Source organism: Thalassospira australica, assembly GCF_044790785.1.
In the GTDB taxonomy this organism is placed as follows: Bacteria; Pseudomonadota; Alphaproteobacteria; order Rhodospirillales; family Thalassospiraceae; genus Thalassospira; species Thalassospira australica_A.
On record NZ_CP085258.1, the window covers coordinates 679,360 to 736,021 of the forward strand.

Consider the following 56,662-nt stretch of genomic DNA (forward strand, 5'->3'; position numbering starts at 1 on the left):
TCTGGTCGCCCTTTGCCAGTTCGTGCCTGGTCCTGCCAGTTCCCAGGTCGGTATGGGGATTGGCATGTCGTTGGGCGGGTTTGCCGGGGCATTTGTCGCATGGCTCGGTTTTACGATGCCTTCGGCCATTGTACTGGCCGGGCTCGGATTGGGATTTGCCGGTGGTGATATTGCCGCGACCGGCCCGATGATCTGGGGGCTTAAACTGGTTGCTGTCGGTGTTGTTGCCCACGCGCTTTTGGGCATGGCGCGCAGCCTGTGCCCCGATATTCCACGTGCGACAATGGCCCTGATCGCTGCCGCCCTGATGATCGCAGTGAACGGTATCGGGATGCAGGTTCTGGTGATAGCCGCGGGTTCGGTCGCCGGGTTTCTGTTTTTGCGTGGCGATACAGGAAAGGTCGATGGCAATCTCGGTGCCGGTATTTCTTCGCGCGGTGCGATAGTTGCACTGCTGGTTTTTGGCCTGTTGCTGATCGGTTTACCGATATTGGCGCAAACTGCCCCGTCACCATGGCTTGCGGTATTTGACGGATTTTATCGCAGTGGTGCGCTGGTCTTTGGTGGCGGGCATGTGGTTCTGCCATTGCTCCAGGAAGCCGTGGTGGCACCGGGCTGGGTCGATGCGGATATGTTTCTGGCCGGTTACGGCGCGACACAGGCGGTTCCCGGCCCGATCTTTACCTTTGCCGCCTATCTGGGGGCGGTATTGCAAAACGGTGCCGGCGGGGGTGCCGGTGCGCTGGTCGCACTGATCGCGATTTTTTTACCTGCATTTCTTCTGGTGATCGGCCTGTTACCATTTTGGGACCGGGTCCGGCACATGCCAAAAATGCGTGCCGGTTTGGCCGGGATCAATGCGGCTGTTGTCGGATTGCTGGCATCGGTTTTGTATGATCCGATCTGGACCGGCACAATTCATGACGTGAAAGATGTGGTGATTGCATTCATTGCATTTGCTGTTTTGCAATGGCGGTTGATGCCGGTCTGGGCGCTCGTTCTGGCAGGGGGTGCTGGCGGTGTTCTGATGGGATATTTCGGATTTGCCGGTGCGGTCGGATAGATAATATTGGGATCCAAGAAGCCATCACTCGGCGATCTGTCCGGTATTTTCGACTTCGACGGTCGTATCCCCGTTTCGCACGACAATATCGGGAAACAGGGAAGAAATCGATCCGACAAAGCGGCGCAGATTAAACGCGCTTCTGTCACGCGTCAGACCAAGACGAACGATTACCAGTTCCTTTGACGGAATGATGCTGATCGACTGGCCGTCATGACCAAGGGCAAAGAATGCATCGCTCGGAACGGTCGGGCCATCATTGCGAAGATTTCCATCCTCGTCACGCGAACCGGGCAGTTCAAGCCACCAATGCGCACCATAAATACCGTTCGGCGCCGCCGGTGCCGGGGTGACGGAATAATCGACCCAACCCGCAGGCAGCAGGCGTTCGTCATTCCAAACGCCGTCCTGCAAAAACAGCTGACCGATTTTAGCCCAGTCGCGAGCGGTGGCATGCATGAAGCTTGAACCGATAAAATAACCATCCTGATCGGTTTCGATCACCGCATTGCGTATGCCAAGCGGGCGGAACAGCAGATCAAACGGAATATGCTGATAGCGCTGGATAGAGCCGCTGACATTGCGTATTGCCGCCGACAGAACATTGGCCGCCCCGGAATTATAGGAGAAGACAGTACCGGGTTTGTGTTCAAGCGGTCGGGAGACAGCAAACCCGGCTGTGCCCGGTTCGACAAACAGCATCTGAACCACGTCCGATAACGGGTTCCAGTAGCTTTCATCAAATTCCAGCCCGCTGCTCATATGCAACAGATTGTCATAGGTGATAAGTGCGCGGGGATCACTGATCCGAGATTGCCATTCATTGATCAGAACCGGACTGTCGACGCTTGGGATCATGCCTTCGCGTTGCATACGGCCCAGCAGAGCATTGAACACGCTTTTGGTCATCGACCAGCCCGGCAGGGGAGTATTGGCAGTGATTCCCGGCGCATAGCGTTCGGCAATCACTTTGCCCCGATGCAAAACGACAATTGCCCGGCTGCGCCGTGAAACATCCGTGCCCGGTTCGTCCATGGCCTCGGTCAGAATATTGTTGAATTCGCGACGGTCGATATTGCCCGGTACGGATGCGGTCAAAAGCGGTTGAGGCGGGATCGGACGGATCAGCGGACTTGTCGCACGAAGCTGCTCGATCCGGGCCGGGCTATCGGAAAGCGTGCAGCCAAGATTGGGCCGATAAACAGCAATGCGTTTGCGAAAACCGAAAGCATGGGCACTGACCGTTTGATGACGCAAATCGACATTGGCGGTAATCAGCGACAGGGCCGGGTTGTTATCGGCCAGAACATCCTCGTCGCGCGCCCGGTTCGACGGCAGGCCATTCACAAAAATGGCCGAACACATGATCTTGGCGGTATAACCGGCCCCCACCGGGGCAAGCCAGATAAAGAACGCAGAAATCACCAGAATGCCAAGCAATATCAGGCAGATAAAGGTGGCTTTGATCCAGGCCATTCCGTTTCCCTTGTGCAGAGCATTATTTGCTCCTTGCCTTCGATAAGGCGGGAAGGGTCGCCTGCTTTGCGGGATAGGTCAAGACAGCGGATGGTATAGGAGAACTAACCTGCCGTCACAACGCGCGATTGCCGATACCGAAGCGAGATGGCAAATCCTGCAAGATAGAAACCGGCCAGCAGAAATGCCGCCCCCTTCCAGCTTGCCCAGTCGATCATCGCACCTGCAACCGGCGGAACGATCACAACGAAAATCTCGGCAAACTGGGCCAGCATCCCCTGAAGGGCAGGCATCGAAAGATCGCGACCGGCAATGCGCGGCAACAGGGCAAAGCATGTACCGGCAACCGATCCTTGCCCGATATTGAACAGGATCAGCGCCAGAACGCTGGTGGCGATGTTCTGGCTGACAAACAGGGTGAAGATCGCACCGGCCATCACCGGGAGGCCGATGGCAAGGATCCTGCGACCGGGGACATCGCGGCCCAAAATCATTCCGGCCCCGACACTGCCGATAATGTTTCCTGCAATCGCGGTGATACCGATGATGGCGGCAGCCACAGGAATGCTGATTGCAAGATTGTCGGCCATCATGGCGGGCATGAAAGCAAGGGCAGCGGACGTTGCCCCGGCAAAGGCCGCAAATGTCAGGGCGATCTGCATCGCCGGTCGGGATTTCAGAACCCCGGATACACCCGAGGAAAGCGATCGGTTAAAACCGCTTTCGACCGGCTTCGTGATCAACATCAATGCAGGTAAAAGAACGGCAACCGGAATGGTGCAGGCAACAACCGCCATGCGCCAGTCAAGCCATGCGACAATCGCCGCACTGGTCCAGTTCCCCATGGCAATGCCGACCGGGATGAAGGTGCCCCAGATGCTCATGGCCATGGCGACGGTTCTCGGATTGCCGAGATTGGCCATCCAGCTTGGCGCGCCAACCACAATCAGAAGATAGCCAACACTGGTGACAAGGCGGCCGACATAGAGCATCCCGGTGCTTTGGGCGGTGGCAAAAATCACCGCACCAAAGATCATCATAAGCCCGCCCAGAAACAGCGAGCGGCGCAGCCCGGCACGTGATGCCCAAACTCCGGTTGGAATGGCAAACAATGCACCGGCGGCAGTGATTAGCGATGCGACAAGGCCAAATTGTGCCTGGCTAAGTTCGAACCCGGCACGAAGGTCGGGGGCAATCGGCCCGATCAGTCCGACCTGCATCGAGGCGGTCAGTCCAAGGCCGTAAAGAATACAAATGGCAAAAACCGGTGGCATGGGGGCAATCCGTCAATCAATCAGGCACTTGGTCGGGGCGAACCAAAATAACGGATTTCTTTTAGCGGAAACGTGCCACCATGATCCACGTATGAAATATACGCGACGGGATTATCCGGGAAGATTGTCAAAGCCCGTAGTCAGGCGAACCGCCCTGCCATCGGACAGGAAAAACCGTTCCCACAGAATGAATTTATCGACAATCGGCATTGGCGGGCCGTTGCGCCCGGATGTTTCAAAACTCAGATGATCTGCCTGATCTTCGTGCCAGCCCATGTCATGCAGGCTTTTCTCGGCCTGTGCGATTTCGGGTGTGGCAAAGCGCCACAGGGACGTGCCGACAAGATCGCCCGAACTGCGTTGCCATTCCTGTTCGCGCGGGGCGGAGGCACATAATAGGCGGTGGCTGCGGTCCTCGATCAGATGGACGCGCTGCCGCGAATGGGTAACCAGCCGCTTGATCGCCTGATCAAGACGAAAATTGCGGTTGCGCGTCATCATCTGATGCAGAAGGTCGATCTGAAGCGGGGCGGGGTTTTGCAATCCCTTTTCCCAGCGTGACACAGTTGCCTGTGTGACACCGACAATATCGGCAAGGCGTGATTGCTTGATCTCGCTTTCGCGGCGCCATTGTCGCAGGCGGCGACCAAATTCAGGATCGGGTATTGTCGGGGTCAGTAATTTCATCACCAAAACACGGCCAGACGTTTCGAAAGGCAGCCCACCATAACACAGTTTTGAACGCAATAAATGGTCAGCCCGACCGGGCCTGGGCCGATGTAATTGCTTCGAGGCGATAGATATCGATCTGGCAGCGGCCATATTTGCGACTATCAAGGGTTTCGAGGCCCCCGACTTCCGGTGCCGGTTCACGTGGATCGCGTTCGGCAATGATCAGGGTTTTATCATTGATCCAACCGGCATTTGCCAGGGCCGTGATGCTTGGCCCCAGCAAATCCTTTTGATAGGGCGGATCAAGAAACACCATGGTTGCCGGTTCGGGCGCGCGTGGCGGCTTGGTGGCGTCGGCACGCTGAACGCGGGTTTTATCGCCCAGTTTCAGATCGGCAATATTCTGTTCGATTGCGGCAAGCGCACCGCGATCAAGATCAAAGAAAACCGCCTTTTGCGCACCGCGCGAAATGGCTTCAAGGCCCAAGGCTCCGGAACCGGCATAGGCATCCAGAACCAGTCCGTCATAAAGCGGGTTTTGATCGTCCTCGTACCAGCGTGATGCATGGGTCAGGATGTTAAAAAGGGCTTCGCGCACACGATCCAGTGTCGGGCGTGTATCGCGCCCGGTCGGTGCGGTTAAAAGCCGCCCGCGAAGACTTCCGCCGACAATCCGCATTCTGCCTTAACCCTTTTTGCCACGCGGGCGATTGCCCGCCGGTTTCGATCCGCTGCGGCCTGTCGGGCGATTGCCGGGTTTGCCATCGGCAATCGTGCCGCGATTGTTGCCGCCGGTATTGCCAGATGGCTTGCCGCGACCGGCAAACGATTTTCCGCCATCGTTGTTACGTTCACCACCGGCTTTGCCACCGGGCGCATAACGCCCGCGGCCTTTGTTGGCCGGTCGGTTTGTATTGTCGCGATCATTACGATCTTCGCGATTTTCACGCGGAGGGCCGCCGCGCGATACCTCGCCGCGTGCCAGTGCCGGTTTGGCGCGGTTGCCCGGCCGGGCACGATTTTCCAGACGGTTATCCGTTTGGGTGTCATCGGTGCTGGCGTTCGGGTTGCTGCCCTGTTGACGGCGGCGCGGGGCGGCGGGTTTGCCAAATACGGTGCGCGGTGCCTTGGGGCGGCCGGTGCCACCACGCGCGACCGATTTCTTTTCGGAAACCTTGCTGTAATCACCCTTGAAGAACGCGGCCAACTGTTCTTTCATCACCTTGCCGGTGATTTCCTCGCAATCGCCAGGTGCCAGATTGCCCAACTGGAACGGGCCATAGGACACACGCATCAGGCGCGTTACCGGCCACCCCAGATGTTCCATCACGCGGCGGATTTCGCGGTTCTTGCCTTCGCGAAGGGTTACGGTCATCCAGGCATTGCTGTCTTTCTGAACGTCAACCTCGGCCTGTATCGAACCGTAATTGATGCCATCAACCGTAACACCGTCTTCAAGCTGTTTGAGTTTTGCCTCGTCAATGCGACCGTGAACGCGCACACGATACCGGCGTGCCCAGCCGGTGGCGGGCAGTTCAAGATAACGGGCAAGCTCGCCATCATTGGTCAGCAGCAAAAGACCTTCGGAATTCAGATCAAGCCGCCCAACTGAAATCACGCGCGGCATATAGCTTGGCAGATGTTCGAAAACCGTATCGCGGCCCTGTTCGTCGCGGTGGCTGGTGACCAGCCCGCGTTTTTTAAACAGACGCCACAGGCGCGGCTTTTCCTTTTGCGGCAAGGGTTTGCCATTGACGTAAATCTCGTCCTCGTCGGTGACGGTTACGGCCGGACTATCAAGCACCTTGCCGTTCAGCTTCACCAGACCTTCCTCGATCATGCGTTCGGCATCACGCCGCGAACAAACGCCGGATCGCGCAATGCGTTTGGCAATGCGTTCGGGTTTGCTTTCTCCGGTATCTTCGGTCGGGTTCGGGGTCTGGTCGCTCATTTGCGGGCCTCGGAAATCAGGGCGTCGAAGATTTTCGCATCGCCCGAACTGATATGAAATTCGGGATGCCATTGCACCCCAAGACAATAACGATATCCCGGATGTTCAATCCCCTCGATCACGCCATCCGGGGCGACGGAATTGATGATCACATCCGGGCCGACCTTATCCACGGCCTGATGATGGGCGGAATTGACCGACAGGCTTTTGACATCGCCAACAATACGCGAAAGCAGGGTGCCTGCTTCGACGGTCACATCATGCCCCGGCTCGTTGCGCGGGTTGGGTTGTTCATGCGGCAGACAGTTTTCAACACTGTCTGGGATATGCTGGATCAACGATCCGCCAAGGATCACGTTCAACAATTGCTGTCCGCCGCAAATGCCCAGAACCGGCATATTGCGTTTCAGCGCACCTTCGGCCATGGCCCATTCAAACTTGGTGCGGCGGTCTTTGGTGACGACGGTGTCATGGCGTTCTTCGGCACCAAACAGGCTGGGGTCGACATCAAACGCACCACCGGTGACAACAAGTCCGTCAATCAGATCCAGAAGATCGGGCACCAGTTCCACCTCGTGGGGCAGGGGCATGGGAATGCCGCCCGCCGCGGTGACCGCACCGGCATAGTTTTCACGCAGCGCATACCACGGAAATTTGGAATAGCCACCGGGTTCCTCGGAATCAAGGGTAATGCCGATGATCGGTTTTCTGGCACTCATGATCTGTCAAATCCCGTTGGTGGTGGCAGTTGGTCGCTATGTTTGCTGGCGATGCCATGAATTTGGCCGGAAACTAACCCCGGTGCGTTAGAAGGGCAACGGCAATTCACGCATATGTGCAATCGGTCGCGATCTTATCACCGCTTGACCGATCCTTGCACAGATTGCAATCTCATATCCTTAAAACTCAAGAAAAACAGTCAACAGACAGTGCGATGGGCCGGGTATAACGATGCTGCGGCCAAACTCTTGTTCCGGGATGGAAGACAAATCATGAGCGCAGACAGCTATATGGATATGGCGCTGGAAGAGGCGCGCGCCGCCGCAAGGCGTGGCGAGGTGCCGGTCGGTGCGGTTCTGGTCGATGCCGATAGTGGCGAGGTGCTCGCACGTGCGGGCAACCTGACCGAGGAACTCAATGATCCGACGGCCCATGCCGAAATCCTTGTGATCCGGGCCGCTGCCGGGGCCAAGGGCGAGCCGCGCCTGCCCAACTGCGATCTGTATGTCACGCTTGAACCTTGCCCGATGTGCGCAACTGCCATTTCGTTTGCCCGGCTGCGGCGCGTTTATTTCGGTGCCTATGATCCCAAAAGCGGCGGCATCGATCACGGCCCGCGCGTGTTCGAAAGCACAAGCTGCCATCACCGCCCGGAAGTCTATGGCGGGATCGGCGAGGTCGAGGCGGGCAAGCTTCTGAAGGATTTCTTTGGGTCGCTGAGGTGAGCGGTTTTACTTTTCACCTAATATTTTTAAGGTCAATGACCGTACAAGAAAACTCTTCAGCCGCTATAGTTAGGTTGCGATCATTTGTAATGAGCACGAAGTTTCCCCTGATAGCAGTGGCAGCTATCAGGGCATCTCTACTTTGGTTTTTAGGTTTTTTCTTTTTACCTGAGGCCTTATCAAGGTTTTGTATCCTAGATAGCAACTTTTCATAGAGCCCGTTGGCATCGCCCCATTTTGCTTCATTCCAGTTTGAGACGCCCCAAACTGCCGCGCCTGTGGGGATGGATTCTGCATCAATAGTCTGGAACCGTGAAAGCAGCTGTGCTCGTCTATCAACGCAAGAAGTTTGGTTGATTTCATCAAGTTGAATATGAGTCACGAATAATTTGTGATTTGTAAAATGATCTAAATTAGCAGGTTCATCCAAAACGTGATTGAAAACATTGGTATCCAATAGGTATTTATTTATCTTTCTCATGTTTTTACTCAAAAATTAAATGATTTTCTCATTTATATAATTATATATAAGTATTTTTAAGTTAAAATTTTTATTGATTTAATGGCTCGAGATTAAATTTTTGATCCAATCTCTTTCATGAGTTTGATAAAAAAAAGCCCGCCAGAATGACGGGCCTTCGTTCTTTTATTCGCGCGTCTGTCCACGTAATCCCGGCAGATGCTGGAACATCCAGGTTTCACTAAGCGGTGCATCGCCGCGTTTCAGATACATCCGCAAATCGACCGGCTCGTTGCCTTCGACTTTAAGATCGAACGCTGCACGCCAGATGCGGGTATCCATGATCGGCTCGATCTTGGTGCGGACAATCTCGCCGCGCGAGGTTGAAACGACGATCTCCGGGAACTCTCCATAGGCCAGGGTTCCCAGGATTTCACCTTCGAACTCGACCGAGAATTTCAGTTCGTCCTTCGGGCGGACGGTGCCGGGATTGCCGCCGCGCCCCATGCGGGTGGCGGTAACATGGGCAAGCTTGTCCATCGGGAACGGGTTCTGTGCCTGCCAATACAGGCGATAGCGGAACTGATAGCTATTGCCCGCCTTGGCCGGGGCATTCGGCACCCAGAAGGCACCGATATTGTCGTGGATTTCGTCATCGGTCGGAATTTCGACAAGCTGCACGGCACCGTCTTCCCACGCGCCAAGCGGTTCGACCCACAGGCTGGGGCGGCGGTGATAGCGCACACCGTCAAGATAATGACTGACTTCGCGGTCACGCTGCATCAGGCCAAAACCACGCGGATTTTTATCGCCAAATGCCGATGTGCGGATGATTTCCGGGTTGTTCAACTGACGCCAGATGCGTTCGCCATTTCCGGTCCAAAGCTCCAGCCCGTCGCTGTCATGGACTTCGGGACGCCAGTCAAAACGGAACGATTTGTTCTGTTCGGAATACCAGAACATGCTGGTCAGCGGCGCGATGCCAAGGCGTTCGATATCCTTGCGCAGGAACAGATATTTTTCGACATCCATCGTCACACCTTCGCCACGCGTCAGATAGAACCGGTAGGCACCGGTGATGCTTGGACCATCCAGCAGGGCATAGACCGTGACCGGGGCATTGGCCGATTTCGCCGGTTCGATATAAAATTCGCGGAAATCGGGGAATTCCTCAGGCTGGGACGTTGCCGTATTGACGACAATTCCGCGCGCAGACAGGCCATATTGGCCTTCATCGCCAATGGCACGGAAATAGGACGCGCCAAGAAACGCTGCCCAGTCCTGGGTTTTCCAGTCATCACGTTCGACATTTTCATGCAGACGGAAGCCGGCAAAGCCGCTGTTTTCCGAAAGTTTACGCGCAATGCTGTCTTCGGGCATGTCGAAATAATCAGGCGTATAAACCACTTCACGCGATTTGCCGCCGTCAACCAGATGCATGTGAACGGGTTTGGCAAAATACATGCCCAGATGGAAGAAGGTCAGCGGGTAGGTGCCCGAACCATCTGCATAGGGCGAAAATTCGCGTTTGTAATGCAGTTTGCCGTGGGTGTCGTAATCGATCTTGCCGACAATTTCGGGATCGGGGGCGACAGGTGCTTCATAAGGCGATTTTGACATGGCCTCGGCGCGCTTGATCAATGCGTCAAAGCTGAAGCTTTGTGGTTCGCCAAGATCAAGTTTTTCGTTCGCGGCCGAGGCACCATTGACCAGCGACATACCCGGCAGGATCAGCCCGGCGGCGGCCACGGATTTCAGAAATCGTCTGCGTTCCACAGAAGTCGTCATCAATCAGGTCCCGTTAATTTAAGAAGTCCGGAACTATACCGGACAGTGTGGACGTAATCGGGATAAAACATGGCGAATTCAAGATCGTAATATCTGCATTTTTCGCATAGCGGTATGCCAGATGTCTGCCTAAATAAACTTGCAATCATTAAAAATGGCGGGGTCGCCATCGCAGAAAGGTATGTTCATGCAGCAAACCGTTATCGGAAAGCCCGAGCAGACAGCCATTTTTCATGAGGCGGAACAGAAAGGCCTTCGACTGGCGATCAAGGGGCGGCTGGTTGCGTTGATTCTAATGGGGGGATGGCTGATTGCAACGCGGTCGGGCAACCCGACGCTGGCGTTCGAATACGGAACAGCGGTCGCGATATTTGCGACACTGGGCGTGATCCATTACCGGATTATCGGAACCGCGCAGGATCGATACTGGGTCAAGTATCTGTTTGTCGCCCTCGATATCGGCATTCTGTCTGCCCTGATCGCGACCCAGCGGATATTTGATACTGTAGATTTGCCGCAGGCAGTCATTTTCAGAGCGCCGATTTTTCCGTTCTATTTCGTTATTCTGGGCATTGCGGCCTTCAGTTTCTCGCCGGGGCTGGTGCTTTGGGCCGGTATTTGCGGGGTTGCCGGATGGATGGGGGCATTTGGCTTTGCCATCCGGAACATGACGCAGACCTATGACTGGGACGATATGGGCATTTCCCCCGATACGGAAACCTTCATCAGGTATTTTTACAGCCCCGATTTCGTCGGCACCGGGAGCAGAATACAGGAAAGCATCGCGCTTTTTATCGTGGCCTGCCTGATCGCATCGGTCATGTGGCGGGCACGTCATACGGTCCGCCGCCAGATTGAGGCAGAGCAGGAACGCAGCACGATTTCCGATATTTTCGGGCAATATGTGCCGCCTGCCGTGGCCGAGGCGCTGATTTCCAAACGCGGGACGCTGGCCCCGGTCGAGCGGGAGGCAACCATCCTGTTTGCCGATCTGGCCGATTTCACGACCCTGACCGAAACCATCGGTCCGAAAGGAATTGTCGAGGTTCTCAATACCTACTTCGATGCGGTGTCGCAGATTATTACCCGCCATCATGGTGTGATAACCCAGTTCCAGGGCGATGCGGTTCTGGCGACGTTCAATGTCCCGGCCGAAGACCCCGATCATGCCCGGTGTGCCGTTCGGGCCGCACGCGAGATTTCCGACCTTGTGCAAAGCCGGGATTTTGCCGGTATCCGTGTCCGTACGCGCATCGGAATTTGCACCGGCACGGTGATTGCGGGCAGTGTCGGCGGGGGCGGACGACAGAATTATACCGTGCATGGCGACACGGTGAATTTGGCGGCCCGGCTTGAGGTGATGAACAAGGAACTGGGAACGGATGTGCTGATTTCCGAAACGACGATCAGGTATCTGGTGGCGGATGATTTTCGCAAGATCGGGCAGATGGATGTCCGCGGACTTTCGGAGCCGATTGATCTGTTTACCTTTGCACCGGCGGGCGAACGGAACATTGCGACTGGCAATATGTCCGCGACCGCAAGCTGATCATCGGCGAAGCTGTCGCGCATAAACAAAGGAACGGTATCGCGTTGATACCGTTCCTTCAGGTTTGGGCGTGGATTGACGTTGGAACCGGATTTATTGCAGCGGCTGGCGATACATCACCATTCCGGCGTGATACAGAACACCATCTTCGAAATAGCCATCTGCGGTAAAGCCGGTATCGTCCCAGTAATCGATATGATTGCCGGAAATTTCATAACGTCCCTGATAGGCGGACTGACGATTGCCGCGCGCCTCGTCATAACGCCCATCTGCCCTCAATTCCTGACGGATATTGCCGTCTGCCGTGACCCACATGCCGACATAGGGATGCGGATCGTTCGACGCGGTTCCGGACATGACGGTATCCTCCTGTGCGGTGGCTGTGCTGGAAAACAGCATCAGAAGACTGGTGATAGAAGACGCAAACATATGACGTGCCATGCGGGCCTCCTTTGGCGGTGCGGATTAATATGCCGATGCGGTCGGGCGTACGATGATCTCGTTCACATCAACACTTTCGGGCTGGGCGATCGCATACAGGACCGACCAGGCGATGGAAATCGGGCTAAGGGCGGTTTTGCGCAGTTCGCCGAGGAACCCCTTGGCACTGTCATCGGTGATATCGTTGCCAAGTTCGGTTTCGGTAACGCCCGGCGAAACCATGGTAACGCGGATATCCCGGCTTTCCTGACGCAGGCCGTCTGAAATGGCCCAGACGGCGTATTTGGTGGCGCAATAAACCGCGGCGGTCGGCGATACCAGATGTGCGCCGATGGAGGCGGTGTTGATGATATGACCGCTGCCTTGTTCCTTGAACACCGGCAGACCGGCGGCAATGCCATTCAGAACGCCGCGGATATTGACATCGATCATCTTGTTCCACTCGTCGATTTTAAGTTCGGCAAGCGGCGACAGGGGCATGACACCGGCATTGTTGAAGATCACATCAACACGGCCATAGGTGTTTTTGGCGAAATAGACCAGTGCTTCGACGTCGTCGGCATCGGTGACATCAACCGCGCGACATGTTGCGGTGCCGCCTTCGGCCTCGATTTCGGCGACGATGGAATGCAGTTTTGCCGTCCGGCGCGCGGCCAGAACGACCTTTGCACCGTTTTCGGCCAGAAGTTTTGCCGTGGCTTCGCCAATCCCGCTGCTGGCACCGGTGATAACGACGACCTTGTTTTCAACATTGCTGGACATAAGCGACATGACATCCTCCTTGTTTGGATCATGGCGCTTACTGTGATTGCAAACAGCAATTTGATGAATACACAGAACTCTTGATCAATTGCCTGATTCTCCGAACAGTACGAAAACCGCTTTTCAGTACATTTTTGATCGCTATAGTTCATATTAGAGAAACAAAGGAGTTTGGTGATGTCTGTATTCGAAGATATGTCTCAACTGATTGACAAATACTGCGAAGAAGAAGGTGTTACCCAGACGTCGGTGAGTGCGATGCACCTTTATCGTGCGACCGGGCCATCAATGAAAGTCCCGACAATCTACAAGCCCTGTCTTTGTATTATCGCGTCAGGTGCCAAAGAGGTGTCACTGGGTGATGATCTGTTCCGGTATTCGCCCGGTCAGTATCTGGTGGCGTCGGTCGACCTGCCAATTGTCGGTTGTGTCACAAATGCCAGTGTCGCCCTTCCGTATCGCAGTTTGTCGATTGAACTTGATGGCCAGATGCTCAGCGACCTTGTAACCCAGATCGATCTTCAGGTCGGATCTGCGTCCGAAAGCGATTGCGGGCTTCATGTCGATGATGCCAGCGACACCTTGCTGGATGCCGTGATGCGCCTGTTGAGCCTGTGTGATCAGAAAGATGATATTTCGGTGATGGCGCCGATGCTTCTGCGCGAAGTGCATTATCGTCTGTTGCGCGGCCTTCAGGGGGCCCGGATTGCACAAATCGGAATGGGCGGCAGCAACATGCAGCGGATTTCCAAAATCATCCGTCTGATGAAGGACGATTTTGCCGCACCGCTTCGGGTCGATGATCTGGCGGCACAGGCGAATATGAGTCCGTCTTCCTTCCATCATCATTTCAAGCAGGTAACGTCCATGAGCCCGCTTCAGTATCAGAAACGGCTTCGCCTGACGATGGCGCGCCAGATGATGCTGACCGAAATGAAGGATGCGGCAACCGCAGCCTATGAAGTCGGATATGAAAGCGCATCACAGTTCAGCCGTGAATATGCCCGCATGTTTGGCGCACCGCCGATGCGCGATGTTTCGGCGATCCTTGGACGGCTGGGCGGGGATGGCACGGCGGCGGCGAACGCCTATTGAAAAACCGGATTGTTGCGACCGGTTTGCAATTCACTTGACGGGCCTTTGCGACTATGTGACACCGATTGATGTCAGTATCCGACAAGGATAAAGGGAATTCGAAGCCGTCCGCGAGGGCGGTTAACCGAAGCTGCCCCCGCAACTGTAGGCGGTGAGTGTTTTCCTTCTTGATGCCACTGGGATATTCCCCGGGAAGGCCGGAAAACACAGCGACCCGCGAGCCAGGAGACCTGCTGACATGACGACGACGGACCGGGCGGGGTGCCCCGGAGGATGTCGGTACATGTCACCGTCTCGCGCAGGTTGCAACGCGTTCTGCCTGCTTTCGGGTTCTGGCATTTCCCGCCATTTTTCAGCACTTTAGCCAGTCCCTTGACCATGGTAATTTTAATGTTATGTTATAACATAACATTTATTGGTTTGATGTGTCCGGTCGGGAAATGAAATCCCGGATCGGCATATCCATGAAAGGACGCAAAGTGATTGAACTGAACAGACAGGTTCTTGCAGTCGGGGTGTTTGCTGCGGGACTGGCTTCTTTTGCGCAATACGCATCCGCCACGGAATATCCGCTGACACTGGAAAATTGTGGTCGAACCCTGACCTTTGATCAGGCTCCGAACCGTGTCGTATCGCTTGGTCAAAGCAGTACGGAACTGCTCTATCTGCTGGGGCTGGCTGACCGGGTGGCCGGAACGGCGGTATGGCTTGGACCGGTACAGGAACAGTTTCGCGACGTTAACGCCACCATCCCGCGTCTGGCAGACAACGATCCCAGCTTTGAAAGTGTTGTCGGGAAAAAGCCCGATCTGGTCACAACCCAGTTCCAGTGGCATATCGGCCCGAATGGCAAGGTCGGCACGGTCGATCAGTTCGCCGAACTTTCCATCCCGGTCTATACCGCACCGGCCGATTGCATGGGCAAGGACAACACCACGGGCGGCGACGGAACCCGAATCGACGCCTTTTCGATGGATCAGATCTATCAGGGGATAGACGACCTTTCGAAAATCTTCGATGTCGAGGAACGCGGCGCGGAATTGATTGCCGATTTCAAGGCACGTGAAAAAGCGGCGCGTGAAAAAGTCGCCGCCGTCAATGGTAAGGGGATTTCGGCATTGTTCTGGTTTTCCAGTGCCGAAATCGATGTTGATCCGTTTGTTGCCGGTCAGAAAGGTGCACCGGCCTACGTCATGTCGATCCTGGGTGTCGAGAATGTCATCGACAGTGATGATGAATGGCCTACGGTTGGCTGGGAAACCATCGCCCGGACCAATCCCGACATCATCGCAATTGGCAGGATGGATCGTCGTCGTTTTCCGGCCGATGACTGGGAACTGAAAATGCAATTCCTGAAATCCGATCCGGTAACCCGCCAGATGAGTGCGGTCAAAAGCGGAAATATCGTCGTCATGGATGCCCAGTCGATGAACCCGACCATGCGGACAATCGAAGGCATTGAAACGCTGGCCAAGGCAATTGAGGCGTTCGAGGCAAGCCAGTGATCGGTAACGTCATTTCCAGCCCTGTTTTCATGAAACGCATCAGCGTGGCATTTGCCGCGCTGATGTTGCTGGCAGCGGTCCTGGCGGTTGCGGCATCGGTGGGCGAAACAGCGATCCCGCTTGGCACGGTGATTGACACGATTGCCAATCATTTATGGGATGCCGGTCATCCGGTCGATGCGATTGATGCCGGTATTATCTGGAACTATCGGCTGAGCCGCGCGATTGTTGCTGCAAGTTGCGGGGCGGCTTTGGCTGTTTCCGGTGCGGTCCTGCAGGCGCTTTTGCGCAACAGTCTTGCCGATCCCTATCTGCTCGGCATTTCAGCCGGGGCATCGACCGGTGCGGTCAGTATCGTGATCCTTGGTCTGGGGGCCGGGATGCTTTCCCTGTCACTCGGTGCATTTATCGGCGCGGTGGCGGCATTTGGCTTTGTGACCCTTCTGGCGTTACAGGCCGGGCGTGGCACGGGGGCGATCATTCTGGCCGGGATTGCCGGGTCGCAGATGTTCAATGCCCTGACATCCTTCATTGTTACCAAATCGGCCAGTGCCGAACAGGCGCGCGGTATCATGTTCTGGCTTCTGGGCAATCTTAGCGGCGTGCGCTGGCCCGATGTGTGGCTGGCCTTGCCCGCGGCGGTCATCGGGCTTGTCGTATGTCTTTGGCATGCTCGTGCACTTGATGCCTTTACGTTTGGTCGTGAATCCGCGGCATCGCTTGGTGTTCCGGTCAGGCGGGTTTATGCGATCCTGATTGCTGCGTCCGCGATGATGACGGCGGTGATGGTCAGCATTGTTGGCTCCATCGGCTTTGTTGGACTGGTGATCCCGCATGCCGCGCGCTTTTTTGTCGGAACACGTCATGGGCTGCTATTGCCGTTATCAGCATTGATCGGGGCGCTGTTTCTGGTCTGTGCCGATGTCATTTCACGTGTGATCGTTCCGGGGCAGGTTTTGCCAATCGGGGTGATTACCGCGCTTGTCGGGGCGCCAGCCTTTGCCCTGATCCTGTGTCACGGAAGGATTTTGCGATGACCCTCGAACTGCGCGATGTCGTTTGGTCTGCCGGTTTCCGCAAGATCATCAGGAATGTCTCGCTCCGGGTTGAGCCGGGCGAGTTTCTGGGCCTGATCGGACCAAATGGATCGGGTAAAACCAGTTTGATGTCGGTTTTGGCTGGTATTCGTCCACCTGGTCAGGGGCGTGCGATGCTGGCGGGGCAGGACATGAAAAAGCATGGTCGGCGCAAACTGGCCCGGCAGATCGGCTTTGTCGAACAGCAGGCCGACACGACGGACCGCCTGACCGTGCGCGAGGCGGTGGCACTGGGACGCACACCTTACCTTAGTCTGCTTTCGCCCTGGTCGGAACGGGATGATGCGATTGTTAACCGCGCCCTTGGTGATGTTGATATGACCCATATGGCCGACCGGTTCTGGCACACGCTTTCGGGCGGCGAAAAGCAGCGGGTCCATATTGCGCGTGCGTTGGCGCAGGAACCGAAATTCCTGCTACTGGATGAACCGACAAACCATCTGGATATCCGTCATCAACTTGGTTTGCTGGAACTGGTGCGTGAATTGCCGGTTACCGTGGTCGCGGCCCTGCACGATCTGAACCACGCCGCAATGTATTGCGACCGGATTGCCATGATGCGTGATGGGGAACTGGTGGGGATCGGCAGTCCTGCCGACATTCTGACATCGGAAAATCTGCGTGATGTGTTCGGTGTGGATGCCACCATCGAACATGGCCCGAACGGGCAATGTGCAGTGCGCTATCACACAGGTATCAAAAAAGACCGGGCTGCATGACCCGGTCTTTTTTAATTCAAAGGCTTATTTCTGTTCGCGGGCAATCGCGCGCCAGCCGATATCACGGCGGCAAAAACCGCCCGGCCAGTCAATGGCGTCAACCGCCTGATAGGCGCGTTTCTGCGCCTCGGTTACCGATGTGCCACGCGCGGTAACGCCAAGAACGCGACCACCCGTCGCGGTCAGCTTGTCGCCATCCATTTTCGTACCCGCATGCAGGACCTTGACCTTGTCCATCGCATCCGCATCGGCAACGTTTTTGATCTCGGTGCCTTTTTCATAGCTGCCCGGATAACCCTTGGCGGCCATGACAACGACCATGGCGGTTTCATCATGCCATTCGGGTTTGACCTGATCGAGTTTGCCGGTTGCCGCCCCATCAAGGATATCAAGCACATCCGATTTCAGACGCGTCATCAGAACCTGGCATTCCGGATCGCCAAAACGGATGTTGTATTCGATCAGTTTCGGATTGCCCGCATCGTCAATCATCAGACCGGCAAACAGGACGCCCTTGAACGGATGGCCTTCGGCGGCCATGCCCTTGACGGTCGGAACAATGATCTGTTCCATGACCTTGTCTTCAACCGACTGCGTAAAGACCGGGGCGGGGGAATAGGCACCCATACCACCGGTATTCGGGCCGGTATCGCCTTCGCCGACGGCCTTGTGATCCTGGGCTGCAATCAGGGGAATGACGTTCTCGCCATCGCAGACGGCAAAGAAGGATGCTTCTTCGCCGGTCATGAATTCCTCGATCACCAGTTCCGCACCGGCATCGCCGAATTTGCCACCAACCATGCATTCGTCAATCGCGGCAAGGGCTTCGTCGATTGTCTGGCAGATCGTCACACCCTTGCCCGCGGCAAGGCCGTCGGTTTTGACAACAATCGGCGCACCGTGCTTTTCAACAAAGGCACGGGCATCGTCGGGCGTGGTGAAACGGCCATAGGCAGCGGATGGGACGCCAAACTTTGCCACCATGTCCTTCATGAAACCCTTGGAGCCTTCAAGCTGTGCCGCCGCCTTTGAACAGCCAAACGATTTGATGCCAACGGTGTCGAGTGCGTCGACAAGACCCGCGACCAGCGGGGCCTCGGGCCCGACAACAACCAGATCGACCGCATTGTCGGCTGCAAATTTCACAAGGCCATCAATGTCGCTGTCGGAAATGGCGACACATTGCGCGGAATCGGCAATACCGGCATTGCCCGGCGCGCACCAAAGCTTGGTCAGTCGCGGGCTTTTGGCAATTGCCCAGCACAATGCATGTTCACGTCCGCCACCGCCAACGACCAGAACCTTCATGATTTTAACCTCGATTACGTGTCCGACTGCTTGATGGTCCAGACGGGATGAACTAGGCTTGCACCCCATCCCGCTTGAAAATTTATGCGGGCTTTTAGCATAAAGTGCCCTTGATGACGCAAGATTTGTTCGACCCGTTTGCCCCGATGCCCGAAGAGCCCGCGAAACCGGGAAATCTGCCCGAATTTTCGGTCTCCGATCTTTCCAATGCGCTTAAACGCACGGTCGAGGATGCGTTTTCATTCGTGCGTGTGCGCGGCGAGATTTCCGGCTTCAAACGCGCAAGCAGCGGTCATATGTATCTGGCACTCAAGGATGATCAGGCGGTGCTGGATGGTGTTTGCTGGCGCGGGCAGGCATCCAAACTTGGCCTTGCACCCGAAGACGGCATGGAAGTCATTGTAACCGGCCGATTGACGACATTTCCCGGCCGGTCGAAATACCAGATTGTCATCGAAACGATGGAGGTTGCCGGCGAAGGTGCGCTTCTGAAACTTCTGGAAGAACGCAAAAAGAAACTTGCCGCCGAAGGACTGTTTGATGCGTATCGCAAAAAGCCGATCCCGTTCCTGCCCGATGTCATCGGGATCGTGACATCCCCGACCGGGGCGGTTATCCGCGATATCATGCACCGGCTGCGCGAACGTTTTCCGCGCCGGGTTTTACTATGGCCCGTGGTGGTACAGGGAACCGGTGCCGCCGAACAGGTCGCGCAGGCCGTGCGCGGTTTCAATGATCTTTTGCCCTATGGCAATATTCCGCGCCCCGATGTCCTGATCGTCGCGCGCGGTGGCGGGTCGTTGGAAGACCTTTGGGCGTTTAACGAGGAAATCATTGCCCGTGCGGTGGCGGAATCCGACATTCCGGTGATTTCGGCGGTCGGTCATGAAACCGATACGACCCTGATTGATTTTGTGTCCGACCTTCGTGCGCCAACTCCGACGGGGGCCGCGGAAAAGGCCGTTCCGGTGCGGCTTGATCTGATCGGTCAGGTCGAGGAAGACGGGCTTCGTCTGACGCAGGCCATCCGTCGGCTTGGCGTGGAAAAACGCACCGCCCTTGAAAGCCTTGCGCGCGGTCTTGGCGATCCGTGCCGGATGCTTGAAGAACGCAGCCAGATCCTTGATAACTGGGCCGACCGGTTGCCACGTGCGGCGGGCAGTGTTTTGCAACAGGCGCGTTCGCGTTTGAACGAAGCCGGGGCACGGTTGGTCAGTCCGCGTGAACAGCTTTCAGAAAAACGCGGGCGGCTGGAAAATGCGGGTTTGCGACTGGATGGGGCGATCAAATCCGCCATCCAGTTGCAAAAGGCACGTCTTGATCAGACCGCAGCCGGACTTCGCCCGGCAAATGCCAAACGCGATATCGCACGCGACCACAAACAGATCGATGATCTGGCGGGCCGTATGCAGGCGGCGGTTAAAAATATCCTGAACCGCGAAGCCGAAGGTCTGGCGCGCTATGACCGTCTTTTGGAAAGCTATTCCTATCGCAATGTTCTGAAACGCGGCTTTGCCGTTGTGCGCGGTGCGGATGAAGGATTGATTGGCAAAGCATCGGATTTGATTGCCGGGCAGGGTTACATTCTGGAAATGCAGGATGGACGTGCCGATGTGACAGCAGGGACGTATTCCTCTGGGGCAGCCGAGGCGGCACCGGCTGCCACGGTCGCACCGAAATCGGCTGCCAAACCGAAACCGGCCCGGAAAAAAGACCCGGCCCCCAAGGATGATGACAGGCAAGGGAGCCTTCTGTAATGCGTTTCGCAATGAAGATGTTTTTGGCGGCAACCGGCTTGATGGCATCATGTTTGGGGGCCATTGCGGCTGAGCCGACCTATCAGGGCCAGTTTGTTCAGGGCGGCATCGTGTTCGGTCAGACCGAGCCCGGAAGCAGCATCCTTCTGGATGGCACGGCCATTGATACGATTGGCCCGGACGGGGCGTTTATCCTTGGTTTCCCCCGCGACTATGAAGGACCGGCCAAGCTGACCCTGCGCGATGCAGACGGGGGTGTCGAAGAATATGCCTATGACATCGGTGATCGTGAATTCGATATCCAGCGCATTGATGGCCTGCCGCCCAAGATGGTGACGCCGGCCCCGGAGGTCATGGAACGGATCAGGGATGATTCGCGTCAGGCCCGCGAAGCCCGCGTCGAACGATTTACCCAAAGATTTTACGAGAACGGTTTTATCTGGCCGGTTTTGGGACCGATCAGCGGTGTATACGGATCGCAACGCATCTTGAATGGTGAACCGCGCGCCCCGCATTGGGGGGTGGATATTGCGGTTCCCACCGGCACACAGGTCGTGGCCCCGGCGGACGGGATTGTGACGCTGGCGCATCCCGATATGTATTTTTCCGGGGCGACCCTGTTTATTGATCACGGGCTTGGCATGGTTTCGGCTTTTTTGCATCTGTCGGAAATCGATGTGAAAGTTGGTGACGTCGTTCGGCAGGGTGAGCCGATTGCCAAGGTCGGGGCAAGTGGCCGTGCAACCGGGCCGCATCTGGATTGGCGGATCAATGTCGGGGATGCGCGTGTTGACGCCGCCCTTCTTGTGCCGTCGATGGAAGATGCACAAAAGGCCGCAAAGGCGAAGGCCAGCAATTGATGACGGATAAACAATAGGGAACCTTTGCCATGAAAAAGCACGGAGCCGTCGCCGCAGGACATGATGTCACCGCACGCGCGGCTGCCGATGTGCTTGAGGCAGGCGGCAATGCCTTTGACGCGGTGACTGCGGCCATGTGGGCGGCCTGTGTGGCCGAACCGGTTCTGGCATCATTGGGCGGGGGTGGTTTTGTCATGGCCCGTCCGGCAGGAAAACCGCCTCGACTTTATGATTTCTTTGTTGAAACGCCGCTTGCCAAACGCCCGCGCGAAGAACTTGAATTCGAAAGCCGGTTTGCGACATTCGCCGGTGGCGTCACCCAGGAATTTCACGGCGGATATGGCTCGGTTGCGACGCCGGGCGTGGTTGCCGGTATTTTCAAGCTGCATGACGATCTTGGATCCCTGCCGATGGCAATGCTGGCTGAACCGGCAATTACAGCCGCACGCGACGGGATCAAGCTGGATGCGTTTCAGCGGTATGTCATGGGGATCGTAACCCCGCTTCTGGCGTTTTCCAAAGACAGCCGGTCCGTTTTCGGCGCACCGGGACATCAGGACGAAGACGGATTTGAATTGCCGGACGAGGGTCACATTCTTCGTCAGGCTGATATGGCCGACAGCGTTGAATATTTGCTGCGGACCGGGGCCGATGGCTTTTATCACGGCGATCTTGGTCATGCGCTGGTGACCGAATGCCGGGAATATGGTGGCTATCTGACGGGCGCAGATTTGGCGGCATACCGGGTTCTGGTTCGTGATCCGCTTTTGATCGCTGGGCGGAACGGACGGTTTGTTTTAAACCCGCCACCGGCGTCGGGCGGGGTTCTGGTCGGGTTCGGGCTTAAACTTGCGCGCGAAATAGAACTTGGATCGTTTGGGTCGGCCCGTCATCTTGAAGCCATTTCGCGCATTCTTCATGCCACCGGACTGGCACGCAGCGAATATGGCGCAAGCCCGGCGATCCTTGCCGACGAATTTTGCGAATCCTATCGGTCTATGATTGGCGACCGACCGCTTAGCCAGAATGGCACGACCCATATTTCCGTGGTTGATGGCGATGGCAATCTTGCCGCGGCGACGATTTCAAACGGGTCCTGTTCCGGGCGCATGGTGCCGGGGACTGGTATCATGCTCAATAACATGCTGGGCGAGGCCGACCTGTCACCCGACGGGTTCCATCACTGGCCATGCGGTGTGCGGATGACATCGATGATGACCCCGGCCCTGTATCTGGCGGGCAATGGTGATGCGATTGCACTTGGTTCTGGCGGGTCAAACCGCATTCGTTCGACCATGTTGCAGGTGATGCTGAATATCGATGCCTATGACATGACCCTGCATGGCGCGGTGGCGGCACCGCGGCTTCATGTCGAAGACAGTCTTTTGTCTGTCGAACCGGGATTTGACGGATCGCTTCTGGACGGTCTTAGCCTTGAAGACCAGCAACGCTGGGATACGGAGGATATGTTCTTTGGCGGCGTTCATGCCGCCAAGGTCAGTTACGACGGGAAAAAATTCAATGCGGTGGGTGATGCCAGACGCAATGGCCATCAAGTGGTGATTGCTGATCCGTAATCCGGTTTGAACCGGCCCTAACGCGGAATTTCGTCGGCAGGGCGGACGTCAAGCAACGGGGCCGCATCAATCTTTTCTGCATTCATCATTGTCGCGACCCGCTGCATGGATGACAGAAGCTGCGTTTTTTCCCAGTCGGGCAGGGCTTCGAATTGGGATATGAATTCTTCATGCAGCATGGTGGGGGCTGCTTTCAGGATGTTCTGACCTGCCTCTGTCAGAACCGTATTGACCACGCGCTTGTCCGTGGTGCTGCGGCGGCGTTCTGCCAGCCCGCGCTGTTCAAGGCGGTTCAGGATCGTGGTAACCGTTGCCTGGCTTAGTGACACATGATTGGAAATGCGGCGCACCGTGACGTTCTGCAATTCGTCAATCGCGCGCAGAACCATCACCTGCGGGATGGTCAGGCCACAGGCCTTCATCATGCGTTTGGAATGAAGATCGGTTGCACGGATGATCTGCCGTAACGCGACCAGAATGTCCTGCCAGTAGGCCTGTTTCATGGTGGTTCTCGTGGGTGCTATATTCGAAATCATTCGGTAACGGGCTTTGACCGCTTTATCAACGCAATTTGTTGCATGACAAAAGGGGCGCGCGGATTAATTGCCCCGAATGCGTCGCATGGCCAAAAAGATCAAGGCGAATATGGCAACCAGGACAAGGGTAACACCGCCGATCAACAGGGCCTGATTGAGGCGCAGATCATATTCCTGTTTGCGTTCGACATAGGAGATGGCCTGCCGTCTCAGTTGATCCATCTCGGGTGTGATGTCGAAGCTGGTGCGATACATTTTGGCCCCGGCACGAGACAGAAGATCATTGGTTTTGTTCAGGCGTTCATTGAACAGCGCAAACCGTTCTTCGGTCGCGGCCAGATCGTGAAGCGGGTTATCTTCTTCGTCTTGTTCGTTACTGGGGATGATCGACAGTTTGGTCCGGGTTAAATTATCTTCGTCCTCGCGCAGACAGTCGGACAAGGATTTCTTTTCAGCACTCCTGCCACATTCAATCTGGCGGTCGCCAAACTGTTCGAGCGCATTCTGCAGATGTGTTTGCAATTGTTGATCAAGTTCGGCAATCCGCAGACGCACCTGCTTAGAGCTGTCTTCGATCTTGCCGACATCCCTTTCAAGAGCAAAGGACGGCCAGACGGCAAACACCGACGCAGCAAGAATCAGCACAAGGGGGACGACGAAGCGCAGCAAAAAGGACCTTTCCCTGAAGGTGACGTTCTTTGAGCTGTCAGTCTGGGGCATGGTCGTTCCGATTCAGTTAACGACGGATGCTATGGGAGACGTGTCATTTCGGCCAGCGTTTATGCAGCCATAGCCATTGTGCCGGGCGTTCGCGGATCCAGCTTTCTATGATCGCATTAACTTCGGTCATGATGCGCAGGATATCGGCATGACGGTCATCGGTCGGGACAATTTCGAGTGCCGGATAAAATGTCATGCGGAAATAGGCGCCGCCCAGTCGCTCCACCCTGACCGGTACTACCGGGCAATCATATTTTAGCGCAAACTGTGCCAAGGCCGGGGCTGTCATGGCATCACGACCAAAAAACGGTACGGCAATGCCGTCATTCATTTTCTGGTCGACCAGCATCGCGACATGCCCGCCTTCTTTCATGTATTTGGTAATCTGGCGGGCACCCTGTGCCCCTTTTTTTACCAGTTGTCCGCGGAAAGTCTTGCGGGCACGAATGAATAACTGATCAACCCATGGATTGTCCGGGGCGCGATAGACACACATCATGTCCATATCCATCGCGGTTGCCAGCGTCATGCCGATTTCCCAGTTGCCGATATGACCGGTAAAGAACACACCCGGTTTGTCATCATCTTTCGAGGCCATGCCGTTCTCAAGGCCGACAACCTCGATTCTTGGACCACCCGGGCGCAATTTATGCAGATGCGGGACTTCAGCCGCGTTGCGTCCCAGATTTTCCCACATGTCACAAATGATCGTTTCGATCTCTTCCGGGGATTTTTCCGGAAATGCGCGCGTCAGGTTGTTTCGCGCCTTTTTTGTCTGGCCGAGTTTGGGGCCAAACTTGCGCAGTAACGAACCGCCCGCGTTTGATGCCATATCAATCGGCATGGCAGCAAAAATCCAATAAATCAGATGGGCTGCCAATCCCTGCAACGGGTGGGAAATATATTTCTGTCGTGCGTTGTAAAGGGCACTGCGTTTAGGCATCGGACAACACCGCCGTAATTATTTTCTCCAGCTGGTCCGGGGCTTCGAATTCCAGCATAATATCAAGTGTGCTTATGCCGTTCCGCTGCCCGGCAGGCAAGCGCATCAGGTCTTTTTCTGTCGTGACCAGATCCGCATTCAACGCCTTGGCTTTTTGATGCAGCTCCGCCAATTCAGACGCACGGAATGGATGATGATCCGCAAAGTCGACGGTCGCGACAATATCGGCACCAACCGCACGCAGGCTATCGTGGAATTTGGCCGGGCGGGCAATACCGGCAAAAGCAAGAACCCTGCGGCCGGCAAAATCGGCACCATTGCAGGGCACCATACGGGCGCGCAGAACCGGAACAGACGCAGGCAGGTTTTTCAGGAACGGTGGATTGCCATCGCCGATCAGAATGATTGCGCGAACTTTTGCCAGCCCCTGTTCAAGGGGTTCGCGCATCGGGCCTGCCGGGATAACGCGGCCGTTTCCGATCCCGAAAACGCTGTCGACAACGGCAAAGCTGCAATCCTTGATCAATGACGGATTTTGTAGCCCGTCATCCAGAATGATGGCCTCCGCCCCGGCATTTCTGGCGGTTTCGGCCCCCATGCCCCGGTCCCGCGAAACCCATGTCGGTGCCGTTCGCGCCAGAAGCAGCGGCTCGTCACCGACATCGGATGCCGTGTCCTTCATCGGATCAACATGGTGCGGGCCGGTTTCCCGCCCACCATATCCGCGGCTCAGGAAATGGGCGTGAATGCCCATTTTGTGCAATGTGTGATAAAGCGCGATTGCGGTCGGCGTTTTGCCAGCCCCACCGATGGTAAAGTTACCGACACAGAAAACCTTGCATCCCGGATGGCGCATGGTCGTCGTCATCGCCCGGATACCTGCACCCGCGCGCCACAGCAGGGAAAAAGGCGACAATGCCTTGGCCATGCAGCCGTCAGCTAACCAGAAATCAGGCGCGCGCATTGGCAACCTCGGCGGTTAAAAGCGGTGTGATTGCATCAAGGGTACGTTCCAGAACCTCCGCCTTTGAATTGGCATATGCCAATGCGGCATTTGCCAATGCACCGGCTTTTTCCGGATATGTCAGAAGGGTATCGACCTGACGGGCCAGATCGTCAATATCGGCAACGGGGCGGCATGCCTTGGCCGTCAGAAGTTCCCGGCTGATTTCACTGAAATTGCTCATATCCGGGCCATGCAAAATCGCACAACCAAGCCGGGCCGGTTCCAGCGGGTTCTGGCCGCCCGACGCACAAAGAGTTTTTCCGATCAGGCATACCGGGGCAATACGATAATAAAGCCCCATATCGCCCATCGTATCGCCAAGATAGATATCAATATCATCGGTGATTGCATGACCAAGGCTGCGGCGTGCGACGCGCAATCCCCTTGCAATCAGTTCTGCTTCGATTTCGTTCGCCCGGATGGGGTGACGGGGAACGATAACCGTCAGAAGTTTTTCGTGTTTGGGCGCCAGGGTTTGGTGGACCTGTGCACATGCCCGTTCTTCACCTTCAAAGGTGCTGGCGGCAAGCCATACCGGGCGATTGCCGATCTGCGATTGAAGTTCTGCCAGTGTGTCGGCTTCTACCGGCAACGGCGGGGCTGCAAATTTCAGGTTGCCGACCGCGCGGACATCGGTCCCCCCCAATGAAATAAACCGTTCGGTTTCTTCGTGGCCCTGTGTGAGGATCAGATCGAATGCAGAAATCACCGGGGTGATAAAGGATGGGAACCGTGAATAGCTTTTGAAGCTTCGGGCCGATATGCGACCGTTAAGCAATACAAGTCTGGTTCCGGCTTTTTTTGCCTTGGTCAGGATATTGGGCCAGAAGTCGCTCTCAAGCCACAGGGCAACATCGGGCTTCCAGTGATGGAGAAAGCGCGCAACGCAAACCTGTCGGTCAATCGGGATGAACTGATGGATCACCCCTTTGGGGAGGCGCTGATACATCATTGCCGCCGAGGTAACGGTGCCCGTGGTGACAAGGATCGATATATCGGGAAACCGCGCGCGAATGGCATCGATCACCGGCAGCGATGACAGGGATTCGCCAACACTGGCACCATGTATCCAGACAAGTTTCCCCTTGGGCCGCACAGCACTTGCGTGACCGAACCTCTCGCCGATACGACCGGCATCTTCCTTGCCACGGTTTTTACGGCGTTGCAGATAAAGACCAAGTACCGGACCCAGAAGCCGTGTCGCAACGCGATAGGCATAAAACAGGCTCATTTAACGGCTTCCTGATCGGCCGTGGCCTGCATGGCGGAACGTTTCTGCTTGGGAAGTTCGTCGGCCCCTGCAGGTTCGATCACCTCAAGGCCGAGCTTGCGGTCTTTTTCCTGCGTCAGTTTCGTCAGGGCTGTTTCCAGTTCCAGTCGCTTCGCTTCCAGTCCTGCATCGTCCAGATCGCGCGGGACATGAATGGGGTCGCCCCAGCTAAAGACCCCTTTCGAGAATGGAAAAGGCAGAACAAAGCGGTCCCAGCTGCCAAACACGCGCCGTCTTGACGATGAATAGGTCAGCGGGAAAATCGGAACCCCTGCCAGTTTTGCCGCCTGAACAATACCATCCGAAATTCGCATGCGCGGTCCGCGCGGTCCATCCGGGGTCATGCCGACGACTTCACCGGATTTCAGTGCCTTCAATATGCGCCGCAACGCTGCCGCACCGCCTTTGCCCTGTCCGGTTGACCCGGCAATGGTGGCGATCCCGAAATGCCCGATTGTGCGGGAAATGATTTCACCGTCGCGATGCGATGAAATCAGCATGTTAAACGGGCGGTCTCCGGCAACCGAACGCCATGTATAGGGCATCATCAGCAAACGCTGATGCCAGAAAGCCACGATAAACGGTTTGCCCTCCGTCAGGAAATGGGCAGGATGATCACCGCCTTCCGTATGCCAGCGACCGGTAATGCGAATGAGACGGATATAGGTTGCCGCAAGCCAGCACAAAGTGCTGCGCGCCTGATCACTTTTTATGATTCGTTTATGCCACTGCAAGCCGGTCTTTCCCGAATGTTAGGCCAGATTGTCGTTTTCTTCTTCCGAGAATTGCAGATTATAGAGGTTGGCGTAAGCCCCTCCAAGTGCAAGCAATTCTTCATGGCGTCCCTGTTCGGTAACATGCCCGTTCTGAATGACGCAAATCTTGTCGGCATCGACAATGGTCGACAGGCGATGCGCGATAACAAGGGTTGTCCGGCCCTTCATCAGTTCGGTCAGAGCACCCTGAATATGGCGCTCCGATTCCGTGTCTAGGGCCGATGTCGCCTCGTCCAGAAGCAGGATCGGGGCGTTTTTTAACATCGCACGTGCAATCGCGATCCGCTGGCGCTGCCCGCCCGAAAGCTTCACACCATGTTCACCGACAATGGTGTCATAACCGTTTTCAAGTTGCAGGATGAAATCATGGGCTGCTGCATGACGTGCGGCTTCTTCGATTTCGGCATCGCTTGCGCCAAATCGGCCATAGGCGATGTTGGATCGAACCGTATCGTCAAACAGCGTGATTTCCTGACTGACCAGTGCGGTCGCTGATCGCAGGCTTTCCAGCGTTACATCGCGGATATCCTGACCATCAATCGTGATCGCACCGGCATTGATGTCATAGAACCGCGGGATCAGGTTCAGGATCGTCGATTTACCGGCACCCGATGGCCCGACAAGGGCAATCGTCTGTCCGGCCTCGATATCAAGGCTGATGTTACGCAGTGCCGTCGTTTCATTGTTATAAGAAAAGGAAACATCCTTGAACTGGATGGCGCCGCCCTTGACCTGAAGCGTTTTGGCATCGTCGGCATCGCGAATTTCCGGTTCGATATCAAGGATGGTAAAGACGCGCTGCGATGCTGCAAGGCCCGCCTGCAGGTTTATATTGATATTTGCAAGACGCTTCACCGGCTCGTAGGCAAGCAAAAGGGCTGTGATAAAGGAAAAGAAGCTGCCCGGGTCGCTTGCCCCGTCAATGACGCGGCTGCCGCCATAGATGATGATGGTCGTGATTGCGGCACCGCCCAGCGTTTCCATGATGGGGGACGAACGCGCACTGACTTTCTGGGCCTTGAAGCTCAGATCGAAAACGGTCTCGACAAGTTTCTCCATCCGCGAACATTCGTAGGGCTCCATGCCATAGGCTTTGACATGGCGGACCCCCTGGAAAGTTTGTTCGAGGAGAGTTGCAAATTCACCAATCTGTTGCTGGGTGTTGGCGGAAACCTTGCGCATGCGCCTGCCCAGACGGGCAATCGGCAGAATGGCCGCTGGAAATACCGTGAAGGCAATGATGGCAAGCTGCCAATCCTGATAGAACATGACACCAATCAGCACGATGGCAGTCAGAAAGTCCTTGCCAAAACCGGTAAGGGAAACGGAAACGGCTGAGCGCATCGCGGTGATATCGCTGGTAAAGCGCGTGATCAGCTTGCCGGTGTTGGTACTGTGGAAAAAGCCGATATCAAGCCGGATGACATGTTCGTAAAGCTTGTTCTGAATATCGGCAAGAATACGACCGCCGACATAGCTCATCAAAACCGATTGCCCGTAATTGGCAAAGCCTTTCAGGGCGAAAGCACCAAGAACCGCCACACCGACAGGCACCAGCATTGCGGGGTTCTTTTTAACAAAGACCTCGTTAATCACCGGATCCATCAGATAGGCATAACCACCAGTCGCCGCCGCCATAAGCGCCATGCAAACCAGAGCCAGAACAATCTTGCCAAAATAAGGGGCAACCGCATCCTGAACGATGCGTTTGATCATTGGCCATGTGTTCCAATGTTCCGTCGTGTGGTCTAACGAATGCTTTGGCAATGAATTCTTCCCGGTCGCGTGACGCCATTTCCGATTGTGTCAGACTGACACTATCTATATGGATGAGGCATCATGAATGTCTTAATATTTCCGGGGTGTTGCTAACACGCCCGGGCAAGTGCGGCAAGCCGCAGCAAGTTCTTGATGGATACTAATAGGGCCTGCCGGTAAGCAGGCCACGAAAAACGACATATAAGATAAAAAAATGACAGAGCAACTCCACGCGTTCGTGGAACAGACGATTGCGCAAGGTGTTGGCGCACGGGTTTTCCCCCTGCGCTGGGCGGGGCGCCGTATCTGGATCAAGCAGGCCGTTCCGCCAAAGGAAAAAGGATGGCATCGCCTGCAGCGGTTTATCGCGACCCTGACACGTATACCCATGTTGCGCCCGACCGTATCGCCCGGCGGCAAGGCCGGTCTGGCGAGCGAGGCTGAAATCATTCATGTCCTGACCCGCGCAGGAATTCTGGTTCCCGATCTTCTGGAAGTTACCGATAACTGGATGGCAATCGGGGATAACGGGGCGATTTTGCAAACCGTCATCAGCGATGCGCTAAAGGCCGGTGATGAATACCGCGTTGCTGACCTGATTGCCAAGGCCGGGGCCGCATTGGCAGATTTGCACATCAGCGGCTTTACCCATGGCGCACCCCTTCTGCGCAACATGACCATTCGTGATGATGGCAAGATCGGCTTCATCGATTTCGAGGAAGACCCCAACAAACGTATGCCATTGCCCGACGCGCAGGCGCGCGATGTCCTTCTGTTTCTGTTTTCCATCCAGCGCGGCTTCAAACGTCGTCCTGATCTTTTGCGTGCGGGATGGCGGGCATATCTGGCGGCAACCGGCATGACCGCGCCGCAAATGAAACCGCTGTCTCATATCGTGAGGGTTATTCGCCCGGTTTATATCGCACTGAAACCTTTCCGTCGCTGGCTCGGAACGGATGCGATCAATGCGATGCTGGCATATGGCATTTTGCGTCGAAGCCTGCGCGGCAAGGACGCCGCCTATGACGTTGCCCCGGTGACGGAATAAACCACCGGCGCAGGTTACTGCGCCGGTTGTTCCACGGGCATGGCTATTGCCGGTTCCACCGATGCTTTCACCTCGGTAATGTCTTCAACAGTCAGACGTTTTGCCGCTGCACCATCAAACCCGCCCGAAAATGGTGCCAGATTGTGCAGGAACTGACTGGCTGAATTGCGCCAGCTATATTGTTCCGCCAATGCACGTGCATCTTTACCGTCAAGCTCAAGGGCTGCCATGGCGGCTTCGCGAAGGTCGGCGTCAATGGCACCTGCCTTGGTCCCGCGCACGATGTCGGCCGGTCCCTGAACCGGGAACACTGCAACCGGCGTACCCGATGCCAGTGCTTCAAGTATCACGAGCCCAAAGGTATCGGTCTTGCTCGGGAAGACAAAAACATCGGCCGATGCAAAGGCAATCGCCAATTCCTCGCCGATTTTTTTGCCAAGGAACTGCGCATTCGGATATTTCGATTTCAGTTCGGTCAGTTGCGGGCCGTCACCGACAACGAATTTTGTGCCGGGCAGGTCAAGATCCAGAAAATGGCCGATATTCTTTTCAACAGCGACCCGGCCGACAAACAGCCAGTGCGGTTTGGGGAAGTCGCCAAAACTTGCATCCGGTCGTGGTTTGAAAAGATCAAGGTCAACACCGCGCGACCAGATGTTCAGTTTGTTGAAACCACGCCCGGCCAGTTCTTCACGCAGTGATTCCGTTGCGACCATCACCGATTGCGATTTGTTATGGAAACGACGCATCCCGCGATAGGAAATCGACAATGGCAGACGTGTGCGGGCATGCAGATATTCGGGGAAACGGGTGTGATAGGCCGATGAAAAAGGCAATTCCCGTTTCAGGCAATAGGCTCGTGCCGCCTGACCCAGCGGGCCTTCGGTTGCGATATGGATGGCAACCGGTTGCAGGGCGTCAATCATCCGGGCCAGTTTGCGTTTGGCAAACAGCGCCAGTCTGATTTCCGGATAGGTCGGGCAGGGGATCGTCCGGAATTGATCGGGCGAGATGATATGGACATCATGTCCCATCTCGCCCAGTTCGTTGCGCACGGTTTCAAGAGTGCGCACCACTCCATTGACCTGGGGATACCAGGCGTCGGATACGATCAAAATTCTCATGCGGTCTTTCCAATCGGCGTGCCGCTGTTCTTTTTTGAACTGCGGGACGCGGTGCGGGTGCTTTCCCCGGCAATCCGGAACAAAGACATCAGCTTGCCCAGTCCGAGTGACGGAGCACTGGCTGCGTCGCGGCCGGGCTGGGAATGTGTCATCGCCATCTGGCGCATTTCGGACCAGTACAACAGTTCAAGCTTGCCGTTCTGGTCTTCGGTAAGGGCGGTGCAGCTTTCGACCCAGTCGCCGTCATTGCAATACAGCACATCGCCGATCATGCGTTTTTCCGCGTGGTGGATATGGCCGCAGACCACACCGTCCACCTTGCGCTTGGCGGCTTCGTGTGCGACGGCATTTTCGAAATTGCAAACGAACTGGACGGCGTTCTTGACCCGGTTCTTGAGATACGCCGACAGCGACCAGTAGCCATAGCCAAGTCTGCGGCGGATACCATTGTAATAACGGTTCAGAACAATCGCGAGATTGTAAGCCGTATCGCCCAGATAGGCGAGCCACTTGGCATATTTGACCACACCGTCAAACTCGTCGCCGTGAATGATCAGCAGACGTTTGCCATCTGCCGTCTCGTGAATGTCGTTCATCTTGACTTCAACATGCCCGAAGGTCATATCGACAAATTCGCGGGCAAATTCATCATGGTTGCCAGGTACAAAGATGACTTTGGCGCCATTCTTTGCCTTGTCCATGATTGTCGTGATCACGGCATGATGACTTTCCGGCCAGTACCAGCTTTTCTTGAGCCGCCAGCCATCAATAATGTCACCCACCAGATAATAGGTGTCTGCCGTAACTTCATTGAGGAAATCCAAAAGAAGGTCTGCCTGACATCCACGCGTTCCGAGATGGACGTCTGAAATCCAGACCGTGCGGTAATGCGGTTGCAGCGTCATCGCTGTCATTGCCGCTCCTCCGTATCCTGCCAAAAGGATGGCTGGAACTCGACAGTTTTTATATGCCGAATACTGTCCTCAACCAGTAACGGTTTAAAACAAATTGCGCGAACATATAACCCGTTCATATAAATTTATCGGTTCTGTAAATATACTGTTACATATTTCCTTTTTTATAAAGGAACTGAGAAAGTAATGTTTCATTTTTATTGCGAAAGTTATTTGTGAGATGACACAGGCCGATGTGACTGTCATTTTCAATCCGCGTGCCGGTGGAAACAAACAACGCTTTCTGTCCAGCATTCTGCAAAAGGCCGGCGTAAAGGTTGAATTGTTACAGACAACCCATCCCGGCCATGCCCGCGAACTGGCGCGCAAGGTACGCGCCCATCAGCGTCTGTTTGTCGCGGGGGGTGACGGATCGCTGAACGAGGCCCTGAACGGTTTGCTTGATGCCCAGATCGAAGGCCACGAAGTCCCGCCCCTTGGCATCATTCCACTGGGAACGGCCAATGTCCTGGCAGTCGAGGTTGGCCTTGAAATTCGGGCAAAGGCGATTGCCGATTATATAAACAATCCGGGGCAGGTCTGGGTCCGCCCCGGGCTTGTGAACGGGCGTGCGTTCTTTTTGATGGTCGGCATGGGGGCGGATGCCGATACCGTCGCAAATGTGTCGCTAAAGCTCAAAAGACTGATCGGCAAGGGGGCCTATGTTCTTGAAGGCTTGCGCAATATCATCTTTCCGCATCACCGCGATTTCGAGGTCAATATCGGTCGCGAACAATATCGTGTCGCCGGTGTGGTTGCGACCCATGCCAAACATTATGGCGGGGCGTTTGTCATTTCACCCGATGCCAAACTGACCGATAACAGCCTTGATGTCGTGCTGATGCCCGGGGGCGGCTTTATGGCGCTGGCGCGATACGGGATTGCTTTGACCCTGAACCGGCTGCATGCACAAACCGATGTTTCGGTCGTGCAGACCGAACGTCTGACCATCACCAGCCATTGCGGTCCCGCACCCTTGCAGATTGACGGCGAAAGTGCAGGCAAGCTGCCGTGCGAAATCAGCCTGTCGCCCTATCCGGTGCGGGTGATGGTGCCTCATGCCTATGCCGATCAATGCAATGGTCGTCAAAACGAAAACAGGGATGCGCAAAACACACCCCTGTTGCAAATCGCCGCAGATTGATTTTCGGGCTTACTGCCCGGCCAGCGTCATGCCATCAACCCGAATTGTCGGGGCATTCGTGCCGTATTTGAAGGTCAGGTCATTGGCCGGGACGGCCGTTCTGAACATGTCTTTCAGGTTTCCGGCAACCGTGATTTCGGAAACCGGATAGGCCAGTTCACCATTTTCGATCCAGAAGCCCGATGCACCCCGCGAATAATCGCCGGTCACGCCGTTGACACTGCTTCCGATCATTTCGGTAATATACAGGCCCTGCTTGATATCCTTGATCATGTCGGCGGGCGATATGGTGCCCGGTTCCATGTAAAGGTTGGTCGTGGACGGACCCGGCAGGCTTCCGGCCCCGCGTGATGCGTTGCCGGTTGATTTCAGGCCAAGCTGGCGCGCCGATCGCAAATCCATGATCCAGGTTTTCAGAACGCCATTTTCAATCAGGTGACGTTTTTCGTTGGCGACACCTTCGGCGTCAAACGGTTTGGAACGCAGGCCACGTTTGCGATGCGGGTTATCAATGATGTTGATCCCCGGCGCAAAGATTTCCTTGCCCATGGCATCCAGAAGGAAACTGGTCCCGCGTGCAATGCCCGATCCGTTGATCGCACTGGCCAGATGGCCGACGAGGGATGCCGAAACACGCGGGTCATAAATCACCGGCACCTGCGTGCTTTTCACCTTGCGCGGGTTCAACCGTTTCAGGGTCTTTTCCGCCGCCTTCAGGCCAATCTCGACCGGATCGCGCAGATCGGTCGAAAACACCGCACTGTCGTAATCATAATCGCGTTCCATGCCGGTGCCGGTTCCGGCAAGGACCGATACGGAAATGTGGCTGCCGCTACCGGCATAGGAATTGGCAAAGCCGTTGGTCGCGGCAAGCGTGATCTGGTGGGTACCCCAGCCTGCATCCGCGCCCTCTGAATTCGTAATACCTTCAACCGACCGTGCTGCTTCTTCACAGGCGCTTGCCCATGCCATCAGTTTTTCCTGGCTGACTTCGCCCGGCTCGCAAAGCTCAAGCGCCTCGACATCAAATGTTTCGGCCAGTTCGGAGGGATCGGCAATGCCGCAGAACGGATCTTCGGGGGCGTTTTTCGCCATGGCGACGGCGCGTTCGACAAGTTCGTCAAGTGCGCTTTCGCTGGTGTCCGATGACGACACAACCGCCTGCTGCTTGCCGATCAGAACACGCAGGCCAAGATCGGCACCCTCGGATCGTTCAAGTTTTTCCATCTTGCCCAGTCGCTGCGATACCGAAAGTGACGTGCCTTCGACATAAACGGCATCCGCATCGTCGGCACCCGCCTTTTTTGCGCGCGCCAGCAGGTCGGTAATGCGATCGAGTGTCATGTCGGTCTTGGGCATGGAAGCTCCCTTTGATCGGAATGTGGTTTCCTATGGTTATAGGCAGGCTGATCGCTTTTCGCAAAGGGCAAGAAAAGGCAATCACCTGAAAGACCCAACCAGATACCGTCTGAGGCACATTTGAATGATCCATTTGGCGAAAGCCGAGCTTTGGTCATTTTTTCTTCGCAAGTTGCTATTATGACCGGATACTCGAACCGGAAACCTGCAAGAAAATGATGGGAAACACACGTGCGAAACCTGTTTGTGGCAACTCTGCTTTTGGGTACTTCCATGACGATGTTGCAAGCTGACGCCCAAGAAGCCGAAATAACGCCCCGAAAAAATGTTGTGGCAAAACCGGTAACGGCAAGCGACCTTTACCGCGAAATGCGCATTCAGGCCGGTCAGTATGCCGCGTTGAACCGTCATCAGGTTCTGGTGGGCGATTTTACCTGTGACGATGTCAATGACCAGATCGTCGGCTGGGTGGATCGTGACAATCCCGAAGGACCGTTTTTCGATGTCCTGATGGTCACCAGGCACAATGGTGAACTGCATTCCGAATTCAAACAAATCCCGTTTGCCCAGTCGGAACAATACGCCCTTTGCATTGACGATAAAACCGCCCCGCCGGTCATGAGCTGGCAGGTGAACGATCCTGAATATATGCGCGATGTGATCGGCAATGGCGACCTTTGCAATATCGCCGTCCGGGTCGATGATTTCATGTGCGATGCGCCGCAATTCTTCTGGTCGGAAAAGCCGGATGAAAGCGGCGAAAACTGGATGTTCTTCCGGAATTGAGGCAAAAGACTATGCGTGTTATCATGCGCATATATTATGCACATAGATGATGGGCGGAGTTATGGGCGCTGTTCCGAACAAACATACCCGCAAGGCGACCAATGTCAGTCTTGATTCCGAACTTCTGGAAACGGCAAAGCAGCTTGGAATCAATATTTCACGCAGTGCCGAGGCCGGACTGAGAGACGCGGTCGCGAAACGGCAGGCCGAAATCTGGAAAAAGGAAAACAGGGCGGCGATACAGGCCAGCAATGACTATGTTGAAACGCACGGCATTCCGCTGGCATCGCATCGAAAATTCTGATGGCAAGATTTGATATCCATAAGCTCGCCAACGGATATGTTGTGGATGTGCAGGCCGATCTTCTTGCGGATTTGAACACGCGCGTGGTTGTGCCGCTTTGTCCGCATTCGGAAATGCCAAAACCAATCGCACGTTTAAACCCGGTCATTATGATTGGCGACACCCGATGGGTCTTGCTTCCACAGTTCATTGCGACAGTAGCGGTTAAAGAACTGGGAGAGGTGGTCGGTGAGTTTTCTGAGAAATTCGCCCTCACCGACGCACTGGACATGGTGTTTCGGGGAATTTAATCCCGCCAGATCTTCTTGCCCGATCCCGGCAATCCGTATCGATCCCATTTGGCATCAACCCGGTCGATAATCTCGTCTTCCATGAAGATCTTTTCGCCCCATTCCCGATGGGTTTCGGGGGGCAGCTTGTTGGTCGCATCAAGGCCAAGCTTGCCGCCAAGGCCGCTTTCGGGCGATGCGAAATCAAGATAGTCGATGGGGGTTTCGGTCACGGTGGTGATGTCGCGCACCGGGTCCATGCGGGTTGAAATCGCCCACATCACGTCTTTCCAGTCGCGCACATCAATATCGTCATCCACGACAATGACGAATTTCGTATACATGAATTGCCGCAGGAACGACCACACACCCATCATCACGCGCTTGGCATGCCCCGGATAGGCTTTTTTCATCGATACGACCGCGATGCGATACGAACATCCTTCAGGCGGCAGCCAGAAATCGACGATTTCGGGGAATTGCTGCTGCAATAGCGGCACGAAAACATCGTTAAGCGCCTCACCAAGCACCGACGGCTCATCTGGCGGGCGACCGGTAAAGGTCGACAGATAGATCGGCTTTTTGCGCATGGTGATCGCGGTCAGGGTGAATACCGGGAATTCCTCGACCGAGTTATAATAACCGGTATGGTCGCCATACGGCCCTTCGGGCGCATATTCATCCAGCGACACATAACCTTCCAGAATGATTTCCGCCGTGGCCGGGACTTTCAGCGGAACGGTTTTGCACTCCACCAGTTCGACCTTTTCCCCGCGCAGCAATCCGGCAAACTGATATTCCGAAAGCGTATCGGGAACCGGGGTAACGGCGGCAAGGATCGTACCCGGATCGGCACCCAGCACAATGGCGGCGGGCAGCGGATCGCGCTTTTCCTTTTTCCAGCGCGCATGATGCTGCGCCCCGCCGCGATGTTTCAGCCAGCGCATGATCGCCTTGTTCTTGCCCAGAACCTGCATGCGATAGATGCCAAGATTGAACACATCGCGTTTGTCGCCGCCCTTTTCATTGGCGGTGGGGCCTTGGGTCACGACCAGCGGCCACGTGATCAGCGGCGCAGGCTCCCCCGGCCAGCACGACTGGATCGGCAGTTTCGAAAGGTCGATGTCATCGCCCTGAAGGACGATTTCCTGGCAGGGTGCCTTGGAAACCGTTTTGGGTTTCATCGCCATCACGGTTTTGGCCAGCGGCAGCATCGAAAATGCTTCCCTGAGGCTTCCGGGCGGTTCGGGCTGTTTGAGAAACGCCAGCGTTTCGCCGACTTCACGCAATTCTTCGGGTTTGCGGTTCATGCCGGCCGCCACACGGTCCACGGTGCCAAAAAGGTTCACAAGAACCGGCATGTCATATTTCTGGCCGTTCTCGCCAATGACATTTTCAAACAGAACCGCCGGGCCGCCTTCGGCCAGAAGGCGCGTCTGGATTTCCGTCATCTCAAGATAGGGGGAAACCGGTTCGCTCACCCGGACCAGACGGTCTGTCTTTTCAAGCGCGTCGATGAAGTCGCGAAGGGATTGATAGGGCATGGACACCGCAATCTGTGAAAGTCGGTTGGCCAGAAGCAAGAATAAACCGGGCCAACAATAAATCTGCTGCTTCACGAATTAATACGGTGCTGCGGCGATGTCCAGCATCCACTCCCTTATCGGTGGCGAGGGGGAGTGGATGCTGCGCAGGAACAATATGTTCAGCTCTTGGTGTAATAGGCGACATTTCCGTCGTTATCGACGGTCGCCAATTGACCTTCTTTGCTCAGGACAGACATGCAATCGTCTTCTTCATCCCGGTCCCAAAGGCACAGATACTTCCCCTGTTCGACGGTCCAAAGCTTTTCGCGCATGCCACGGTCGCCGTCGTCATCGATCCAGGTGATGGACGCCATGCCATTTTCAAAATAGGTAATGTTCACATTGGCTTCCTCGCCCTGATCACGATAGGAAAAGGTCTGATCATTGATGCTGTTGATCAGCGTCGTGCCGGTTAACGGGCTGTATCCCGATGCGATAACTTTTACGGCCGCTTCTTCCATGTCATCGCTCTGGACATCAATATCGGGGGTGGCCGACGACGTTCCGCAGGCCGAAAGTGCCAGGGCTGCGGTGATGGAAATGACACCGGCAAGACCGGCACGCTTGATATGTGTTATGTTCATTTTATTTTCCTTTTGCTCTTTGTGCCCAACAAATCCGTCGGGGTGTCTGCCGTCAAAAGCGGCGGTCCGGCAGAGCGAAGCACCAGATTAAAAAGGAAAATTGTCGCCTTCTGGCCGTCTATGCGTCGACTGAATGGCAATATTGACCAAATTGGTGGTGTCGGTCGAAGGCCGATTTGGTTATACAGGGGCAGGAAACCGGGTTGCACAGCACCACCCTGCGCAGCCTGTCGACATTCACCAAAGCATGAAGGACGCACAGATGGCCAAATACTGGGTTATCGGGGGCACCTATCAGGATACCGGTTTTGACAAGCCGATCGGCGAAGAAACCAAAGTCGGTCCGTTTGGCAGCTTCGAAGACGCGGAAAAAGAATGGTCCAAGATGGCCTGGCAGTCGGTAGACGACGCCAATTCGCGTTATCGGATCGAACGTTTTGAAGAATACTGGGTCGTCGGTGGCGAATATGAAACCACCGATTTCGAAAAGCCGGTCGGCGGCGAAGAAGAACGCCACGGCCCGTTCGCGACGTTCAAGGATGCCGAAAAGGCATGGTCGAAACTGGCCTGGCAGCACGTTGATAACTGCAATTGCCGTTATCGCGTCGTTGAAGGCTGAACCGGCCTTAAAACCGGAACCGGTTGACGATGTTTTCTGTTTCTGATGCGCGGGCGATTTCTGATCGTTCCTTGCGCGAACAGATTGAAAAACACCCACGCGCGCAGGAAATCCTGCGCGCGTTTTTATATCCCTATGCCGCGCCGGATCATGACTTCCTGTTTGTCGATGGTGTGGTTTTGCCTCTTGCGCGGGATGACATGATGGACGCGATCCGGGGGCGGACGCCGGTTCTGGCCGTCGGATCAAACCGGGCACCGGTTCAACTGGCGCGAAAATTTGCCGCCCCGCATCATCTGGACCCGGTTCCGGTCACGGTTGGCTGGATGGATCATCATGATATCGTTTATTCCGCGCATATGACCGGCTATGGCGCGATCCCCGCAACACTGGCCCCGTCACCCGGAACCCGTGTGCGGGTTGCCGTGACGTGGCTGAATGCGGTGCAACTGACCCATATGCACGCAACGGAATCCGTTCCCGATCATTACCGCTACCAACAGATTGATGGAAAAAACCTGCATCTTGATTGCAGGCAGCCGGTTGATCTGGTTGGCTGCTATCAATCGACCGCCGGATATGTTTTCGACGCGAACGATATCTTCGCCCTTGCAGGTATCGCAGCGACGCAGCGGCGTTTCAAACCACTGAACCAGTGGGAAATGATCGCACATATCGCAATGCGCGCGGGGCAACCGATGCATCCCGATTTCGTGCTTTGGTTGACTGATAATATTGTAATGCGGAAAAAACTGGCCGGGCGCTATTTAAAATCCGGGGACTGATCCTATATCGGAATCAGCGTTATATTATATTGTTGTTTTCCATCGATAATTTTGTAACCATTTGAAACTGTTCTGATTTGGTGCGTAGTTTTTGAGGGGAAAACAACCAAAGGTCAAAAATGACCAGAACCATTGCAATTGGCTTGTCTCGCAATATCCGGTTGCATAGGTCAAAAAATAATATCGATGTTCGGAGTACAACAGAAACATCGAAAACGGAAAAATCACGCAATCCTTTGGGGGGATTCACTGGCGCAATTTTGATTGCAGCCAGCGCTGCTGCATTTTGTGGTGGTGCTCATTTCATCGGGAGAATGAAATGTTCAATGCGCGGTCCGACGATGCCCATATCGTCGAAGCGATCAAGCGGTCGCAGGGGACTATCGAGTTCACGCTTGACGGCAAGATACTGGATGCGAACGAGAATTTCCTGAACCTGATGGGTTATGACCTGTCAGATGTTCGCGGCAAGCATCACAAAATGTTTGTGGATGAGGAATACGCCCAAAGTTCCGAATACAAGGATTTCTGGGAAAAACTGCGTGCAGGTAAATTCTTTACCGCCGAGTTCCAGCGATTTGGCAAGGATGGCAAGGAGGTCTGGATACAGGCAACCTATAACCCGGTCCTGAACCATCGCGGCGTCCCTTACAAGGTGTTCAAGGTCGCAACGGATGTCACCGCCCGTAAACTGAGATCGGCCGATTATGCCGGGCAGGTCGATGCCATCAGCAAATCCCAGGCAGTGATCGAATTTGCCATGGATGGCACAATCCTGACGGCCAATGAAAATTTCCTTTCGGCGATGGGATATGAATTGTCCGAGGTGCAGGGCAAACACCATCGGATGTTTGTGTCACCCGAATATGCCCAAAGCCGCGAATATGCCGATTTCTGGGCCAGGCTGCGTGACGGCAAATATATGTCTGCCGAATATCAGCGTTTCGGAAAGAACGGCAAGGAAGTCTGGATACAGGCCAGTTACAACCCGATCATGGATATGTCCGGGCGTCCGTTCAAGGTTGTAAAATACGCAACCGATATCACAGCCGAAAAAATACAAAGAGCCGATTTTGCCGGTCAGATCGATGCCATCGGCAAATCGCAGGCGGTTATTTCGTTTGAAATGGACGGCACGATCATTGATGCCAATGACAATTTCCTGAATGCGATGGGCTATTCCCGCGAGGAGGTCAAAGGAAAGCATCACAGCATGTTTGTCGATCCGGAATATGCCAAAAGCGACAAATATCGTGATTTCTGGGCCGCACTCGGACAGGGGAAATATCAGGTCGCGGAATTCAAACGCTTTGGCAAGGGTGGCAAGGAAATCTGGATTCAGGCCAGCTATAATCCGGTGATAGATATGAACGGTCGGCCGTTCAAGGTGGTCAAATATGCCACCGACATCACCAAACAGGTTCAGACCCGTATCACGGCCGAAGAACTTGCAGAAGGATCAAGCGCAAGTGCCGAAGCCGTCGCCAGCGCGTCCGAGGAAATGCTGTCGGCCATTCAGGAAATCAGTGAAAGCATGCAGCGTTCCCAGATCGCCGTGACGGACATTGTTTCAAAAATCCAGATGGCCGATGAAATCCGTGGGGAACTGGAAACAACATCCGAAGCGATGACCGGTGTGGTGCAGATCATCCGTGACCTTGCCGAACAGGTGAACCTGCTGGCTCTGAATGCAACAATCGAGGCCGCGCGCGCCGGTGATGCGGGCAAGGGCTTTGCCGTGGTCGCGGGGGAGGTCAAAAACCTTGCAACCCAGACCGCCAAGGCAACCGATCAGATCGAAGTCCAGATCGGCTCAATGTTGAGCATCACCAAACGTGTCGTCAGTTCGACACAGCAAATTTCAACATCCGCCAACGAGGTCAGCGATTACGTCAATGCGGTGGCTTCGGCCGTGGAAGAACAGACCAGCGTGACACAGGATATTTCAAAGAATATCCAGTTCGTGTTCACCGGCATCAGCGAACTGAATGACTGCGTGAAACAGATCGCAAGCTGAAGATGCGTCCTGACCCTATTTCTCCCGATCTGGCAAAAGCTGCCAGATCCGGGTGAATTTGGTATCGACATCCTCGACCGCGATATCGACCGGCACGTCATAGGTTTCAAGCTCGTCGATATTGTGCGTCGGGGCATAGGTTCGACCGGGATCGGCAAGGATGACCCGCGTGCCAAGCCGTGCCTCGCTCATCAGCCATTGCAGGACGGCATTGGCCATTTGCTGCTGATAGCAGACATCACCGGCAAAAATCACATCCCAGCGCCGGGTTGCCGATTGCGTCCCGACAAAGTTTTCGGTCGTGGTTTCAAATGCAACGCCATTGCGTTCGGCATTCAGGCGGGTGGCGGTAATCGCCACCGGGTCAATGTCGTTTGCCAGAATGCTGTCTGCACCGGCCATGACACAGGCAATCGCCTGCATGCCACCGCCGCACGCAAAATCCAGAACCTTTTTGCCGCGCACCATTTCCGGATGATCAAGGATATATCGCGTAATCGCCTGTCCACCCGGCCATGCAAACGCCCAATAGGGCGGCGGGATATCAAGCACCCCAAGAATATCCTCCGTCGCCTGCCAAAGCGGGGTGATATGGGTGGCCAGATACATTTCGATCTCGGGGGCCAATGGCACCCGTGCCGGTACGGTAAAGGTATCGATCAGATCGGCAAAACGCGGATCGTCGACTTCGGGAACCAGCGCATCGGCGAAAACATTATCGGTCATCATGGGCCTGTGGCAACGGAGGATGGGCGGGCATAACGTCTTTGCCATAAGGCTGCAAGCGGTGTTTGCAAACCGTTTCAGCCGACCAGATTGGCAATGATAATCGCAGCAAGCACCAGCAAACCGAAATCGCGGTTCGATTTGAAGCGCCGCAGACAATTCGATGCATCGTCAAGTTTTACGGTCGCAACCTGCCATGCCAGATGCAAACACGCCAGCGCAAGCAACGGGAAGTAAACCCAGTGCAACCCGGCCAGCATCCCCGAAACACCCAGCAAAAGGGTGGTTACGGTATAAAACCCCATCGCCCATTGCGGTGTCGCATCGCCAAGCCGAAGCGCAAGTGACTTTACCCCGATCTTGATGTCGTCATCCTTGTCCTGATGGGCATAAATGGTGTCGTAACCAAGCGTCCAGAAGAATCCCGCGACATACATCGCAACCGCCGCCGGTGCGACAGTGCCGGTGACGGCCGCCCAACCGACAAGCGCCCCCCAGTTGAATGTCAGCCCCAGAACCGCCTGCGGCCAATAGGTGATGCGTTTCATGAACGGATAGGTAATGACAAGCGGCAGGGAACAGATACCGACAATAATCGCCTCGATCCGGAACTGCACCAGCACGGCAAGCCCGATCAGAAGCAAAAGACCCAGAAATGCAATCGCCTGCCAGACCTTGACCTGACCGCTCGGGATCGGTCGGGTGGCAGTGCGTTCGACGCTGCCGTCAAAATTGCGATCCGCCAGATCGTTGACGACGCAACCGGCCCCGCGCATGATCAATGCGCCAATGGCAAAATAAAACATCATCAATATGTCGGGTGTGCCGTTGCTTGCCATGGCGGTTGACCACCAGCAAGGCAAAAGCAGAAGCCATGTGCCAATCGGACGGTCAAGTCGTGCCAGTTTAAGGTAGGGCCGGCTTGCCAACGGTGCGAACCGGTCGATCCAGCTATCGGCTGGCATATCGTTCTTCGTGTTCTGTATCGGTTGGTTGACCTGTGACATAATTGGCCTATGTAACTCTTTAACAAACTGAACTTCGCCGCATAACCGGCCTGGGGACTTATATGACAGACGACGCCACCCGCGCCCGGCAACGCCTTTTCGTTTCCGATCCTATCACGCCGGGATGCGAGATCGAACTCGCACCTGAACAGTCTCATTACCTTGAACATGTGATGCGCCTCAAGCCCGGAACGCCGATCAAGATATTTAATGGTCTTGATGGTGAATGGCTGGCGACCATCGATCACCTTCGCAAAAAGAAGGGCACGCTGACCGTCGAACGGCAATTGCGTGACCAGATCGTCGAACGCGGCCCGATCCTGGCTTTTGCCCCGATCAAAAAGCAGCGCCTTGATTTTCTGATCGAAAAGTCGGTCGAAATGGGGGTTGGCACGCTGCAACCGATTGTGACGGCACATGGCATTACCGACAAGGTGCGCCTTGATCGTTTGCAAGCCCAGGCCATCGAGGCCGCCGAACAATGCGAACGCCTGAGCGTGCCGGAAATTGTCCCGCCGGTAAAACTGCTCGATTGGCTCGCCGACTGGCCGGAAAACCGGCATTTACTGTTCTGTGACGAGACGGGATCAGGCTCACCAATTGGTGAAGTGTTAAGTCAGCTATTGGCAAAGGGCGCTGGCTCGGCTATCGACAACGACAATGTTGTTAACCATGCAATCGTGATTGGACCCGAAGGCGGCTTTAGCGCCGACGAAATTGAACGCATCCGCAAACAGCCTTTTGCAACGCCTGTAAGTCTTGGTCCGCGTATCTTGCGGGCCGAAACCGCGGCAATTGCTGCTTTGTCCGTGTTTCAGGATCGCATCGGCGACGGGTCGATACCTCCGGTCACGAGAGATTAGGGGAAGCCCTTATGACTGTCAGCGCCTCCACCGGCGACAGCCCGGTCATCGAAAGCCGTCGTCAGCTTGTCGAATGGTTCGAGTCCGGATGTACACCGAAAAAAGACTGGGCCATCGGCACAGAACACGAAAAATTCGCCTTTACCCGCAACGATCTTCGCCCGATCCCGTATGAAGGGGAACGGGGGGTAAAGACCCTTCTGACCCAACTTGCCGAACGCTTTGATTGGGAACCGATCATTGAAAACGGCAATGTGATCGCGCTCACCAAGGACAATTGTTCCGTCTCGCTTGAACCGGGCGGGCAGATCGAATTGTCCGGTGCGCCGCTTAAAAATATTCACCAGACCTGTGGCGAAGTGCATCAGCATCTTCATGAAATCCGCGAAATCTGCGGTGATCTTGATATCGAAATGCTGGGTGTCGGCCATCAGCCGAAATGGAAACGCGACGATATTCCGTGGATGCCAAAGGGCCGCTACGCAATCATGCGCGACTATATGCCCAAGGTTGGCAATCTTGGTCTGGACATGATGCTTCGCACCTCGACCATTCAGGTCAATCTGGATTTCGCCTCCGAAGCCGACATGATCAAGAAATTCAGAACATCGCTGGCATTGCAGCCGGTTGCGACCGCGCTCTTTGCCGCATCCCCGTTCGTTGATGGCAAGCCAAGCGGCTATCTGTCTTCGCGCTCCCACGTCTGGACCGATACCGACCCGGACCGTTGCGGCATGCTGCCCTTCGTGTTCGAAGACGGTTTCGGGTTCGAACGCTATGTCGATTACATGCTCGATGTACCGATGTATTTCGTTTATCGCGACGGCAAATACATCAATGCGGCGGGCAAATCGTTCCGCGATTTCATGGCCGGAAAGCTTGACGTTCTACCCGGTGAACGCCCGACGATGAATGACTGGTCCGATCACATGACGACTGCCTTCCCCGAAGTGCGTCTCAAGAAATTCCTTGAAATGCGCGGCGCGGATGGTGGCCCGTGGAAACGCATCTGCGCCCTTCCGGCCCTGTGGGTGGGCCTTTTGTATGACGATGCCGCGCTGGATGCCGCATGGGATCTGGTCAAGGATCTCAGCCATGCCGAACGCGAAGCCCTTCGCGATGATGTGCCGCGTACTGCCCTTGCCACGAAGTTCAGAAACGGCACGGTTCAGGACCTCGCCAAGGATGTGCTGGCCGTCTCCAGACAGGGGCTCAAGGCGCGTGGTCGCATGGATGCCTATGGCGACGATGAAAGCCATTTCCTCGAAAGCCTCGAAGACGTCGCCGAAAGCGGTCGGACCCTGGCCGAGGAATTCCTCGATAAATATGAAACCGAATGGAACGGATCGGTCGATCCGCTGTTCCGGGAATACGCCTATTAGACATTGTGAAATGGCGGTGAATAATCGCCGCCATTTTTCATTTTTCGTGAATAATGAAAGTTCTGCCGTAATGACGACCAAAGCCAACCCTTGCGAAACCATGTCCGATGTGCGTGCGAATGTGGACCGGGTGGACAGGCTTCTGGTGGCGCTGATGGCGGAACGGTTGAATTATATCGAACAGGCCGCCCGCATCAAACCGACACGCGATGCCGTGCGTGACGAAGACCGGATCGAGGATGTCATCACCAAGGTCCGTGCCCAGTGTCGCATCGATGGCTTTGACGAAAACATGGCCGAACGGATGTGGCGGGCGATGATGGAAGATTTCATCGCCCACGAATTCGTCAAATGGGATGATCTGCGCAAATAACCGGTTGCCGGTTTCTTTGGCAACCTGACCTTACTGTGCCGCAAGCCTGTCGACATTGCTGCCAAACCAGTCCCGAACCGCGTTGATATCGCTTTCGCCCATGCCAAGGCCAAGCTTGGTCCGTCGCCAAAGGACATCCTCGGCGGACCTCGCCCATTCCTGCGTCATCAGGAAACGCAGTTCTGCCTCAAACAGGTTCGGCGCAACTTCCCTACCCAGATCACCAATGGCCTTGGCATCCGGTGCAATGTCAAACAGGCGCGTGCCGTAACAGCGCGCCCAGCGATGGGCGATCTGTTCGGGCAGCCAGTTCAACTTTGTCCTGACACCGGCCAGGAACCGGTCGAAATTGCCATCGGCCATATCCCCGCCCGGCAGGACCGATGTCGCGGTCCAGTCGGATGCATCATTGCCCAGAACCGGACAAAGCTTTTGCAGGGCATGTTCGGCCAACCGGCGATAGGTGGTGATTTTCCCGCCATAGATCGACAGGATGGCGGGGGCGTCGCCGTCCCCGGTATCGAGGTCAAACACGTAATCGCGCGTGACCGCCGATGCGTTGCTGTTCTTGTCGTCATAAAGCGGCCTGACACCGGCATAATCCCAAACGATATCGGCCCGCGTTAACGGTGCTGCCAGATAGCCATTGACCAGATCAAGCAGGTAATCGATTTCGCCGTCGCTGATCTTCACATCGGCGGGGTCGCCGTCATAGGGCACATCCGTCGTCCCGATCAGGGTGTAGTCCCGCTGATAAGGGATGGCAAAGGCAATGCGACCATCCCCGTTCTGGAAGATATAGCAATGATCATGCGGGTGAATGCGCGGCACGACGAAATGGCTGCCCTTGACCAGCCGCAACCCTGCGGCCTTGTCGCCAAGCCCGGCACGGTCGACCATTTCGGTCACCCACGGGCCGGCGGCATTGACCACGGCCCGTGCCGAAACGCTGGTTTCCTTGCCGTCTTCGGCTTGCAGTGTCGCGGTCCAGCCATCCGTTCCGCGCACAAGGGCGGCACAGCGCGTCCGGGTTTTGATCACCGCCCCGCGGGCCTGCGCATCAAGGGCATTTAAAACCACAAGCCTGGCATCATCGACCCAGCAATCGGAATAGGAAAAGCCGCTGGTGAACTGGTCCAGAAGCGGTTTGCCTTCGGCCGTGCCATTCAGGGACAGGGCACGGGACCCCGGCAGGCGTTTGCGCTTTGCCAGATGGTCATACAGGAACAACCCGGCCCGCAGCATCCATTTGGGCCGAAGGCCCTTATGGTGCGGCAGAACAAAGGTCAGCGGCCAGATGATATGCGGGGCGGCTGCCAGAAGAACCTCGCGTTCCTGCAAGGCTTCACGCACCAGCCGGAACTCGTAATGTTCAAGATAACGCAGGCCGCCATGGATCAGTTTGGTCGAGGATGAAGACGTGGCCGAGGCAAGGTCGCGCTGTTCGACCAGAAGGACGGACAGGCCACGACCGGCGGCATCACGGGCAATACCCGCACCATTGATGCCGCCGCCTACGACCAGAAGGTCGTATTGTTCAGACACGTCAGATCACCTTTTTGCGCAACCAGGCGGCCAGGGCCTCGCCCACGATCACAAGACCGATGATCGCCAGCAGAATGGTGGCAACCGTCTGCCAGGCAAAGGTGTCAATTGCGCCTTGCAGGACGATACCGATCCCGCCGGCCCCGACCAGACCCAGAACCGTGCTTTCGCGCAAATTGATGTCCCAGCGCAGGATCGAAACCGCAAAGAAGGTCGGCATGACCTGCGGCACAACCCCGTAAATCAGGATTTTGAACCGCGATGCACCAACGGATTCAAGCGCCTCGATCGGGGCCCTGTCGATTTCCTCGATCGCCTCGCCCAGCAATTTGCCGATAAAGCCGATCGAACGGAAAACAATCGCAAGAATACCGGCCATCACGCCGGGGCCGAAAATCGCAACAAACAGCAACGCCCAGATGATGGTATTGACCGACCGCGACGACACCAGAATAAACCGGCCAATCCACAGGGTCAGCTTGTTCGGGGTGGTGTTCTGGGCCGCAATCAGGGCAATCGGCAATGAAAGGAATACCGCAAAAAACGTTGCAATCGTCGCAATATTGACGGTTTCCAGCAACGTGATGGCGATCATTTCCCAATCATTAAGGGATGGCGGATACATGCGCGAAAAAAGATCGCCCATCTGTTGCGGGGCATCCCAAAGCCACGGCCATATGATGTTGATCGTCGAAAGCGACCAGACCGTTGCCAGCACGACACCGCCATACATGGCAAAGCGCAGCCAGCGTTGTTTCGGGGTATAGCGTGACCATTCGCGTTCGGCGATGGCGTCCGGTCCGGTGTTTTGTGTTGTCGTTACCATATGTTCCTCCGGATCCGGCCGCTTATGGCTTCGCTGATCAGGATGACGCCGATAATGCAAAGCGTGATCGCAAGCGCGAAGTCATAGTCATAGCGCCGAAACGCATTCATCAGGGTCGATCCGATCCCGCCCGCGCCCACAATGCCGACCACGGCAGATGCACGCAGATTGCTGTCAAGCTGATAGATCGAAAGACCGATCTGGCGGGGCATGATTTGCGGGATCACGGCATAAAGCATGGTGATAAATGTCCCGCCACCGGCCGCACGGATGGCTTCGACCTGGCCCCAGTCGATTTCCTCGATCCGTTCGGCCAGCATTTTGGCAACAAAACCGATGGAATAGATCGTCAGGGTCAAAATTCCCGCCAGCGGACCAAAACCGACCGCCTTGACGAACAGGATGGCAACGATCACCGGATGGAAACTGCGCGCGATAATGATAATGGCACGCCCGATGTTATAGAGCCATTTGGGCGCAATATTGGATGCGGCGGCAAAGGCAATCGGCACGCTGAGCATCACACCGGCAAGGGTTGCAACAATGGCGATCTTGATGCTTTCAAGAAAGCCCTGCAGCACCAGTTCACCCCGGATCATGTCAGGCGGAAAAGCACCCTTGAAAATACGGATGGCGCGCGGAATGCCTTCCTGAATACGTTCCCAGTTAAACGGCAGGCTGGTGACCGCCCACACGACATAGGCCAATACGCCAAGAATGATCGCCCAGCGTATCGCCGGATTGGCGATAAAGGGCGGTTTTTTCCATGTGCGCTGGTCCGTTGGTTTTTCAACGGAAAGGGTCATTGCGATACCACCTCGCGCAGGGTTTCCGGATCGCCGGTTTCGCCGCGTTCTTCTGCGGGCACCCCGGCATAGATTTCATCCATGGCATCCTGCGTCAGGTCGGTCGGAACACTGTCAAAGATGATGCGGCCAAACCGCATGCCGACGATGCGCTGGGTATATTCCTTGGCCTCGGTGACATTGTGGATATTGATCAGAACCGGCAACTGCAATTCGGATGCCAGTGCGCGCAACAATTCCATGATCTGCCGGGATGTTTTGGGATCCAGCGACGCCGTCGGTTCATCGGCCAGCAGGATTTCGGGTTCCTGCATCAGGGCGCGAACCACGCCGACACGCTGGCGTTCACCACCCGATAATTCATCGGCGCGTTTGTTGGCATAATGGGCAATGCCGACACGTTCCATCAATTGAAACGCACGATCAATGTCGCTTTGGGGGAAATTGCGCGTCATGGCGCGCCAGGCCGGAACATATCCCAGTCGTCCCGACAGAACATTTTCCATAACCGTCAAACGGTTGATCAGGTTGAAACCCTGAAAAATCATGCCGATACGACGACGTGCCAGACGCAACTCGCCGCCGGACAAAGTCGTCAGTTCGGTGCCGTTAAGGTCAATCGAGCCCGATGTGGGTTCGACCAGACGGTTAATGCAGCGCAAAAGCGTGCTTTTACCCGCGCCCGATGCCCCAATGATGGCAACGACGCTTTCGCCCGGAACTTCAAGGTTCAGGTCCTTGAGAACGGCCTCATCCTTGCCATAGCGTTTGACCAGATCTTTGATACGCAGCATCACGATACCTTGAAAAAAGACTACCGGGACCGAAAATCGATCCCGGCAGCAGCAGTTTGAAAGAAGGGATTACTTCAGGTTGTCCGGGGTGTATGTGACACCGTTGGCAGCCTGGATTTCACGAATGACGTCCCAGTCATCCTTGTAGGTGACCGGTACGAATTTGGTGACACCCTTGAATTCTTCGCCAAGTGCCGTGCCCTTCATGTCGAAGGTAAAGAACGCTTCCTTGATCTTTTCGATCAGTTCGGGCTTCAGGTTATAGGCATAGTTGAACGAAGTGGTCGGGAACGGCTTGCTTTCATAAAGGATTTTGACATCAGCCGGATCGTACAGATCGCGCTGGGCCATACGTTCAACCACTTCGGATGCGACCGGGGCGGCGTCATAGTCGCCGGCAACAACGCCCAGCATCGACTGGTCGTGCGATCCGGAATAGACGACTTCGTAATCCTGTTCCGGCACGATACCCTGACCGGGCAGAAGGGCGCGCGGTGCAAGGTTGCCCGAGTTCGAGGTCGGGGACGTATGGGCAACACGTTTGCCCTTAAGATCGGCAAGCGAATTGATGCCGCTGTCAACGCGGGTATAAAGCTGCAATGTGTAACCGAAACGACCATCATCCGCCCCCATCAGGGCAAACGGAACCGCACCGGCAAGGTTAACTGCAAACGGGGTCGGCCCGGTCGAGAACCCGGCAACATGCAGACGGCCCGAACGCATTGCCTCAACCTCGGCCGAGTTCGATTGAACGGCAAAGAAGTGAACGTCCTTGCCGGTTACTTTTTCAAGATGTTCAAGGAACGGGTCCCAGATGTCGGCATAAACCGCCGGATCTTCGACCGGGGTATAGGCAAAGACAAGAGTGTCCGGATCAACCTGCTGATCGGCTGCCGGTGCATCGGCAACCATATCGCCATCCATATCGCAATACATCTGGTCAAGATCGCCACGCGCGATGCAATCGTCGGCCTGTGCAAATGCCGGGCTGCTGCCGATGCTCATCATTCCGATGGCAGCAAGCAGTGTGGAAACCTTCAAAATGTCCGTTTTTTTCGCATGTGAAAACATGTGACAGAACCTTTCTTCCCTGTAAACGCAGGCTTTACGCCATTTTTAAATGTGGTTTTGTTGTTTTTATTGTTGCTTTTATCAACATTATAAAGTGGCAAAAAGTTTGAAAAGCAACATAAAACTGTAACAATCAGTTACAAAAATAACTGTTAACCTTATCCGAAAGTGGTGCGGGCCAGACTATTCAGGGGGGAGAGGCTTTTTGCGTATCGGAAAAAAGGAACGGCAGAAACGCATCCTTCAGGAGCTGCAAGTTCATCCGCATGTGAGAGTTGCCACATTGGCGGAACGATTCGATGTGGCAACTGAAACAATTCGCCGCGATCTGGATGCGCTAAGCGACGATGGCCTGATCAAGCGCGAATTTGGCGGTGCATCCGCGCAACCGATGGGCCATCAGCCCGATCTGGCCCAGCGCCAGATGACCGCGGTTGCCGGGTTCGAGCGGATCGGCATCATGGCGGGCAATATGATCCGGCCGGGCGATGTGATCATGATCGATGCCGGGTCAACGGTCAGCCAGCTTGCCCCCTATATGGCCCAGAATCCCGGCGCATTGCGGCGCACGGTTCTGACCAATTGCTATGCGGTGGTGCATGGCATGGGTGAACAGGCGGTGATTGACGATGTCATCATGTGCCCGGGGCAGTTCGATCCGCGCGAAAATGCGGTTTATGGCAATGACACGATTGACTTCCTGCGCCGTTTTCACGCCAACAAGGCGTTTATCGGGGCGTCGGGTGTTTCATGGCAGGGGTTCAGTGACGTGAACCGTCGCGCGGTTGCGGTCAAGCGCGCCATGATGGAACGGTCCGATGAAACCTGGCTGATGGTGGATCACACCAAGTTCGATCAGCGTTACCTTGAAAACATCGCACCGCTCGAAGCCCTGACCGGGGTGATCACGGACCGTTTGCCGCCTGAAAAACTGCTGTCACATCTTGATCGCATCGGCGTCCAGATTGTCGCATGGCAGGACAATGTCTCGTCAGATCAGGGGGCAATCGCCAGCTGATATTTTATCGCTGGCGATAAAACCGCATTTTTTCAACAGAGTGACTTTGCGCGAACGATCATTTGCGCCCATATTCGGGAACGGCAAAAGATAATTGCCAGCCGGGTTCCCGCCCCGGTCAGTATGTTTTCTGACACGGAGGATTTCTATCGTGACCAATCCAGTGACCACCCGCACCGAACAGGACACCATGGGCAGCATCGATGTGCCCGCGGACCGGTATTGGGGGGCGCAGACCCAGCGATCCAAACAGAATTTCCGCATCGGTGGCGAACGCATGCCCGATGCGCTGATCCGGGCGTTCGGTATCCAGAAACTTGCCGCCGCACGCGCCAATGCAGCCCTTGGCAATCTGGATGCAGACCTTGCCAAGGCAATCGAGGCCGCCGCGCGCGAAGTCGCCGATGGCAAGCTTCTTGACCACTTCCCGCTTGTCGTCTGGCAGACCGGCAGTGGTACCCAGACCAACATGAATGCCAACGAGGTCATCGCCAATCGTGCCTGCGAAATCCTTGGCAAGCCGATGGGCAAACGCGATCCGGTTCATCCCAACGATCATGTCAATCGCGGCCAGTCGTCCAATGACAGCTTCCCGGCAGCCATGCATATCGCCGCCGTGGTCGAGATCGAAGAAAACCTGAAACCCGCCCTTGCCCATCTCAGAAGCGCGCTGGAGGCGAAGGTCAAAGCCTTTGCCGATATCGTCAAAATCGGCCGTACCCACATGCAGGATGCGGTGCCCCTGACCCTGGGGCAGGAATTTTCGGGTTATGCCGCCCAGATCGCCCTTGGCCTTGATCGCATTGATGATGCGCTGGTCCGGCTTCGCAAACTGGCACAGGGCGGCACGGCTCTGGGGACCGGCCTTAATGCGCCAAAGGGCTTTGACGTCGAATTTGCCAAACAGGTATCCGATATTACCGGCCTGAAATTCGAAACGGCGGCCAACAAGTTCGAAGCCCTTGCCGCCCACGATGCCTGCGTCGAGATGTCGGGTGTTCTGAACGTGCTGGCGACGTCGCTGATGAAGATCGGCAATGATATCCGCCTGCTGGGCTCCGGCCCGCGTTGCGGGCTTGGGGAACTGGTGCTGCCCGCGAACGAGCCGGGATCATCGATCATGCCGGGCAAGGTCAACCCGACACAGGCCGAAGCCCTGACAATGGTCTGCGCACAGGTCATCGGCAACCATGTTGCGGTAACGGTTGGCGGGTCAAACGGTCATCTGGATCTGAACGTGTTCAAGCCGGTGATCATTTATAACCTGCTGCAATCGATCCGCCTGATCGCCGATGCATCCGTCAGCTTTGCCGATAACTGCGTTGTCGGCCTTGAAGCCGATCAGGAAAAAATCGATCATTATGTCGAACAAAGCCTGATGCTGGTGACCGCCCTGGCACCCCATATCGGTTATGACAACGCCGCTGCGGTCGCCAAAAAGGCGCACAAGGATCGCAGCAGCCTTAAGGAAGCAACCATCGCGCTTGGTTTCCTTGACGGGGCAAGGTTCGATGAGCTGGTCCGCGCACGCGATATGATCTGATCCGCAAGGGGCCGGTTCAGACCGGCCTCTTTTCCTGATGCGGCCCCGAGCCAGCCTGCCATCCATCCATGATATATCTCATTGTCGCAGGGGGGAAATTCGGGCATACCCAATCGATGCTTATTCGCACCAGACTGACGCTGTCACAGACGAAAATCCGGGCTGCTGGGAAAATCCTGCGCGTCTGGATGCTGGCATTTGTCATTCTGATGACCGGGGTGACGCAATCGGGTTTCGTAAGCGCGATGTTTGGCAGTGGCAATGGCTTAACTGCCATTACCGGGGCAAATGCCGCCCCGGGTGGGGATGTGATTGTCATCTGCACGGCGGATGGTGCGCGCGCCGTATCGTTTGGCGACGCCCGACCCGATGCCACCGATGCCACGTCACAAAATTCCGCCGGGCATTCTGCCGGTCACGGTTTCTGTTCGCTCTGTGCGTCCCATCATGGGGCGATGGCGCATATGGACGTGCCGTTTGGCGCGCCGGTTTCCATCATCCATGATGCCGAATATGCAAAGGCCCGCCTGATTGCCGCCGCCGTCACACTGCCGCGAACGCGCTATTCCCGCGCACCACCGCATTCCATCTGATTTTCCGATACACCCGAAATCAAATCACCGGTGTGACGCAACCAATCCACACCGGATCAGGATGGAAACAAAGATCATGAAAAAACTGTTTGCTGTTGTCGCGACCCTTGCCGGTCTTTTTGCCGCCACTCAGGCCTTTGCCGCCGATATCGAAATCAGGGATGCCTGGGCCAAGGCGTCGCTTGGCAAGGTGCCAAATGGCGCGGCCTTCCTGACGGTGGAAAATACCGGCATGGCGGATCGCATTGTCGGGGTGAAATCCGATCTGGCGGATAAAACCGAACTGCACACGCATATCATGGACAACAACGTCATGAAGATGCGCCCGGTCGAAGGCGGGATCGATGTGCCGATGCATGGTGAACTGATGTTCAAACCGGGCAGCTATCACATCATGCTGATCGGCCTGCACAAGCCGCTGGTCGAAGGCGAAAAAATCGATGTGACCCTGACATTCGAAAAAGCAGGCGACGTACCGGTGACCATCGATGTCATGGCCGCGATGTCCAAAGGCCCGCATGGCGATGCCGGTATGGATCACGGCGACATGAAAATGGGCGATCAGGAACACAAGGGTCACTAGACCCCGGTTGCATCGATACAGAAAATACCAAGGGGAACGGTTTGCACCGCTCCCCTTTTTTGTCATGATGGTTGGCCATCATCCACCCCATGCAGGGAAGTGCCACCATGTCCCGCGATATCACCATCGACCAATTGATCGAAAAACTCGGTCTGCAACCCCACCCGGAAGGCGGCTTTTACGCCGAAACATTCCGCGCGCTGGAAACCTGCAATCCGGGCAATCGGTATCTTGGCGTGCGATCAACGGGGACCGCGATCTATTACCTGCTGACGCCTGATACCTTTTCAGGGATGCATATCCTGACCAGCGACGAGATTTTCCATCATTACCTCGGCGATCCGGTCGAACAGTTGCAACTTTATGCCGATGGCAGCCACCGGCTGGTTGAAATCGGCAACGACCTTATGGCGGGGCAGAAACCGCAAATGATCGTGCCCAAAAATGTCTGGCAGGGGGCGCGCCTGAAACCCGGCGGGGAATTTGCCCTTCTGGGCTGTACGGTGGCACCCGGTTTTGACTTCGCCGATTTTGCGATGGGCAAACGGGCGGACCTTTCGTCGAAATGGCCGGCTGCGGCAACCATGATTGCCGCCTTGACGCGCGACTGAATTTCGGGCGCAATCAGCCGGTCACCCGTTTTTCACAGGATTTCCCGAAATGCAGCTCGATACCTGGTTGCTGTTTTCCGGTGCGGCCTTGGCCCTGTCGATGGCCCCCGGACCGAATAATCTGCTTGCGATGTTCAATGGCGCGCGTCATGGCGTGGCGTCGGCCGCCGTCGGCGGGGCGGGCCGATTGCTTGCTTTTGCCCTGATGATTGTGGTAACCGCGATGGGATTGGGCGTGGTACTTGCCGCCAGCGAAACCGCCTTCATGCTCATCAAATGGGGCGGGGCGGTTTATCTGGTTTATCTTGGCCTCAAAAGCTGGCGAACCAGGGTTGCCGAACCTGATGTTCCCGGTGATGGCGTCGGCTTTGTCGTCCATCCCGGTGCGCTGTCACTGGCCCGGACGGAATTCCTGACCGCGATTGGCAATCCCAAGGCGATCCTGATCTTTACCGCCTTCTTCCCGCAATTTCTTGATCAGACCGGTTCATACGGCCCGCAATTTGCGATCATGGGTGTGACCTTCATCGCGATG

General features: G+C 55.6%; 57 protein-coding genes and 1 riboswitch (2 of these 58 running past the window's edge). Of the genes, 27 read left to right on the forward strand and 30 right to left on the reverse strand.

Going from position 1 to position 56,662, the window contains the following annotated elements:
- On the forward strand, positions 1-1,063 hold the 3' portion of the coding sequence (gene chrA, locus LG297_RS03145) for a chromate efflux transporter (RefSeq protein WP_404425044.1). The gene continues 167 nt to the left of window position 1, outside the view; only the last 1,063 of its 1,230 coding nucleotides appear in the window; its start codon lies beyond the left edge, outside the window; it ends in the stop codon at positions 1,061-1,063.
- Positions 1,064-1,087: 24 nt separating this feature from the next.
- Here the strand turns inward: chrA and LG297_RS03150 are convergent, their stop codons facing one another.
- The 6 genes from LG297_RS03150 to LG297_RS03175 form a co-directional block, all read right to left on the reverse strand.
- A complete protein-coding gene (locus LG297_RS03150) occupies positions 1,088-2,539 on the reverse strand; it encodes a serine hydrolase domain-containing protein (RefSeq protein WP_404425046.1) in 1,452 nt (483 codons plus the stop codon).
- A gap of 104 nt (positions 2,540-2,643) precedes the next feature.
- Positions 2,644-3,813, reverse strand: coding sequence for a CynX/NimT family MFS transporter (locus LG297_RS03155; protein ID WP_404425048.1), 1,170 nt, complete (start codon positions 3,811-3,813; stop codon positions 2,644-2,646).
- A gap of 111 nt (positions 3,814-3,924) precedes the next feature.
- A complete protein-coding gene (locus tag LG297_RS03160; RefSeq protein ID WP_404425050.1) occupies positions 3,925-4,500 on the reverse strand; it encodes a helix-turn-helix transcriptional regulator in 576 nt (191 codons plus the stop codon).
- A 67-nt stretch (positions 4,501-4,567) separates the two neighbouring features.
- Positions 4,568-5,164 (reverse strand): 16S rRNA (guanine(966)-N(2))-methyltransferase RsmD, encoded by a 597-nt coding sequence (rsmD, locus tag LG297_RS03165; RefSeq protein ID WP_404425052.1) that lies wholly within the window; start codon positions 5,162-5,164, stop codon positions 4,568-4,570.
- 6 nt (positions 5,165-5,170) lie between these two features.
- Positions 5,171-6,436, reverse strand: a complete 1,266-nt coding sequence (locus LG297_RS03170) for a pseudouridine synthase (protein WP_404425054.1) — start codon at positions 6,434-6,436, stop codon at positions 5,171-5,173.
- Entirely contained in the window at positions 6,433-7,155 is a 723-nt protein-coding gene (locus LG297_RS03175; protein WP_404425056.1) for a gamma-glutamyl-gamma-aminobutyrate hydrolase family protein, read from the reverse strand. Before LG297_RS03175 ends, LG297_RS03170 begins: the two co-directional genes overlap by 4 nt.
- Positions 7,156-7,428: 273 nt before the next feature.
- Between LG297_RS03175 and LG297_RS03180 the strand changes: the two genes are divergently transcribed.
- Positions 7,429-7,881 (forward strand): nucleoside deaminase, encoded by a 453-nt coding sequence (locus tag LG297_RS03180; protein WP_404425058.1) that lies wholly within the window; start codon positions 7,429-7,431, stop codon positions 7,879-7,881.
- A gap of 13 nt (positions 7,882-7,894) precedes the next feature.
- Here LG297_RS03180 and LG297_RS03185 read toward each other — a convergent pair whose 3' ends face one another.
- Together LG297_RS03185 and LG297_RS03190 are read right to left on the reverse strand one after the other, a co-directional pair.
- Entirely contained in the window at positions 7,895-8,362 is a 468-nt protein-coding gene (locus LG297_RS03185; RefSeq protein WP_404425060.1) for a type II toxin-antitoxin system VapC family toxin, read from the reverse strand.
- 165 nt (positions 8,363-8,527) lie between these two features.
- Positions 8,528-10,129 carry a glucan biosynthesis protein gene (locus LG297_RS03190; protein ID WP_404425062.1) on the reverse strand — a complete coding sequence of 534 codons (1,602 nt, stop codon included), beginning with the start codon at positions 10,127-10,129 and terminating at the stop codon, positions 8,528-8,530.
- Between the two features lie 187 nt (positions 10,130-10,316).
- On the opposite strand from LG297_RS03190, the gene LG297_RS03195 reads away from it, so the two are divergent.
- Positions 10,317-11,678: an adenylate/guanylate cyclase domain-containing protein gene (locus LG297_RS03195; protein ID WP_404425064.1), complete on the forward strand. Its 1,362-nt coding sequence runs from the start codon at positions 10,317-10,319 to the stop codon at positions 11,676-11,678.
- Between the two features lie 93 nt (positions 11,679-11,771).
- Here the strand turns inward: LG297_RS03195 and LG297_RS03200 are convergent, their stop codons facing one another.
- Together LG297_RS03200 and LG297_RS03205 are read right to left on the reverse strand one after the other, a co-directional pair.
- The gene (locus tag LG297_RS03200; RefSeq protein ID WP_404425066.1) at positions 11,772-12,119 is read right to left on the reverse strand and encodes an Atu4866 domain-containing protein; all 348 of its coding nucleotides are present in this window, start codon (positions 12,117-12,119) and stop codon (positions 11,772-11,774) included.
- Between the two features lie 24 nt (positions 12,120-12,143).
- A complete protein-coding gene (locus LG297_RS03205; protein WP_404425068.1) occupies positions 12,144-12,890 on the reverse strand; it encodes an SDR family oxidoreductase in 747 nt (248 codons plus the stop codon).
- Positions 12,891-13,058: 168 nt separating this feature from the next.
- Between LG297_RS03205 and LG297_RS03210 the strand changes: the two genes are divergently transcribed.
- The 4 genes from LG297_RS03210 to LG297_RS03225 all read left to right on the forward strand — a co-directional run bounded on the left by LG297_RS03210 (position 13,059) and on the right by LG297_RS03225 (position 17,297).
- Complete coding sequence (locus LG297_RS03210; protein WP_404425070.1) at positions 13,059-13,976, forward strand: AraC family transcriptional regulator N-terminal domain-containing protein; 918 nt, start codon at positions 13,059-13,061, stop codon at positions 13,974-13,976.
- A 55-nt stretch (positions 13,977-14,031) separates the two neighbouring features.
- Positions 14,032-14,229: riboswitch (cobalamin riboswitch) on the forward strand.
- A 211-nt stretch (positions 14,230-14,440) separates the two neighbouring features.
- Positions 14,441-15,481 carry an ABC transporter substrate-binding protein gene (locus LG297_RS03215; protein ID WP_404425072.1) on the forward strand — a complete coding sequence of 347 codons (1,041 nt, stop codon included), beginning with the start codon at positions 14,441-14,443 and terminating at the stop codon, positions 15,479-15,481.
- 29 nt (positions 15,482-15,510) lie between these two features.
- Complete coding sequence (locus LG297_RS03220) at positions 15,511-16,518, forward strand: FecCD family ABC transporter permease (protein WP_404425074.1); 1,008 nt, start codon at positions 15,511-15,513, stop codon at positions 16,516-16,518.
- Complete coding sequence (locus tag LG297_RS03225; protein ID WP_404425076.1) at positions 16,515-17,297, forward strand: ABC transporter ATP-binding protein; 783 nt, start codon at positions 16,515-16,517, stop codon at positions 17,295-17,297. Before LG297_RS03220 ends, LG297_RS03225 begins: the two co-directional genes overlap by 4 nt.
- A 24-nt stretch (positions 17,298-17,321) precedes the next feature.
- Here LG297_RS03225 and purD read toward each other — a convergent pair whose 3' ends face one another.
- Positions 17,322-18,605 (reverse strand): phosphoribosylamine--glycine ligase, encoded by a 1,284-nt coding sequence (purD, locus tag LG297_RS03230; RefSeq protein WP_404425078.1) that lies wholly within the window; start codon positions 18,603-18,605, stop codon positions 17,322-17,324.
- Positions 18,606-18,718: 113 nt separating this feature from the next.
- Here purD and xseA point away from each other — a divergent pair, with 113 nt between their 5' ends.
- The 3 genes from xseA to LG297_RS03245 are packed head-to-tail and all read left to right on the forward strand — an operon-like array spanning position 18,719 to position 22,799.
- On the forward strand, positions 18,719-20,362 hold the full coding sequence (gene xseA, locus LG297_RS03235; protein WP_404425080.1) for an exodeoxyribonuclease VII large subunit: 1,644 nt from the start codon (positions 18,719-18,721) through the stop codon (positions 20,360-20,362).
- Complete coding sequence (locus LG297_RS03240) at positions 20,362-21,222, forward strand: M23 family metallopeptidase (protein WP_404425082.1); 861 nt, start codon at positions 20,362-20,364, stop codon at positions 21,220-21,222. The genes xseA and LG297_RS03240 overlap by 1 nt, the downstream gene beginning before the upstream one ends.
- Before the next feature lie 29 nt (positions 21,223-21,251).
- Positions 21,252-22,799, forward strand: a complete 1,548-nt coding sequence (locus LG297_RS03245; protein ID WP_404425084.1) for a gamma-glutamyltransferase family protein — start codon at positions 21,252-21,254, stop codon at positions 22,797-22,799.
- 17 nt (positions 22,800-22,816) lie between these two features.
- Here LG297_RS03245 and LG297_RS03250 read toward each other — a convergent pair whose 3' ends face one another.
- From LG297_RS03250 to LG297_RS03280, 7 genes are all read right to left on the reverse strand, one after another.
- Entirely contained in the window at positions 22,817-23,302 is a 486-nt protein-coding gene (locus LG297_RS03250; RefSeq protein WP_404425086.1) for a MarR family winged helix-turn-helix transcriptional regulator, read from the reverse strand.
- A 96-nt stretch (positions 23,303-23,398) separates the two neighbouring features.
- The gene (locus LG297_RS03255) at positions 23,399-24,055 is read right to left on the reverse strand and encodes a hypothetical protein (RefSeq protein ID WP_404425088.1); all 657 of its coding nucleotides are present in this window, start codon (positions 24,053-24,055) and stop codon (positions 23,399-23,401) included.
- Between the two features lie 43 nt (positions 24,056-24,098).
- Positions 24,099-24,998, reverse strand: coding sequence for a lipid A biosynthesis lauroyl acyltransferase (locus LG297_RS03260; RefSeq protein WP_404425090.1), 900 nt, complete (start codon positions 24,996-24,998; stop codon positions 24,099-24,101).
- Positions 24,991-25,962: a tetraacyldisaccharide 4'-kinase gene (gene lpxK / locus LG297_RS03265; protein WP_404425092.1), complete on the reverse strand. Its 972-nt coding sequence runs from the start codon at positions 25,960-25,962 to the stop codon at positions 24,991-24,993. Before lpxK ends, LG297_RS03260 begins: the two co-directional genes overlap by 8 nt.
- Positions 25,949-27,235, reverse strand: coding sequence for a 3-deoxy-D-manno-octulosonic acid transferase (locus LG297_RS03270; RefSeq protein ID WP_404425094.1), 1,287 nt, complete (start codon positions 27,233-27,235; stop codon positions 25,949-25,951). Before LG297_RS03270 ends, lpxK begins: the two co-directional genes overlap by 14 nt.
- Entirely contained in the window at positions 27,232-28,008 is a 777-nt protein-coding gene (locus LG297_RS03275) for a lysophospholipid acyltransferase family protein (protein WP_404425096.1), read from the reverse strand. The genes LG297_RS03270 and LG297_RS03275 overlap by 4 nt, the downstream gene beginning before the upstream one ends.
- Before the next feature lie 18 nt (positions 28,009-28,026).
- Positions 28,027-29,766, reverse strand: a complete 1,740-nt coding sequence (locus tag LG297_RS03280) for an ABC transporter ATP-binding protein (protein ID WP_404425098.1) — start codon at positions 29,764-29,766, stop codon at positions 28,027-28,029.
- Between the two features lie 256 nt (positions 29,767-30,022).
- On the opposite strand from LG297_RS03280, the gene LG297_RS03285 reads away from it, so the two are divergent.
- The gene (locus LG297_RS03285; protein WP_404425100.1) at positions 30,023-30,856 is read left to right on the forward strand and encodes a hypothetical protein; all 834 of its coding nucleotides are present in this window, start codon (positions 30,023-30,025) and stop codon (positions 30,854-30,856) included.
- Between the two features lie 14 nt (positions 30,857-30,870).
- Here the strand turns inward: LG297_RS03285 and LG297_RS03290 are convergent, their stop codons facing one another.
- Together LG297_RS03290 and LG297_RS03295 are read right to left on the reverse strand one after the other, a co-directional pair.
- Positions 30,871-31,980 (reverse strand): glycosyltransferase family 4 protein, encoded by a 1,110-nt coding sequence (locus LG297_RS03290; RefSeq protein WP_404425102.1) that lies wholly within the window; start codon positions 31,978-31,980, stop codon positions 30,871-30,873.
- Complete coding sequence (locus tag LG297_RS03295) at positions 31,977-32,894, reverse strand: UDP-2,3-diacylglucosamine diphosphatase (RefSeq protein WP_404425104.1); 918 nt, start codon at positions 32,892-32,894, stop codon at positions 31,977-31,979. The genes LG297_RS03290 and LG297_RS03295 overlap by 4 nt, the downstream gene beginning before the upstream one ends.
- Before the next feature lie 220 nt (positions 32,895-33,114).
- On the opposite strand from LG297_RS03295, the gene LG297_RS03300 reads away from it, so the two are divergent.
- Entirely contained in the window at positions 33,115-34,077 is a 963-nt protein-coding gene (locus tag LG297_RS03300) for a diacylglycerol/lipid kinase family protein (RefSeq protein ID WP_404425106.1), read from the forward strand.
- Between the two features lie 9 nt (positions 34,078-34,086).
- Here LG297_RS03300 and LG297_RS03305 read toward each other — a convergent pair whose 3' ends face one another.
- Positions 34,087-35,436, reverse strand: coding sequence for a TldD/PmbA family protein (locus LG297_RS03305; RefSeq protein WP_404425108.1), 1,350 nt, complete (start codon positions 35,434-35,436; stop codon positions 34,087-34,089).
- Positions 35,437-35,709: 273 nt separating this feature from the next.
- Here LG297_RS03305 and LG297_RS03310 point away from each other — a divergent pair, with 273 nt between their 5' ends.
- The 3 genes from LG297_RS03310 (at position 35,710) to LG297_RS03320 (ending at position 36,816) form a co-directional block, all read left to right on the forward strand.
- Entirely contained in the window at positions 35,710-36,222 is a 513-nt protein-coding gene (locus LG297_RS03310; RefSeq protein WP_404425110.1) for a hypothetical protein, read from the forward strand.
- A gap of 61 nt (positions 36,223-36,283) precedes the next feature.
- Positions 36,284-36,526: a type II toxin-antitoxin system CcdA family antitoxin gene (locus LG297_RS03315; RefSeq protein WP_404425112.1), complete on the forward strand. Its 243-nt coding sequence runs from the start codon at positions 36,284-36,286 to the stop codon at positions 36,524-36,526.
- On the forward strand, positions 36,526-36,816 hold the full coding sequence (locus LG297_RS03320; protein WP_404425114.1) for a CcdB family protein: 291 nt from the start codon (positions 36,526-36,528) through the stop codon (positions 36,814-36,816). Before LG297_RS03315 ends, LG297_RS03320 begins: the two co-directional genes overlap by 1 nt.
- On the opposite strand, the gene LG297_RS03325 is transcribed toward LG297_RS03320, so the two are convergent.
- Together LG297_RS03325 and LG297_RS03330 are read right to left on the reverse strand one after the other, a co-directional pair.
- Entirely contained in the window at positions 36,813-38,339 is a 1,527-nt protein-coding gene (locus tag LG297_RS03325; RefSeq protein ID WP_404425116.1) for a UbiD family decarboxylase, read from the reverse strand. The two genes, LG297_RS03320 and LG297_RS03325, sit on opposite strands and share 4 nt — an antisense overlap.
- A gap of 161 nt (positions 38,340-38,500) precedes the next feature.
- On the reverse strand, positions 38,501-38,965 hold the full coding sequence (locus LG297_RS03330) for a hypothetical protein (protein ID WP_404425118.1): 465 nt from the start codon (positions 38,963-38,965) through the stop codon (positions 38,501-38,503).
- Positions 38,966-39,098: 133 nt separating this feature from the next.
- Between LG297_RS03330 and LG297_RS03335 the strand changes: the two genes are divergently transcribed.
- The 3 genes from LG297_RS03335 (at position 39,099) to LG297_RS03345 (ending at position 42,386) form a co-directional block, all read left to right on the forward strand.
- The gene (locus tag LG297_RS03335; protein WP_404425120.1) at positions 39,099-39,584 is read left to right on the forward strand and encodes a hypothetical protein; all 486 of its coding nucleotides are present in this window, start codon (positions 39,099-39,101) and stop codon (positions 39,582-39,584) included.
- A 29-nt stretch (positions 39,585-39,613) separates the two neighbouring features.
- Positions 39,614-40,369: a hypothetical protein gene (locus LG297_RS03340; protein ID WP_404425122.1), complete on the forward strand. Its 756-nt coding sequence runs from the start codon at positions 39,614-39,616 to the stop codon at positions 40,367-40,369.
- Positions 40,370-40,688: 319 nt separating this feature from the next.
- Entirely contained in the window at positions 40,689-42,386 is a 1,698-nt protein-coding gene (locus LG297_RS03345) for a PAS domain-containing protein (protein ID WP_404425124.1), read from the forward strand.
- 15 nt (positions 42,387-42,401) lie between these two features.
- On the opposite strand, the gene LG297_RS03350 is transcribed toward LG297_RS03345, so the two are convergent.
- Together LG297_RS03350 and ubiA are read right to left on the reverse strand one after the other, a co-directional pair.
- Complete coding sequence (locus LG297_RS03350) at positions 42,402-43,112, reverse strand: class I SAM-dependent methyltransferase (RefSeq protein WP_404425126.1); 711 nt, start codon at positions 43,110-43,112, stop codon at positions 42,402-42,404.
- A gap of 77 nt (positions 43,113-43,189) precedes the next feature.
- A complete protein-coding gene (gene ubiA / locus LG297_RS03355; RefSeq protein ID WP_404425128.1) occupies positions 43,190-44,119 on the reverse strand; it encodes a 4-hydroxybenzoate octaprenyltransferase in 930 nt (309 codons plus the stop codon).
- A 62-nt stretch (positions 44,120-44,181) separates the two neighbouring features.
- Between ubiA and LG297_RS03360 the strand changes: the two genes are divergently transcribed.
- The 3 genes from LG297_RS03360 (at position 44,182) to LG297_RS03370 (ending at position 46,737) form a co-directional block, all read left to right on the forward strand.
- The gene (locus LG297_RS03360; RefSeq protein ID WP_404425130.1) at positions 44,182-44,982 is read left to right on the forward strand and encodes a 16S rRNA (uracil(1498)-N(3))-methyltransferase; all 801 of its coding nucleotides are present in this window, start codon (positions 44,182-44,184) and stop codon (positions 44,980-44,982) included.
- An 11-nt stretch (positions 44,983-44,993) separates the two neighbouring features.
- Positions 44,994-46,364, forward strand: a complete 1,371-nt coding sequence (locus tag LG297_RS03365; protein ID WP_404425132.1) for a glutamate--cysteine ligase — start codon at positions 44,994-44,996, stop codon at positions 46,362-46,364.
- Between the two features lie 70 nt (positions 46,365-46,434).
- Positions 46,435-46,737 carry a chorismate mutase gene (locus tag LG297_RS03370; protein ID WP_404425134.1) on the forward strand — a complete coding sequence of 101 codons (303 nt, stop codon included), beginning with the start codon at positions 46,435-46,437 and terminating at the stop codon, positions 46,735-46,737.
- A gap of 30 nt (positions 46,738-46,767) precedes the next feature.
- Here LG297_RS03370 and glpD read toward each other — a convergent pair whose 3' ends face one another.
- The 5 genes from glpD to phnD all read right to left on the reverse strand — a co-directional run bounded on the left by glpD (position 46,768) and on the right by phnD (position 51,749).
- The gene (gene glpD / locus LG297_RS03375) at positions 46,768-48,282 is read right to left on the reverse strand and encodes a glycerol-3-phosphate dehydrogenase (RefSeq protein ID WP_404425136.1); all 1,515 of its coding nucleotides are present in this window, start codon (positions 48,280-48,282) and stop codon (positions 46,768-46,770) included.
- A gap of 1 nt (position 48,283) precedes the next feature.
- A complete protein-coding gene (gene phnE / locus LG297_RS03380; RefSeq protein WP_404425138.1) occupies positions 48,284-49,108 on the reverse strand; it encodes a phosphonate ABC transporter, permease protein PhnE in 825 nt (274 codons plus the stop codon).
- The gene (phnE, locus tag LG297_RS03385) at positions 49,102-49,914 is read right to left on the reverse strand and encodes a phosphonate ABC transporter, permease protein PhnE (RefSeq protein WP_404425140.1); all 813 of its coding nucleotides are present in this window, start codon (positions 49,912-49,914) and stop codon (positions 49,102-49,104) included. The genes phnE (LG297_RS03380) and phnE (LG297_RS03385) overlap by 7 nt, the downstream gene beginning before the upstream one ends.
- Positions 49,911-50,708, reverse strand: a complete 798-nt coding sequence (gene phnC / locus LG297_RS03390) for a phosphonate ABC transporter ATP-binding protein (protein WP_404425142.1) — start codon at positions 50,706-50,708, stop codon at positions 49,911-49,913. Before phnC ends, phnE (LG297_RS03385) begins: the two co-directional genes overlap by 4 nt.
- A 69-nt stretch (positions 50,709-50,777) precedes the next feature.
- The gene (gene phnD, locus LG297_RS03395) at positions 50,778-51,749 is read right to left on the reverse strand and encodes a phosphate/phosphite/phosphonate ABC transporter substrate-binding protein (RefSeq protein WP_404425144.1); all 972 of its coding nucleotides are present in this window, start codon (positions 51,747-51,749) and stop codon (positions 50,778-50,780) included.
- 235 nt (positions 51,750-51,984) lie between these two features.
- Here phnD and LG297_RS03400 point away from each other — a divergent pair, with 235 nt between their 5' ends.
- From LG297_RS03400 to LG297_RS03425, 6 genes are all read left to right on the forward strand, one after another.
- The gene (locus tag LG297_RS03400; protein ID WP_404425146.1) at positions 51,985-52,797 is read left to right on the forward strand and encodes a DeoR/GlpR family DNA-binding transcription regulator; all 813 of its coding nucleotides are present in this window, start codon (positions 51,985-51,987) and stop codon (positions 52,795-52,797) included.
- 151 nt (positions 52,798-52,948) lie between these two features.
- On the forward strand, positions 52,949-54,340 hold the full coding sequence (gene fumC / locus LG297_RS03405) for a class II fumarate hydratase (RefSeq protein WP_404425148.1): 1,392 nt from the start codon (positions 52,949-52,951) through the stop codon (positions 54,338-54,340).
- Positions 54,341-54,456: 116 nt separating this feature from the next.
- Entirely contained in the window at positions 54,457-54,933 is a 477-nt protein-coding gene (locus LG297_RS03410; RefSeq protein ID WP_404425150.1) for a DUF2946 family protein, read from the forward strand.
- Between the two features lie 76 nt (positions 54,934-55,009).
- Complete coding sequence (locus LG297_RS03415) at positions 55,010-55,516, forward strand: copper chaperone PCu(A)C (protein ID WP_404425152.1); 507 nt, start codon at positions 55,010-55,012, stop codon at positions 55,514-55,516.
- A gap of 107 nt (positions 55,517-55,623) precedes the next feature.
- The gene (locus tag LG297_RS03420) at positions 55,624-56,127 is read left to right on the forward strand and encodes a cupin domain-containing protein (protein ID WP_404425154.1); all 504 of its coding nucleotides are present in this window, start codon (positions 55,624-55,626) and stop codon (positions 56,125-56,127) included.
- Positions 56,128-56,176: 49 nt separating this feature from the next.
- A protein-coding gene (locus tag LG297_RS03425) for a LysE family translocator (RefSeq protein ID WP_404425156.1) crosses the window boundary here: on the forward strand, positions 56,177-56,662 show its 5' portion. 162 nt of this gene lie beyond the right edge of the window; the window shows 486 of its 648 coding nt (coding positions 1-486); it begins with the start codon at positions 56,177-56,179; its stop codon lies off the right edge, out of view.

Excerpts from the sequence above, each read along its gene's own strand:
- LG297_RS03150 (WP_404425046.1), bottom strand. The coding sequence starts at position 2,539 with ATGGCCTGGATCAAAGCCACCTTTATCTGCCTGATATTGCTTGGCATT.
- LG297_RS03155 (WP_404425048.1), bottom strand. The coding sequence starts at position 3,813 with ATGCCACCGGTTTTTGCCATTTGTATTCTTTACGGCCTTGGACTGACC.
- LG297_RS03160 (WP_404425050.1), bottom strand. The coding sequence starts at position 4,500 with ATGAAATTACTGACCCCGACAATACCCGATCCTGAATTTGGTCGCCGC.
- rsmD (WP_404425052.1), bottom strand. The coding sequence starts at position 5,164 with ATGCGGATTGTCGGCGGAAGTCTTCGCGGGCGGCTTTTAACCGCACCG.
- LG297_RS03170 (WP_404425054.1), bottom strand. The coding sequence starts at position 6,436 with ATGAGCGACCAGACCCCGAACCCGACCGAAGATACCGGAGAAAGCAAA.
- LG297_RS03175 (WP_404425056.1), bottom strand. The coding sequence starts at position 7,155 with ATGAGTGCCAGAAAACCGATCATCGGCATTACCCTTGATTCCGAGGAA.
- LG297_RS03180 (WP_404425058.1), top strand. The coding sequence starts at position 7,429 with ATGAGCGCAGACAGCTATATGGATATGGCGCTGGAAGAGGCGCGCGCC.
- LG297_RS03185 (WP_404425060.1), bottom strand. The coding sequence starts at position 8,362 with ATGAGAAAGATAAATAAATACCTATTGGATACCAATGTTTTCAATCAC.
- LG297_RS03190 (WP_404425062.1), bottom strand. The coding sequence starts at position 10,129 with ATGACGACTTCTGTGGAACGCAGACGATTTCTGAAATCCGTGGCCGCC.
- LG297_RS03195 (WP_404425064.1), top strand. The coding sequence starts at position 10,317 with ATGCAGCAAACCGTTATCGGAAAGCCCGAGCAGACAGCCATTTTTCAT.
- LG297_RS03200 (WP_404425066.1), bottom strand. The coding sequence starts at position 12,119 with ATGGCACGTCATATGTTTGCGTCTTCTATCACCAGTCTTCTGATGCTG.
- LG297_RS03205 (WP_404425068.1), bottom strand. The coding sequence starts at position 12,890 with ATGTCGCTTATGTCCAGCAATGTTGAAAACAAGGTCGTCGTTATCACC.
- LG297_RS03210 (WP_404425070.1), top strand. The coding sequence starts at position 13,059 with ATGTCTGTATTCGAAGATATGTCTCAACTGATTGACAAATACTGCGAA.
- LG297_RS03215 (WP_404425072.1), top strand. The coding sequence starts at position 14,441 with ATGAAAGGACGCAAAGTGATTGAACTGAACAGACAGGTTCTTGCAGTC.
- LG297_RS03220 (WP_404425074.1), top strand. The coding sequence starts at position 15,511 with ATGAAACGCATCAGCGTGGCATTTGCCGCGCTGATGTTGCTGGCAGCG.
- LG297_RS03225 (WP_404425076.1), top strand. The coding sequence starts at position 16,515 with ATGACCCTCGAACTGCGCGATGTCGTTTGGTCTGCCGGTTTCCGCAAG.
- purD (WP_404425078.1), bottom strand. The coding sequence starts at position 18,605 with ATGAAGGTTCTGGTCGTTGGCGGTGGCGGACGTGAACATGCATTGTGC.
- xseA (WP_404425080.1), top strand. The coding sequence starts at position 18,719 with ATGACGCAAGATTTGTTCGACCCGTTTGCCCCGATGCCCGAAGAGCCC.
- LG297_RS03240 (WP_404425082.1), top strand. The coding sequence starts at position 20,362 with ATGCGTTTCGCAATGAAGATGTTTTTGGCGGCAACCGGCTTGATGGCA.
- LG297_RS03245 (WP_404425084.1), top strand. The coding sequence starts at position 21,252 with ATGAAAAAGCACGGAGCCGTCGCCGCAGGACATGATGTCACCGCACGC.
- LG297_RS03250 (WP_404425086.1), bottom strand. The coding sequence starts at position 23,302 with ATGAAACAGGCCTACTGGCAGGACATTCTGGTCGCGTTACGGCAGATC.
- LG297_RS03255 (WP_404425088.1), bottom strand. The coding sequence starts at position 24,055 with ATGCCCCAGACTGACAGCTCAAAGAACGTCACCTTCAGGGAAAGGTCC.
- LG297_RS03260 (WP_404425090.1), bottom strand. The coding sequence starts at position 24,998 with ATGCCTAAACGCAGTGCCCTTTACAACGCACGACAGAAATATATTTCC.
- lpxK (WP_404425092.1), bottom strand. The coding sequence starts at position 25,962 with ATGCGCGCGCCTGATTTCTGGTTAGCTGACGGCTGCATGGCCAAGGCA.
- LG297_RS03270 (WP_404425094.1), bottom strand. The coding sequence starts at position 27,235 with ATGAGCCTGTTTTATGCCTATCGCGTTGCGACACGGCTTCTGGGTCCG.
- LG297_RS03280 (WP_404425098.1), bottom strand. The coding sequence starts at position 29,766 with ATGATCAAACGCATCGTTCAGGATGCGGTTGCCCCTTATTTTGGCAAG.
- LG297_RS03285 (WP_404425100.1), top strand. The coding sequence starts at position 30,023 with ATGACAGAGCAACTCCACGCGTTCGTGGAACAGACGATTGCGCAAGGT.
- LG297_RS03290 (WP_404425102.1), bottom strand. The coding sequence starts at position 31,980 with ATGAGAATTTTGATCGTATCCGACGCCTGGTATCCCCAGGTCAATGGA.
- LG297_RS03295 (WP_404425104.1), bottom strand. The coding sequence starts at position 32,894 with ATGACAGCGATGACGCTGCAACCGCATTACCGCACGGTCTGGATTTCA.
- LG297_RS03300 (WP_404425106.1), top strand. The coding sequence starts at position 33,115 with ATGACACAGGCCGATGTGACTGTCATTTTCAATCCGCGTGCCGGTGGA.
- LG297_RS03305 (WP_404425108.1), bottom strand. The coding sequence starts at position 35,436 with ATGCCCAAGACCGACATGACACTCGATCGCATTACCGACCTGCTGGCG.
- LG297_RS03310 (WP_404425110.1), top strand. The coding sequence starts at position 35,710 with ATGACGATGTTGCAAGCTGACGCCCAAGAAGCCGAAATAACGCCCCGA.
- LG297_RS03315 (WP_404425112.1), top strand. The coding sequence starts at position 36,284 with ATGGGCGCTGTTCCGAACAAACATACCCGCAAGGCGACCAATGTCAGT.
- LG297_RS03320 (WP_404425114.1), top strand. The coding sequence starts at position 36,526 with ATGGCAAGATTTGATATCCATAAGCTCGCCAACGGATATGTTGTGGAT.
- LG297_RS03325 (WP_404425116.1), bottom strand. The coding sequence starts at position 38,339 with ATGCCCTATCAATCCCTTCGCGACTTCATCGACGCGCTTGAAAAGACA.
- LG297_RS03330 (WP_404425118.1), bottom strand. The coding sequence starts at position 38,965 with ATGAACATAACACATATCAAGCGTGCCGGTCTTGCCGGTGTCATTTCC.
- LG297_RS03335 (WP_404425120.1), top strand. The coding sequence starts at position 39,099 with ATGGCAATATTGACCAAATTGGTGGTGTCGGTCGAAGGCCGATTTGGT.
- LG297_RS03340 (WP_404425122.1), top strand. The coding sequence starts at position 39,614 with ATGTTTTCTGTTTCTGATGCGCGGGCGATTTCTGATCGTTCCTTGCGC.
- LG297_RS03345 (WP_404425124.1), top strand. The coding sequence starts at position 40,689 with ATGTTCAATGCGCGGTCCGACGATGCCCATATCGTCGAAGCGATCAAG.
- LG297_RS03350 (WP_404425126.1), bottom strand. The coding sequence starts at position 43,112 with ATGACCGATAATGTTTTCGCCGATGCGCTGGTTCCCGAAGTCGACGAT.
- ubiA (WP_404425128.1), bottom strand. The coding sequence starts at position 44,119 with ATGTCACAGGTCAACCAACCGATACAGAACACGAAGAACGATATGCCA.
- LG297_RS03360 (WP_404425130.1), top strand. The coding sequence starts at position 44,182 with ATGACAGACGACGCCACCCGCGCCCGGCAACGCCTTTTCGTTTCCGAT.
- LG297_RS03365 (WP_404425132.1), top strand. The coding sequence starts at position 44,994 with ATGACTGTCAGCGCCTCCACCGGCGACAGCCCGGTCATCGAAAGCCGT.
- LG297_RS03370 (WP_404425134.1), top strand. The coding sequence starts at position 46,435 with ATGACGACCAAAGCCAACCCTTGCGAAACCATGTCCGATGTGCGTGCG.
- phnE (WP_404425138.1), bottom strand. The coding sequence starts at position 49,108 with ATGGTAACGACAACACAAAACACCGGACCGGACGCCATCGCCGAACGC.
- phnE (WP_404425140.1), bottom strand. The coding sequence starts at position 49,914 with ATGACCCTTTCCGTTGAAAAACCAACGGACCAGCGCACATGGAAAAAA.
- phnC (WP_404425142.1), bottom strand. The coding sequence starts at position 50,708 with ATGCTGCGTATCAAAGATCTGGTCAAACGCTATGGCAAGGATGAGGCC.
- LG297_RS03410 (WP_404425150.1), top strand. The coding sequence starts at position 54,457 with ATGCTTATTCGCACCAGACTGACGCTGTCACAGACGAAAATCCGGGCT.
- LG297_RS03415 (WP_404425152.1), top strand. The coding sequence starts at position 55,010 with ATGAAAAAACTGTTTGCTGTTGTCGCGACCCTTGCCGGTCTTTTTGCC.
- LG297_RS03420 (WP_404425154.1), top strand. The coding sequence starts at position 55,624 with ATGTCCCGCGATATCACCATCGACCAATTGATCGAAAAACTCGGTCTG.